The organism is Formosa haliotis (assembly GCF_001685485.1).
Lineage (GTDB): Bacteria > Bacteroidota > Bacteroidia > Flavobacteriales > Flavobacteriaceae > Formosa > Formosa haliotis.
Genome location: NZ_BDEL01000001.1, coordinates 2,023,256 through 2,080,926 on the forward strand (window position 1 = coordinate 2,023,256; position 57,671 = coordinate 2,080,926).

Annotated in this window: 45 protein-coding genes, 1 tRNA gene and 6 pseudogenes (2 of these 52 running past the window's edge); 13 read left to right on the forward strand and 39 right to left on the reverse strand. The window is 34.3% G+C overall.

Annotated elements, in window-relative coordinates:
* The 16 genes and pseudogenes from A9D35_RS08240 to A9D35_RS08315 form a co-directional block, all read right to left on the reverse strand.
* Positions 1 to 218 carry the 5' portion of a glycosyltransferase gene (locus A9D35_RS08240; RefSeq protein ID WP_066221477.1) on the reverse strand. The gene continues 754 nt to the left of window position 1, outside the view, so the window shows 218 of its 972 coding nt (coding positions 1-218); it begins with the start codon at positions 216 to 218; its stop codon lies off the left edge, out of view.
* Between the two features lie 181 nt (positions 219 to 399).
* Positions 400 to 1,068: a glycosyltransferase family 2 protein gene (locus A9D35_RS08245; protein WP_066221480.1), complete on the reverse strand. Its 669-nt coding sequence runs from the start codon at positions 1,066 to 1,068 to the stop codon at positions 400 to 402.
* The gene (locus A9D35_RS08250; protein WP_066221483.1) at positions 1,069 to 1,761 is read right to left on the reverse strand and encodes an acyltransferase; all 693 of its coding nucleotides are present in this window, start codon (positions 1,759 to 1,761) and stop codon (positions 1,069 to 1,071) included.
* A 73-nt stretch (positions 1,762 to 1,834) separates the two neighbouring features.
* Positions 1,835 to 3,385 carry a DapH/DapD/GlmU-related protein gene (locus A9D35_RS19550; protein WP_066221486.1) on the reverse strand — a complete coding sequence of 517 codons (1,551 nt, stop codon included), beginning with the start codon at positions 3,383 to 3,385 and terminating at the stop codon, positions 1,835 to 1,837.
* Between the two features lie 10 nt (positions 3,386 to 3,395).
* Positions 3,396 to 4,130 carry a sulfotransferase family protein gene (locus A9D35_RS08260; protein ID WP_141675496.1) on the reverse strand — a complete coding sequence of 245 codons (735 nt, stop codon included), beginning with the start codon at positions 4,128 to 4,130 and terminating at the stop codon, positions 3,396 to 3,398.
* Between the two features lie 8 nt (positions 4,131 to 4,138).
* Positions 4,139 to 5,419, reverse strand: a complete 1,281-nt coding sequence (locus A9D35_RS08265; protein WP_066221492.1) for an ABC transporter ATP-binding protein — start codon at positions 5,417 to 5,419, stop codon at positions 4,139 to 4,141.
* 26 nt (positions 5,420 to 5,445) lie between these two features.
* Positions 5,446 to 6,305, reverse strand: a pseudogene (locus A9D35_RS08270) (ABC transporter permease).
* A gap of 3 nt (positions 6,306 to 6,308) precedes the next feature.
* On the reverse strand, positions 6,309 to 7,331 hold the full coding sequence (locus A9D35_RS08275; protein WP_066221497.1) for an NAD-dependent epimerase/dehydratase family protein: 1,023 nt from the start codon (positions 7,329 to 7,331) through the stop codon (positions 6,309 to 6,311).
* A gap of 2 nt (positions 7,332 to 7,333) precedes the next feature.
* Positions 7,334 to 8,724: pseudogene (locus A9D35_RS08280) on the reverse strand (UDP-glucose 6-dehydrogenase).
* A gap of 6 nt (positions 8,725 to 8,730) precedes the next feature.
* The gene (locus tag A9D35_RS08285) at positions 8,731 to 9,687 is read right to left on the reverse strand and encodes a GDP-L-fucose synthase family protein (protein ID WP_305775307.1); all 957 of its coding nucleotides are present in this window, start codon (positions 9,685 to 9,687) and stop codon (positions 8,731 to 8,733) included.
* Between the two features lie 23 nt (positions 9,688 to 9,710).
* The gene (gene gmd / locus A9D35_RS08290; RefSeq protein ID WP_066221503.1) at positions 9,711 to 10,829 is read right to left on the reverse strand and encodes a GDP-mannose 4,6-dehydratase; all 1,119 of its coding nucleotides are present in this window, start codon (positions 10,827 to 10,829) and stop codon (positions 9,711 to 9,713) included.
* Between the two features lie 28 nt (positions 10,830 to 10,857).
* Complete coding sequence (locus A9D35_RS08295; protein WP_083191659.1) at positions 10,858 to 11,856, reverse strand: SDR family oxidoreductase; 999 nt, start codon at positions 11,854 to 11,856, stop codon at positions 10,858 to 10,860.
* A 24-nt stretch (positions 11,857 to 11,880) separates the two neighbouring features.
* Complete coding sequence (locus A9D35_RS08300; RefSeq protein ID WP_066221506.1) at positions 11,881 to 13,182, reverse strand: nucleotide sugar dehydrogenase; 1,302 nt, start codon at positions 13,180 to 13,182, stop codon at positions 11,881 to 11,883.
* A 161-nt stretch (positions 13,183 to 13,343) separates the two neighbouring features.
* On the reverse strand, positions 13,344 to 13,817 hold the full coding sequence (locus A9D35_RS08305) for a UpxY family transcription antiterminator (RefSeq protein WP_066221511.1): 474 nt from the start codon (positions 13,815 to 13,817) through the stop codon (positions 13,344 to 13,346).
* Positions 13,818 to 14,342, reverse strand: coding sequence for a transcriptional regulator (locus A9D35_RS08310; RefSeq protein ID WP_066221515.1), 525 nt, complete (start codon positions 14,340 to 14,342; stop codon positions 13,818 to 13,820).
* Positions 14,343 to 14,565: 223 nt separating this feature from the next.
* The gene (locus tag A9D35_RS08315) at positions 14,566 to 15,420 is read right to left on the reverse strand and encodes a zinc-dependent peptidase (RefSeq protein WP_066221519.1); all 855 of its coding nucleotides are present in this window, start codon (positions 15,418 to 15,420) and stop codon (positions 14,566 to 14,568) included.
* A 313-nt stretch (positions 15,421 to 15,733) separates the two neighbouring features.
* On the opposite strand from A9D35_RS08315, the gene A9D35_RS08320 reads away from it, so the two are divergent.
* From A9D35_RS08320 to A9D35_RS08335, 4 genes are read left to right on the forward strand one after another with little or no spacing between them, the layout of a single operon-like run.
* The gene (locus A9D35_RS08320; protein WP_066221521.1) at positions 15,734 to 18,055 is read left to right on the forward strand and encodes a DUF8693 domain-containing protein; all 2,322 of its coding nucleotides are present in this window, start codon (positions 15,734 to 15,736) and stop codon (positions 18,053 to 18,055) included.
* Between the two features lie 37 nt (positions 18,056 to 18,092).
* The gene (locus A9D35_RS08325; RefSeq protein WP_066221524.1) at positions 18,093 to 18,383 is read left to right on the forward strand and encodes a hypothetical protein; all 291 of its coding nucleotides are present in this window, start codon (positions 18,093 to 18,095) and stop codon (positions 18,381 to 18,383) included.
* 6 nt (positions 18,384 to 18,389) lie between these two features.
* Positions 18,390 to 19,523, forward strand: coding sequence for a hypothetical protein (locus A9D35_RS08330; RefSeq protein ID WP_066221527.1), 1,134 nt, complete (start codon positions 18,390 to 18,392; stop codon positions 19,521 to 19,523).
* A 9-nt stretch (positions 19,524 to 19,532) separates the two neighbouring features.
* On the forward strand, positions 19,533 to 20,603 hold the full coding sequence (locus A9D35_RS08335) for a nucleotidyltransferase family protein (protein WP_066221530.1): 1,071 nt from the start codon (positions 19,533 to 19,535) through the stop codon (positions 20,601 to 20,603).
* Between the two features lie 16 nt (positions 20,604 to 20,619).
* Here the strand turns inward: A9D35_RS08335 and A9D35_RS08340 are convergent, their stop codons facing one another.
* The 16 genes and pseudogenes from A9D35_RS08340 to mraZ all read right to left on the reverse strand — a co-directional run bounded on the left by A9D35_RS08340 (position 20,620) and on the right by mraZ (position 37,621).
* Positions 20,620 to 21,330: a thioredoxin domain-containing protein gene (locus tag A9D35_RS08340; protein WP_083191660.1), complete on the reverse strand. Its 711-nt coding sequence runs from the start codon at positions 21,328 to 21,330 to the stop codon at positions 20,620 to 20,622.
* A 98-nt stretch (positions 21,331 to 21,428) separates the two neighbouring features.
* Positions 21,429 to 21,502: transfer RNA gene (locus A9D35_RS08345), tRNA-Arg, on the reverse strand.
* A gap of 66 nt (positions 21,503 to 21,568) precedes the next feature.
* On the reverse strand, positions 21,569 to 22,018 hold the full coding sequence (locus A9D35_RS08350) for a GatB/YqeY domain-containing protein (protein WP_066221533.1): 450 nt from the start codon (positions 22,016 to 22,018) through the stop codon (positions 21,569 to 21,571).
* Positions 22,019 to 22,116: 98 nt separating this feature from the next.
* A pseudogene (ftsZ, locus tag A9D35_RS08355) lies at positions 22,117 to 24,104 on the reverse strand (cell division protein FtsZ).
* A 91-nt stretch (positions 24,105 to 24,195) separates the two neighbouring features.
* Positions 24,196 to 25,548 carry a cell division protein FtsA gene (ftsA, locus tag A9D35_RS08360; RefSeq protein ID WP_066221536.1) on the reverse strand — a complete coding sequence of 451 codons (1,353 nt, stop codon included), beginning with the start codon at positions 25,546 to 25,548 and terminating at the stop codon, positions 24,196 to 24,198.
* Positions 25,549 to 25,551: 3 nt separating this feature from the next.
* A complete protein-coding gene (locus A9D35_RS08365; RefSeq protein WP_235817871.1) occupies positions 25,552 to 26,277 on the reverse strand; it encodes a cell division protein FtsQ/DivIB in 726 nt (241 codons plus the stop codon).
* Entirely contained in the window at positions 26,267 to 27,619 is a 1,353-nt protein-coding gene (gene murC / locus A9D35_RS08370) for a UDP-N-acetylmuramate--L-alanine ligase (protein ID WP_066221539.1), read from the reverse strand. Before murC ends, A9D35_RS08365 begins: the two co-directional genes overlap by 11 nt.
* A complete protein-coding gene (gene murG, locus A9D35_RS08375; protein WP_066221541.1) occupies positions 27,619 to 28,716 on the reverse strand; it encodes an undecaprenyldiphospho-muramoylpentapeptide beta-N-acetylglucosaminyltransferase in 1,098 nt (365 codons plus the stop codon). The genes murC and murG overlap by 1 nt, the downstream gene beginning before the upstream one ends.
* Entirely contained in the window at positions 28,716 to 29,912 is a 1,197-nt protein-coding gene (locus tag A9D35_RS08380; RefSeq protein WP_066221544.1) for an FtsW/RodA/SpoVE family cell cycle protein, read from the reverse strand. The genes murG and A9D35_RS08380 overlap by 1 nt, the downstream gene beginning before the upstream one ends.
* Positions 29,912 to 31,243: a UDP-N-acetylmuramoyl-L-alanine--D-glutamate ligase gene (gene murD, locus A9D35_RS08385; RefSeq protein WP_066221546.1), complete on the reverse strand. Its 1,332-nt coding sequence runs from the start codon at positions 31,241 to 31,243 to the stop codon at positions 29,912 to 29,914. Before murD ends, A9D35_RS08380 begins: the two co-directional genes overlap by 1 nt.
* A 1-nt stretch (position 31,244) precedes the next feature.
* Positions 31,245 to 32,477 (reverse strand): phospho-N-acetylmuramoyl-pentapeptide-transferase, encoded by a 1,233-nt coding sequence (mraY, locus tag A9D35_RS08390; RefSeq protein WP_066221548.1) that lies wholly within the window; start codon positions 32,475 to 32,477, stop codon positions 31,245 to 31,247.
* Between the two features lies 1 nt (position 32,478).
* Positions 32,479 to 33,942 carry a UDP-N-acetylmuramoyl-L-alanyl-D-glutamate--2,6-diaminopimelate ligase gene (locus tag A9D35_RS08395; RefSeq protein ID WP_066221551.1) on the reverse strand — a complete coding sequence of 488 codons (1,464 nt, stop codon included), beginning with the start codon at positions 33,940 to 33,942 and terminating at the stop codon, positions 32,479 to 32,481.
* Positions 33,939 to 35,891, reverse strand: coding sequence for a PASTA domain-containing penicillin-binding protein (locus A9D35_RS08400; RefSeq protein ID WP_066221553.1), 1,953 nt, complete (start codon positions 35,889 to 35,891; stop codon positions 33,939 to 33,941). The genes A9D35_RS08395 and A9D35_RS08400 overlap by 4 nt, the downstream gene beginning before the upstream one ends.
* Before the next feature lie 63 nt (positions 35,892 to 35,954).
* Positions 35,955 to 36,272, reverse strand: a complete 318-nt coding sequence (locus A9D35_RS08405; RefSeq protein ID WP_066221554.1) for an FtsL-like putative cell division protein — start codon at positions 36,270 to 36,272, stop codon at positions 35,955 to 35,957.
* Positions 36,269 to 37,164, reverse strand: a pseudogene (gene rsmH, locus A9D35_RS08410) (16S rRNA (cytosine(1402)-N(4))-methyltransferase RsmH). Before rsmH ends, A9D35_RS08405 begins: the two are co-directional and overlap by 4 nt.
* The gene (gene mraZ / locus A9D35_RS08415) at positions 37,151 to 37,621 is read right to left on the reverse strand and encodes a division/cell wall cluster transcriptional repressor MraZ (RefSeq protein WP_066221556.1); all 471 of its coding nucleotides are present in this window, start codon (positions 37,619 to 37,621) and stop codon (positions 37,151 to 37,153) included. Before mraZ ends, rsmH begins: the two are co-directional and overlap by 14 nt.
* 293 nt (positions 37,622 to 37,914) lie before the next feature.
* Between mraZ and A9D35_RS08420 the strand changes: the two genes are divergently transcribed.
* Positions 37,915 to 38,679 (forward strand): alpha/beta fold hydrolase, encoded by a 765-nt coding sequence (locus A9D35_RS08420; protein WP_066221558.1) that lies wholly within the window; start codon positions 37,915 to 37,917, stop codon positions 38,677 to 38,679.
* A 10-nt stretch (positions 38,680 to 38,689) separates the two neighbouring features.
* The gene (gene yihA, locus A9D35_RS08425; protein WP_066221561.1) at positions 38,690 to 39,295 is read left to right on the forward strand and encodes a ribosome biogenesis GTP-binding protein YihA/YsxC; all 606 of its coding nucleotides are present in this window, start codon (positions 38,690 to 38,692) and stop codon (positions 39,293 to 39,295) included.
* Here the strand turns inward: yihA and A9D35_RS08430 are convergent.
* Both A9D35_RS08430 and A9D35_RS08435 read right to left on the reverse strand, forming a co-directional pair.
* Positions 39,292 to 40,386: an ABC transporter permease gene (locus A9D35_RS08430; protein ID WP_066221563.1), complete on the reverse strand. Its 1,095-nt coding sequence runs from the start codon at positions 40,384 to 40,386 to the stop codon at positions 39,292 to 39,294. The two genes, yihA and A9D35_RS08430, sit on opposite strands and share 4 nt — an antisense overlap.
* Positions 40,387 to 40,393: 7 nt before the next feature.
* The gene (locus A9D35_RS08435; protein ID WP_066221566.1) at positions 40,394 to 42,529 is read right to left on the reverse strand and encodes a carboxy terminal-processing peptidase; all 2,136 of its coding nucleotides are present in this window, start codon (positions 42,527 to 42,529) and stop codon (positions 40,394 to 40,396) included.
* A 155-nt stretch (positions 42,530 to 42,684) separates the two neighbouring features.
* On the opposite strand from A9D35_RS08435, the gene surE reads away from it, so the two are divergent.
* From surE to A9D35_RS08460, 5 genes are read left to right on the forward strand one after another with little or no spacing between them, the layout of a single operon-like run.
* On the forward strand, positions 42,685 to 43,461 hold the full coding sequence (gene surE / locus A9D35_RS08440) for a 5'/3'-nucleotidase SurE (protein ID WP_066221569.1): 777 nt from the start codon (positions 42,685 to 42,687) through the stop codon (positions 43,459 to 43,461).
* Positions 43,454 to 43,738, forward strand: coding sequence for a hypothetical protein (locus tag A9D35_RS08445; RefSeq protein WP_066221572.1), 285 nt, complete (start codon positions 43,454 to 43,456; stop codon positions 43,736 to 43,738). Before surE ends, A9D35_RS08445 begins: the two co-directional genes overlap by 8 nt.
* The gene (gene lpxB, locus A9D35_RS08450; protein WP_066221575.1) at positions 43,738 to 44,856 is read left to right on the forward strand and encodes a lipid-A-disaccharide synthase; all 1,119 of its coding nucleotides are present in this window, start codon (positions 43,738 to 43,740) and stop codon (positions 44,854 to 44,856) included. Before A9D35_RS08445 ends, lpxB begins: the two co-directional genes overlap by 1 nt.
* A 1-nt stretch (position 44,857) precedes the next feature.
* Entirely contained in the window at positions 44,858 to 45,424 is a 567-nt protein-coding gene (locus tag A9D35_RS08455) for a C40 family peptidase (RefSeq protein ID WP_066221578.1), read from the forward strand.
* A 19-nt stretch (positions 45,425 to 45,443) separates the two neighbouring features.
* Positions 45,444 to 47,471, forward strand: coding sequence for a ComEC/Rec2 family competence protein (locus tag A9D35_RS08460; protein WP_066221581.1), 2,028 nt, complete (start codon positions 45,444 to 45,446; stop codon positions 47,469 to 47,471).
* Between the two features lie 7 nt (positions 47,472 to 47,478).
* Here A9D35_RS08460 and A9D35_RS08465 read toward each other — a convergent pair whose 3' ends face one another.
* The 4 genes and pseudogenes from A9D35_RS08465 to A9D35_RS08480 all read right to left on the reverse strand — a co-directional run bounded on the left by A9D35_RS08465 (position 47,479) and on the right by A9D35_RS08480 (position 53,508).
* Positions 47,479 to 48,030: a thioredoxin family protein gene (locus A9D35_RS08465; protein ID WP_235817872.1), complete on the reverse strand. Its 552-nt coding sequence runs from the start codon at positions 48,028 to 48,030 to the stop codon at positions 47,479 to 47,481.
* A 99-nt stretch (positions 48,031 to 48,129) separates the two neighbouring features.
* Entirely contained in the window at positions 48,130 to 49,716 is a 1,587-nt protein-coding gene (locus A9D35_RS08470) for a peptide MFS transporter (RefSeq protein ID WP_066221583.1), read from the reverse strand.
* A gap of 35 nt (positions 49,717 to 49,751) precedes the next feature.
* Positions 49,752 to 51,268: pseudogene (locus A9D35_RS08475) on the reverse strand (peptide MFS transporter).
* Positions 51,269 to 51,321: 53 nt separating this feature from the next.
* The gene (locus A9D35_RS08480) at positions 51,322 to 53,508 is read right to left on the reverse strand and encodes a S9 family peptidase (RefSeq protein WP_066221585.1); all 2,187 of its coding nucleotides are present in this window, start codon (positions 53,506 to 53,508) and stop codon (positions 51,322 to 51,324) included.
* A gap of 170 nt (positions 53,509 to 53,678) precedes the next feature.
* Between A9D35_RS08480 and A9D35_RS08485 the strand changes: the two are divergent.
* Together A9D35_RS08485 and A9D35_RS08490 are read left to right on the forward strand one after the other, a co-directional pair.
* Positions 53,679 to 54,994 (forward strand): annotated as a pseudogene (locus A9D35_RS08485) (hydroxymethylglutaryl-CoA reductase, degradative).
* Positions 54,994 to 55,899: a GYDIA family GHMP kinase gene (locus A9D35_RS08490; RefSeq protein WP_066221588.1), complete on the forward strand. Its 906-nt coding sequence runs from the start codon at positions 54,994 to 54,996 to the stop codon at positions 55,897 to 55,899. The pseudogene A9D35_RS08485 and the gene A9D35_RS08490 overlap by 1 nt, the downstream one beginning before the upstream one ends.
* A gap of 234 nt (positions 55,900 to 56,133) precedes the next feature.
* On the opposite strand, the gene A9D35_RS08495 is transcribed toward A9D35_RS08490, so the two are convergent.
* On the reverse strand, positions 56,134 to 57,671 hold the 3' portion of the coding sequence (locus A9D35_RS08495) for a peptidylprolyl isomerase (RefSeq protein ID WP_066221590.1). The gene runs 586 nt beyond the window's last position; 1,538 of the gene's 2,124 nt are visible here — the last part of the coding sequence; its start codon lies beyond the right edge, outside the window; the stop codon is at positions 56,134 to 56,136.

Genomic DNA, 57,671 nt, shown 5'->3' on the forward strand with positions numbered 1-57,671 from the left:
ACAACTAAAACATCTTGTTTCTCTAATTTAACAGATTTAAAGTCTTTACGTGTAATTGAGGGTACATCAAAATCTAACCATTCATATGTGGTTTTTTCATCTCTAATAATAGCGGAAGCATTAAAACCGTTTTCGTTTAAAATGGAAATGTGATGCATAACAATACCAATCCCCCAACTTGGCTTGTCATGATATGGTATATAATAATAAATTCTCATGTTTTATTTGTTTTTAAGAAGGTACTAATTTTATTTTTTATATCAATTCCTTTTAAAGCAAATAGCATAAGTCTACTATTCATTATCCCTTCATATTTGGATTTCCAAAAGTTCATTTCTCTTTTTAAATTACCTAAAGCATTCCAAACTTCAATTGGGTATATTTCAGCCTTTATTTCATTTAATTCTTTTTCTTTTTTTCTAAAAAGGCTTTATGTCCACTTATTCCTTCTCTATTAAAAACAGTTACAAATTTATCTATATGTTGATACGATAAATTACGTAACAAAACTCCTTTAGCATAAAAGTCCCAATCACTTAATATTTTAAGATCCTGTCTATAGCCTCTAAATTCTTTTAAAATATCTGTTTTTGTAAAAATAGCTTGATGAGCCAAAAAACCTGTGCTAAAAAACTCCAAATTTAATTCATTTGGGTATAAATATTCTTTTCTTTTTCCTTCATTATCCTCTGCTATCATGTTTCCATAAACAAAATCATTTTTAGACATATTTAGTGAAAAAACTTCAAGAATTTCTTTATTAAAGAAACAATCTCCACTATTCATGAAAATACAATACTCACCATTGGCCATAGTAATACCCTTATTCATAGCATTGTAAATCCCATCATCAGTTTCACTCACCCAATAATTAATTCTATCATTATTTAACTCGATTAACTCTTTACTACCATCTGTAGATCCTCCATCAATAACAATATACTCGAAATTCTCATAAGATTGATCAAATACGGATTCAAAAGTTTTCTTTAAACCTTCGCAGTCATTATAGTTAATTGTTATTACCGTAATAGGCCAGTTTTTCGTTTTATTATTTTTTTTCAACATTTATAACCGTTCTCTATCCCAATTAATATTTATTTTTAAAACCTTTGCTGGAGCACCACCAATCAAAACATTTTTATTAAAGTGCTTAGTTACTATAGATCTTGTTGCTACAACTGAATCTTCAGACAAGATGCTTCCTTTTAATATAGATACATGTGAAGCAACCCAAACATGATTACCTATAAACACATCCTGAGCATAGTTTAAGCGTTGTTTAGTCAAATTATCAAGAATAGAATGAGAATCCCCTGTTCTTATATCAATATCACTAGCAAACATACAATTTTCTCCAATGCTAATTTTTGATTTGTTTTCTGTTGCCGCAATATGCACATTTTCAAAAGTTGTATTACTACCTATATTTATACTACAATTATTATCTTCAATCCAAAACTCTCCGCTTTTATTTAAACGTACATTTTTAGATACATGAATAGTATTGTTATCTCCTTTTATATAAACTAATAATTGATGGAAAGAACATTCCTCCTCAAAAACAATCTGATTATTATTACCTTTAATTCTTAATATTGAATTTTTAAATTTCGTTCTATTAACATTAATCTGATTACCCTCCCCATTAATATTTTCTTGTAAATATGGGTAAGATTTTTTTGATAAAAAAGGTAACATTTTATAAATTAATCGGTTAATCATTGTATATTTTATTTCCCATTCTAAATATTTCGACATACCAGATTCATAATTATTATTAATAATCTCCTATTAATTGGATTAAACAATTGTTAGGTAAAAAATTAATAATCTAGTTTATTTTAAGTTCTGAAATTAAATTATCAATATTCCAGAAATTTTTCTCAATTATACCTAATTGATCATCTGGCAAATCCCACCATTTCAATCTTTGCAACTCACGAATAGTTTGATCTGAAAAACGATATTTTATCACTTTTATTGGACTTCCCACAGCAATTGCATAGGGAGGTATATCCTTACTCACCACAGAACCAGCCCCTATAATCGCACCGTCTCCTATTTTTACTCCATCTAATATTGTTACATTCATTCCTATTAATACATCATTCCCTATAAAAATAGTTTCACGCTCATTGATTTTATCCCTATCACATAAAGTCATTCCGTTTTGTTTCATTGTTGAATAAAACATTGGGGCTGTAGAAACCCCCTTTGTGGGATGAATGCCATAACCACAAACTAAATTGGGACCGATAGAACAAAACTTTCCAATAATGGCATTACTAATAAGACTATTTTGAGCCAAATATGTATAATCCCCGACAAGTACTTCGGATAAAGCATAAGGAGGATAAATCTTAGTCTTAATTCCTAAATACGTATTATGTTTACCAGAAAAAGGCTGTTGCTGTTTATTCAATTGATGTCTTACTTCTGGAAAAAATTTAAAGAAAAGTTTGTCAATTAATTTTTTGAATTTTAATTTACGTTTTAAAATTTCAAAATTTGATGGTTGTAATTCATTCTTGATACCATAAAACTGTTTGATAATTTCTTCAGCATCTTTATTTTCTAAAAAAGTAATATCTTTAACTTTTATATTATCTGAAAGTCTAAATTGTTTAAATTTGTCTGTTGATCCATTATGAACTCCTGTATTATCAAAACCAATATTCTCAACTAGTGAAATACTAGGATATAACGTATACCCTTTCTTCATTAAAACACTAATATGCCATTTAATAAACCAAGTATTCATTCTTCCCAATTTATTTAATTTTAATTGAGATCCTAAAAAATCACCTCCAAATTTATTTATCAATTGCCAATTATCACCTTGGGTAGCAAATTTTAATAATTTATCTGTATCCTTTTGAAAGTATTTCCATGCTCTATCCCAAGTAGCCCAGCCCCAACATAAAGGAACATTAAAAAAGAAAGTTTCTGGTAAATTCATTTTATGAGGGTACATAAACCCTGAAATATGCATTACCTCATCCTCATTTTCATAAAAATTTAACGCATCATTCATATATTGTAAAAATCCTGGAGAAGTTACAATATCATCTTCCAAAACGATTACTTTGCCATATTTCGTTACAATATCAGATACTCCAAAAATAATTGACTCTGCTAAACCTTTATTTGTATCAGATTCAATAACATTGACCGTTCCACACCACTGTTTTTGTTTTAAAACAGCTCTAGTTTCTTTTATTTTATTTAAGTCTGTAGTTGATGCATCTGATTTAGGTCCATCCGCAAAAATGTAAAGTATAGATTGATCAGCTAAAGCATTTTTAGAAAGTGCTTCTAAAGTTTTTAGAGTATGATCTGCACGATTGTATACGAAAAGAATAATTGGAGCTATTTTTTTCATTTAAACAAGATTACCATTCTTGATTTTTTTCATAACCAAACTGAATCAATAAATCATTAGCTTTATCTTTAAAGACTGCCTTTTCTTCATCTGAAATTTCATTTATCCACCTTACTGTAGATGCCTGAAGAGGTCTATTGATTTGAGTATTTCGATATTGAGTATGATCATCATATTCTTTATTCGTTCTATTATTTTTAAAAAACTCTCGTTCTTCCTTATGATAATTCATTATTTCAGGATAAGGTTTAAGATTTAAAAAATTTAACACCTCTTCTATAATTGGATATCCTTTGAGTGTAAGTTCTTCCAATTTTACCATAAAAATATTTTCACTAAAATTTGAATTCAACCAAAGGTTGTTATCATTTACCCATCGATTAACACCTCCTAAGTAATCACCATTCCGCTTCTTTAAAGAGGATGCTACGTCCCTTCCATCTCTTACCATTACTATAAACTTTGCTTTAGGAAAAACCTTAATAATATCTGTTATTTTAGATACATGTTTTGGTGTTTTTTCTAATAATCGCTTATTACCAGCATCATTAAAATATTTTTTAATCAAATTATAGTTGAAAGGTTTATCTAAAAATAAAAATGTTTCATTAGGTATCCCATAAACCTCTGGATGAAAGGATAAAATTGATAACATAATCGAAGTCCCACTGTGCCCACAACCTATAATAAAAATAGGTTCTTTACTACCATACCTTAACTTTGTAATAATTTTTTTTAATTCCATATATATTACTATTTGTTTAAAACTTCCCAATTATAATTAATAAGTACACCAGGATGAGATTTTGGTGGTAATTTACCTGTTTTATAAAAATCACCTCCTACAACCGTAATAATACCTGCTTCTTGAATCCAATCTGAAACCATTTTATCCACTTCTATAAAAATGTTATAAGTATAAACACCTTCTGGTAAAGGAAAATTAGGAATATTTAAATTTAAATGCCCTTTTAAACCTAATATTCCTCCAACATTAAATATATCGCTAGGACAAGAAAATAGCAATACACCCTTTGAATCCCTTAAACCTAAAGAAATTTTGACCCTATTAAAAGAAAATTTATCAATTGCACTATAAGAAATTTTAATTCTAAGATCCTGACCAGTTAAAACTGAGTCAATTTTCTTATTATCATTATTAAATAAACTAATTCCTTCAAATAAAACTTTTTTATCACCCTTCCTATCGTTTCTATCTTTCCACGAAACACTACTCTTATCCAAATTCATAGAAATATACTGTTCGATTACCTTCGATGTCGTATTGACAGATTTTATACTACCGTTCTCCATTAATACACAACTATCGCATAATTGTTCAATACTAGCCATATTATGGCTTACGAATAAGACTGTACGTCCACCTCCTTGACTTACTTCCTTCATTTTACCAATGGCCTTTTTTTGGAATTCGGCATCCCCTACTGCAAGCACTTCGTCTACTATTAAAATTTCGGGCTCCAAATGTGCCGCCACAGCAAAGGCTAAACGCACATACATCCCCGAAGAATACCGTTTAACAGGGGTATCTATATACCGTTCACAACCAGCAAAAGCAACTATTTCATCAAATTTTGATCGAATTTCTGGTTTAGTCATTCCCATAATGGCCCCATTTAAAAACACATTTTCACGACCAGTTAACTCAGGATGAAATCCAGTACCAACCTCTAATAATGAAGCAATACGACCTCGGGCCTTTATACTTCCTGTTGTGGGAGCAGTTACACGGCTTAATAGTTTTAATAATGTAGATTTCCCTGCACCATTTTTACCTATAATACCTAAAACCTCTCCTTGCTTCACTTCAAAATTAATATCTTGTAAAGCCCATACATATTCTGAATTACCTTTACTTGTTCTATCATTTGCCTCTCCGATTTTCAGGTAAGGATCTTCTTTCCCTCTCACCGTATGCCACCAACGATTTACATCATGAGCAAACGTTCCAGTTCCAACAGTACCTAGACGATATTGTTTACTTAAATTTTCTACTTTTATAGCAGGTTTCATTTTATAACTTTTAAATTAATAAGGACCTAAACGGTATCCATAAAACTTTTCTCTACCTTGTTAAAGGTAAAAATTCCAATACACAACAAAACAATAGTAACACAAAAACTGTAACTTAAAGCTCCCCAACTAAAATCACCCACTCCCAAGAAAGCATACCGAAATGTTTCAATAATGGCACTCATAGGGTTAGACATAATAATCGTTTTCATCCTTCCATTTATTGAACTTGCAGGGTAAATTATAGGTGTAGCATACATACCTAATTGTATCGCAAAACTAATCAAAAACGTAAAATCTCGATACTTCGTTGTTAAAGCCGTTATAATTAAGCCCAGCCCCAAGGCTAAACCTGCAGTCATTAATATAAGAACAGGAATTATCAATATATACAAATTAGGAACAATACTAGTTTCTTTAAACACTAAGTAATAAAAAAAACTCCTAAAAATAACAAAAACTGGACTCCAAAAGTTAACAATTTAGAAACAGTGATACTAATAGGAGTAACCAAGCGAGGGAAATAAACTTTCCCAAATACTCCTTTATTTGCTGTAAATGTATTGGATGTTGCACTAAGAGTAGTTGCAAAATAATTCCATAAGACTATCCCTGACAGGTAAAAAACTGCTTGAGGTAAACCATCTGTACTCATTTTTGCAATACCTCCAAAGACCACCATAAACATTATGGTAGTTAAAACAGGTTGTACAAAAAACCATAGAGGACCAAAAACAGTTTGTTTATATACAGCAACAAAATCTCGTCGTACAAATAGTGTTAATAAATCTCTATATTGCCAAAGTTCTTTAAAATTAATATCAAATAATTTAGATTTGGGATAAATCTCAATATCCCAATCTTCTTTTTCTATTGTATCTTGCATTACTTAATTATAATAATTATTATACCAGTTTACGAAATCGGTTATACCGTCTTTTACACTAGTTTCAGGTTTGTAATTATATTGTTTTTGAAGTGCTCCAACATCCGCGAAAGTTTGCTTTACATCTCCTGCTTGCATTGGAAGGAGTACTTTTGTAGCCTTTTTATTAAGCGCTTCTTCAATTGCTTCAATATAGTCTAACAATTGTACCGGTTGACTATTTCCGATATTATAAAGATTATATAATGATTTTGAATCGGAAGGTTTTAACAATGTTGAAGTAACTCCTGATACAATATCATCTATATAAGTGAAGTCTCTAGACAAGTCCCCATTATTAAAAACCTTAATAGGTTTATCATTGATGATAGCATCTGTAAATAAAAACATCGCCATATCTGGACGTCCCCATGGCCCATATACGGTAAAAAACCTAAGACCAATAGTTTCAAATCCATATAAATGGCTGTAAGTATGAGCCATTAACTCGTTTGCCTTTTTTGTAGCTGCATACAAACTTATAGGATGATCTACATTGGCTGTTTCTATAAAAGGCACATAATCACTATTTCCGTAAACACTAGAACTACTCGCATATACTAGTCGTGAAATATTATAATGCCTACAACATTCCAAAATATTTAAAAACCCTATTAGGTTACTATCCGCATAAGCATTAGGGTTTTCTAAGGAATAACGTACCCCGGCTTGAGCTGCCAAATTACATACCATATCAATCTTATGCTTTTGAAATAGTTTCGGCAAAGCATCACGATCTTCTAAATTTATTTTAGTGAATTGCATACGCTCGCCAAATGTATTACTGCTTGTCCATTTCGATTCCTGTTGAGCACCAATTTTATCTATGCCTAACTGAGCTAATCTGTCTAATTTTAAATTAACATCATAATAGTCATTAATGTTATCAAGCCCCACAACACAATGGCCCAACTCTAAAAGTCGGTTCGCTACGTGGAAGCCAATAAAGCCAGCAACTCCAGTCACTAAAATAGTTTTAGATTCCATAATTACTGCCCAATTACATACACCTTAAATCCAATAGTCTCTAAAGCGTCTTTATCTAGCACACCTCGACCATCGAATACAAAGGCTGGTTTTTGCATATTATCATAAACTTTTTGCCAATCATAGGTTTTAAACTCATCCCACTCTGTTAAAACAGCTACGGCATGAGAACCTTCTAAAGCCTGATACGGATCTTTAACTACGGTTAAGCCTTTTTCGTTTACTTGAGAACTACGTGTTTGCAAATAATCTAAGTCACTATACATTTGTTGCTCTGTAACCTTAGGGTCGTATACTACCACTTCAGCCTGTTCATCTATTAAAATATCGGCTACATAAATTGCTGCAGACTCACGGGTATCATTCGTGTCCTTTTTAAATGCCCAACCTAAAAACGCAATCTTTTTACCAGAAACGGTATTGTAAAGCGTTTTTATCATATTTTTAGCAAAACGATGCTTTTGATGATCGTTCATAATAATTACCTGTTCCCAATAATCGGCTACAGCATCAAGTCCGTATGATTTTGCAATATATACTAAATTTAATATATCTTTTGAAAACAAGACCCTCCAAAACCAACAGAAGCTTTTAGGAATTTTGGTCCAATACGGCTATCTTTTCCTATGGCATTTGCAACTTCGTTTACATCTGCCCCAGTTACCTCACATAATTCTGATAATGAATTTATAGAAGACACACGTTGTGCTAAAAAGGCATTTGCAGTCAATTTAGACAACTCAGACGACCATAAATTAGTCGTTATAATATTTTCTTGTGCTACCCAACTTCCGTAAACATTTACTAATGCATCAATAGCTTCTAAACCTTCTGGAGTTTGTTCTCCCCCAATTAACACACGGTCAGGCGCCATTAAATCTTCTACCGCTGTACCTTCTGCTAAAAATTCTGGGTTGGATAAAATCTGAAATTTAGCTCCATTTCCTGTATTATCTAATATACTCTTAATAGCCTGTGCTGTACGTACAGGCAGCGTAGATTTTTCTACGATAATTTTATTATCTTTTGCTACGCGAGCAATCTGACGTGCACATAATTCAATATATTTTAAATCTGCAGCCATCCCTTTACCTACACCGTAAGTTTTTGTCGGTGTATTTACAGAAATAAATACCATCTCAGCCTCATCGATTGCTTTGTCTACTTCTGTTGAGAAAAATAAATTTATTCCTCGTGCTTCTCCAACAACCTTATCTAAACCAGGCTCGTAAATAGGTAAATTATCTAAATTATCATCATTCCAAGCAGCGATACGCTTTTCATTTAAATCGACAACAGTTACTTTAATTCCCGGGTTCTTTTGTGCTATTACAGCCATCGTTGGTCCTCCAACGTACCCAGCACCTATACAACAAATGTTTTTAATTTTCATTCTGATTTATTTAGACAATTTAACTTGTTTTAATGTGTCTTGATTTTCCAAAAACCAAGCATATGTATATTTTATACCTTCCAACAGTGATGTTGAGGACTGCCAACCTGCATTCTTTAATTTCGAAACATCCATTAATTTTCTAGGTGTTCCATCTGGTTTTTCTGAATCCCAAATAATGTCCCCTTCATGACCAATAACTTGTTGGATAGTCTCGGCTAATTCTTTAATGGTAACATCTGTACCTGTTCCCACATTATATAAATGTTCTGGCAATATATTATTTACCGCAAACACAACGGCTTCTGCCATATCATCTACATACAAAAACTCCCGCATTGGCCTACCACTACCCCATAAAGTTACTGGCGTATGACCGTTTGTTTTTGCTTCATGAAACTTACGAAGCATAGCGGGTAATACGTGGGATGTTTTTAAATCGAAATTATCAAAGGAGCCATATAAGTTTGTAGGCATTAAACTCACAAAATCTTTATGATATTGCTTTCTAATAGCTTCGCATGCTTTCACTCCTGTAATTTTAGCAATAGCATACCATTCATTAGTGGGCTCTAGACTATCTGTTAACAAACAGTCTTCTTTTAGAGGCTGTGGCGCTAACTTTGGATAAATACAAGAACTTCCTAAAAAGATAAATTTCTCGACATTTAATTTATGAGCAGCATCTATTAAGTTATTCTGAATTTGTAGATTCTCCATTAAAAATTGATACGGAAAATCGTTATTCGCTAATATTCCTCCTACACGTGCAGCCGCATCAATTATTACATTAGGTTGCTCTGAAGCTATGAAATTTGAAACCGCTTTTTGATCGCGTAAATCTAATTCAGAGCTTGTTTTTCCAATAATATTGGTAAAACCATCTGCTTCTAAAGCTCGCCGTACAGCAGAACCCACCATACCGCGGTGTCCTGCAATGTATATTTTAGATTGTTTATGTATACTTTTCATTTGATGGTTTTAGCCTATTCGAAATAATTTAAAGTATCATATCCGTTTTCTTTCAAAAACTGATCCTTCTGCATTAATTTGATATCACTTTGCATCATATCTTTAACTAAATCTTGTAAGTCGTATTTCGGAATCCACCCCAATTTATTGTTTGCCTTTGAGGCATCACCAATAAGTAATTCAACTTCGGTTGGTCTAAAATATTTAGGGTCGACCGCTAATACTTCTTTTCCTTTTTCTAATTGGAAGTCTGGATTGTCACAAGATACTACATAGGCCTTTTCTTCTACACCTTCACCTTTAAATTCTAAAGTTATTCCTAATTCAGCAAAGGCCATTCTAACAAATTCTCTAACACGTGTGGTTTTCCCTGTCGCAATTACCCAATCTTCTGCTTCATCTGCTTGAAGTATCATCCACATCATACGAACGTAATCTTTGGCATGACCCCAATCACGTTCTGCATCTAAGTTACCTAAATAGAATTTATCTTGAAGTCCTAAAGCAATTCTAGAAACAGCACGTGTGATTTTACGAGTTACAAACGTTTCCCCACGTATTGGTGATTCATGATTAAATAAAATACCATTACACGCATACATACCATAAGCTTCACGGTAATTAACAGTAATCCAATAGGCATACATCTTTGCAACGGCATAAGGGCTACGTGGATAAAAAGGTGTCGTTTCAGATTGTGGTACCTCTTGAACTTTTCCATATAGTTCTGAAGTAGAAGCTTGATATATTCTTGTTTTCTTTTCTAAACCTAATAAACGTACAGCATCTAAAATACGTAAAGTACCTAATCCATCTGCATTTCCGGTATATTCGGGAACTTCAAAGGAGACATGAACATGGCTCATTGCTGCCAAATTGTAAATCTCGTCTGGTTGAATTTCTTGAATTAATCGAATTAAGTTGGTACTATCTGTCATATCGCCATAATGCAAAAAGAAATTACGGTTTTCCATATGCGGATCTTGATATAAATGATCGATACGATCGGTATTAAAAAGAGAAGAACGACGTTTTAAACCATGTACTTCATATCCTTTTTTCAATAAAAACTCACTTAAGTAAGCACCATCTTGGCCAGTTACACCTGTAATTAAAGCTACTTTATTACTCATTATATTTTTACTTTACTTTTAATTCTTTCTATAAATTATTCCAATACCAAGAGACTGCCTCTTTAATACCTTCCTCAATAGCATGAGTAGGTTGATATTCTAATTTTTCTTTTGCTTTCTCGATACTCGCTAAGGAATGTGGTATATCCCCAATGCGATTTGGTCCGTGTTTGATTTCTACATGAGCTATTTCAGCATCTAAATCGGCTAAATATGTTTTTAAATATTGAGTTAATTCTAATAATGTCGTTCTATCTCCTACAGCAGTATTATACACCTCATTTAAAGCAGATTCATTTGTAGTAGTAATAGCCCGTAAATTCATTTGAAGCACGTTATCTATATAGGTGAAATCTCTTGAATATGATCCATCACCGTTAATAATAGGACTTTCATGTTTCATAAACTGTTTTACAAATAAAGGAATAACTGCGGCATACGCTCCATTTGGATCTTGTCGTCGTCCAAATACATTAAAATAACGTAAGCCTATTGTATTCAAACCATAGGTTTTATTAAAAATATCAGCATACAATTCGTTTACATATTTTGTAATGGCATAAGGAGACAATGGTTTACCTATTACGTGTTCTACTTTTGGCAGGCCTTCTGAGTCGCCATAAGTTGAACTACTCGCTGCATATACAAATCGCTTTACTTTGGCATCGCGTGCCGCAACTAACATATTTAAGAAGCCACTAACATTTACATCGTTAGATGTAATAGGATCCTCTATAGATCTTGGCACAGACCCTAAAGCTGCTTGATGCAAAACAAAATCTACACCAGAACAAGCTTTATGGCAAGTTTCTAAATCACGTATATCACCTTCAATTAAAGTGAATTGTTTATGTTCTAAATAAGCTTCAATATTATGCCTATGTCCCGTTGAGAAATTATCGAGACAAACAACACTGGCTTTATTTTCTAATAATACTTCTATTAAGTTTGAACCAATAAAACCCGCACCTCCTGTCACCAAAATGGTTGAGTTTTGTAAGCTCGGCATCTGCAATTCCTTTATCATCTATCTTAATTTAAAAATATTATTCTATAATCGTTTAGTTACTATATCTTTAGGAAGTATTCCTTTTACATCGTAAACAATTCCGTTTTCAGCCTTGAATTTTTCAATATCTAAATCTAGAAATTCTTTATGAGCAACTGCTAGTATAATACTATCATACGTATTACCTTCTATATTTGAAATTAAGTCTACACCAAATTCATGTTTAACTTCCTCTTGATTTGCCCATGGATCGTAAATATCAACATCCATATGAAAATCCTTCAAACCATGATAAATATCGATAGCTCTAGTATTTCGAATATCCGGACAATTTTCTTTAAATGTAATTCCAAGTAATAAAGATTTAGCCCCTTTTACACGTTGTCCTTGTCCAATCATTTCTTTAACGATTTCTTTTGACACGTAATCACCCATACTATCGTTTAAGCGACGCCCTGCGAGAATTATTTCTGGGTGATACCCTACTTCTTGTGCTTTCTGAGCCAAATAATAAGGATCTACACCAATACAATGTCCACCTACAAGTCCAGGTTTAAATGGAAGAAAATTCCATTTAGTACCAGCCGCCTCTAGCACATCGTGGGTATTAATATCTAATAAGTTGAAAATTTTAGATAATTCATTTACAAACGCAATATTAATATCACGCTGACTGTTTTCTATTACCTTAGCAGATTCTGCAACTTTAATCGAAGTTGCTTTAAATGTTCCTGCCGTAATAACTGATTTATATAATTGATCGACAACTTCTGCAATCTCTGGTGTTGAACCCGATGTTACTTTTAGAATTTTAGCTACGGTATGTTCTTTGTCTCCCGGATTGATACGCTCTGGAGAATACCCCGCAAAAAAATCAACATTAAATTTTAATCCACTAACCGCTTCCAATACAGGTACACACTCATCCTCTGTAACTCCCGGATATACTGTTGATTCATAAATAACAATATCTCCTTTTTTCAATACTTTACCAACCGTTTCTGAAGCTTTCACCAAGGGTGTTAATACCGGACGGTTATTTTTATCTGTGGGTGTTGGCACAGTAACAATAAATATGTTTGCCGTAGAAAGATTTGCCACATCAGAAGTTGGTAATAATCCAATTTCATTAGATTCCATTTCTTTGGCTTCATGAAGCACTTTTTGCAAATTTTCAGAACTCACTTCCAAAGTATGATCTTCCCCTTTATTTAATTCCGCTACACGTTTTGTATTTATATCAAAACCAATTGTATTATATTTTTTCGCAAATTCGACCGCTAAGGGTAAGCCTACATAGCCTAAACCGATAACAGCAATGGTGTTTTTAGTTGCTTTTTCCACAAAATCAGGTATTAAAATTTATTACTTATTAATTGATAGTTCATTATTAAATTTAAAAAAACTAGTTGAAATAGTTCGATTTTCCCTAAGCTATATGAATGGCTTCGCCGTGGTGCATCCCATTTATTGCCGCACCAACATATTATTTCAAATACATTTTATCACTGCATTTGTAGTTTGACTACAAATCCTAAATTCTTTAAAATTACCCAACATTGATTCCCAGACACTTGTTTTATTTCTCCAAGTTGATCTTCAAATCCAAAATCGGTCATTTCAATTTTTGCTCCTGGTTGTAACGACGCTATTTCATTTAAAGATAACTTTTCATCCTTTTCAACCTCCTTCAATACTAAAACCTCTCTTTCTTTCACCTCTACAGGTTGCCCATCCCAAAACATATATCTCACTACACCTGCCACATCAAAAACTCTGTTACGCTCCGAATTCACTAGTTTAACTAATACCATAGAGGGTAATAAAGGCGTTTTCACTTTTTTCCTTCGATCACTCCAAATACGGATTTCAGTTTTAACAGGACAATAAGCTTCTATTCCTAATCGCGTTAGTTTTTCTTCAACCTTTTTTTCATTTCTTGCCTTTGTATAAACAACATACCATTTCGCCTCCACCATCTACTTAGACTTTTCTATTGCATCATCGTAAATAACAAAACCTTTCTTTTCGCAAAAATCATCTGTAAATGTAAAATTTACTTTGCGCTGTATTTCAGTTTCTAATTTAGAAGCCATTTGTTTTATATAAACAGTATTTAAATCCTCTCCTTCCACTACAACATCAATTACACCGGTATCTATCCCCTCTGCATAATCCCCAACCACAATCACACGAGACACATTCCCCATTCGATTCAGTACGGTTTGAACAATATTATCTAGCCCCACATACTTTCTCACCATATTTTGCAATGGTTTAAATAATGGGTGTTCGGTATTTGCTTTGTAAGTTACTTTATTTTGCTCTTTCCCTTTCCCGAGATAACCTGCAGAAGATAATTGATTTAATTCTTTACGGACAGCATTTGTAGATTCATTAAACTCCATAGCCAAACCACGTAAATAACCGCTATTATTAGCGTTTATAAACAACTTTACGAGGATACGTATTCTGGTTTTTGAGGTAATTAAAGACTCTAACATTCTGATTAATAAAACGAGTAACAAAATTACTCTTTTTAATTTACTAAGCACAAGAAAAAACTTAAGATTTTTTCACGAAAACGATTTAGTGTATTAAAATTAATAATATGACAATAAATGCCATAAATAGATTATAATAACACAACTATTTATAGAGTTATACCATAATTTATTTAATTACTAACTAGATTGCACTGTATAAAAAGTTAAACGAATTAATTTTTTAGTATCCTTCAAAATTAAAGTTTAACATTTGTTTTGTTTTAGCATATATCTGAGGGAATTGCCCTCTAAATTCGGTAGGGTTTTCTATAAAATGTTCCATAATTACTGCTAAGAACTCAAATTGATTTAAAAAGGCATACTCTCTAAAAAACCGAGAACTTAAAAGTTTCTGACGCAAACTTTCGTCTCTACCCAACAAACTTGTTAACTCGTTAAAACTATCATTGAATATAGTAGAACTCACATCACCTTCCTTCATACTATTCATATGTATAGCATGTGTAAACTCATGTATACCTAGGTTTATATTATCATTTGTAACCTCTAAGCCATGTTTAAAATCAGCCCAAGATATCACCAAAGCTTTCATCCGCGGATTCATTTCCCCCTTATGATAAGAAGCGTTTGAAGTAGAGTAAAATTTATCGGGATAAATAAATATTTTATCGATTAGCCCTATAAAAAAATCCCGAAACCCGAACGTTAAAATAACAGCATTTGCAGATATTAAAAGTTTCATATCGTGGGTTACCATTAAATTTTCCCGACCAATAAAATCTTTATCTTTTACAAAAGACAACACTCTATGATCGAAATACAATTGCTGTTTTAAGGACAAGTTTTTATAAAAAGTAAAATTATCTTTTAGCAACTGCCTGTCTTCCATATTCATTTTTTTTAAGGACATATAAAAATGTACAAAAATGGGCTTCTTAAATAAGATAACATACACCATTTCCATCATCTTAAAAGTATAATATACCATAATTACAAGTAAAAAAAACAGAAACACCCCTAAAATTATTTTGCTAGGCATGTTAAATTCCTGAATTAAGAAAGTTAATTTGATCATAAAATGAGAATTAGAAAAGCGAACAATATAAAATTTATCGCATATAAATTTAAATATAAAACACTGACTAACACCACATTCTAAACACATTTAGACAACTTCATATAATTTCACGACGAGCCACCATTTTTCTCTTTTAGCCTAGCTTTTCATCCCTACTTACCAACCATTCATCCAAAAAATATTAAGGTTTAATTATATAATAACACTAGCTTTCTAAATTTAATTATATTTGCACCATCTAAACTATTGTATAAATTAAATATCAATGACTTACTTTAGTAGATTGCTATGAATCTAAAATAATTTTACTATGAAGAAAATTTACTTATTATTACTATTTTGTATAACGTTTACTTTTATAAGTTATGGGCAAGTAACACAAACTTTATATAAACAAAGTTTCGACGGCTCCAATAATAATTGGTTACCAAACGAACCAAACCCTAGTTTCAAAACAAATTCTGCTATACAGTGGGGGGTGATGGATCAGTTAACAGTTCAAGCCGATGGTAACACCTATACTTTAGGAAGTATTGATGGCAACAATTTTTTAGCTTTAAATGCTAAAACTTTTAACACCCCTCCAAACCAAAATAAAGTATTTACTTTTTGGTTACAAGATGTTGATATCTCTGGCCATTCTGGTGTTGAAATGACTTTTACTTGGGAGTTTTCTGCCCAGAGTGAAACAGCAAAACCAACTGTAAATTATGAAGCATACGGAGATGAAGATTTTGACAATCCCTTCGCATATACTACAGAATCATTAATTAAAGACCAAAGTTCAACTACAGGAGGATCCCACATTATAGTACCAGATAACAAGAACTATAACAGTGTTTCGCTGTTTATAACTATAGACTATACTAATGTTACAACCTCAACTGATATCAATAAATTTATGATTGGGTTTGACAACTTTTACATCACTTCTACCACCAATAATTATCCTGGTTATGTTTATACAGGCACTTCTTGGACAAAACCATCTAGCTACCCTAATGCTCCTTCTGAACCTGATAACACCACAGGTGCACACGATGCTTTAATTCTTTCAGGTAATTATGAGGTTAACTCAAATGTGATATTAAAAAATGTGTACACGGAAGTAGGGGCTGGAACTACAATTAAACCTACAGGTTCGTTAACAGTAAATAATATTGAAACAATCAATAACTTAGTTATAGAATCAACAAGTATGAATTACGGATCCTTGGTTGTTAATGGCACAATAGAAGGTAATGCGAGTTATAAAAGACATGTAAATATAGACGGACAGAACGATCTTATTTCTGCCCCGGTTACAGGACAAACTTTTGGTTCTTTTGCTGCAGCAAACCCCAATTTAGCTTCGGCAGATATAACGAACACTACTATTAAAAAATTTGGTCCTTTTTCTAAATCTGGTAACGGAGAATCGTACGACAATTGGGGAACAAGTTCAAGTGCTGAAGGTAACAGGGCTCTTGCTGCTGCAGTAGGATACAGAACCGCATCTACAGATAACGGAACATTTACTTTTACAGGTGTAGTAAATACTCAAAACATTAATGCCCCAGTATATCACAATTTGGCTCAAGACTATTCCCAATGGAACTTAATTGGAAACCCATACCCTTCTTATTTAAGTGTTCAAGATTTTTTAGCCGCCAATGAAAAAGGAGAATATAATGTTGGAACGGAAAACAACCCGATTTATGAAACTAGAAATAAGTTTTTTCCTGGAAAATATGCCGTATATGGTTATGATGGAGATGCTTCAGATGGTTGGGATATTCACAATTTAACTTCGGATTATCTTATAGCTCCGGGACAAGGTTTTTATGTTGGTGTAGGAGAGAACTATTCTGGCGAAATGTATTTCACACGTACCATGAGACGCTCCACCGGTGGAGATGATTTTATACCACAAAGAGCTAATAATTATAATAAAACACATTTCAAATTATCTCTTTCGACCATTGACAAATTACGTCATACCAGCGAAGTTTACTTCCTCGACGACATTGTAACATTAAGTCTAGACGAAGGTTACGATGCTACTATTTTCGGAAACAACTCGTCCGGTTACACCCTATTTACACAGCTAGTGGAAAGTAACCCTACTTATAAATTGGGGATTCAAAGCTTACCTAATTCATCCTTGAATGAGGAAGGTGTTAAGGTAGCTCTAGGTGTTATAGCTCCACAAGGGCAACAATTAATTATAGATATTAAAGAAACTACATTAACAGATGATGTATTAGTATATCTAGAGGATACTAAAAACAATACGTGGACCTTATTAAACGAAAAAGCCTATACATTTACTACAGATTCTAGATTAACAGGAACCGGGAGATTCTATATACATGTTTCGAAAGACGATAGGTTATCTTTAGACAAAGAAAATCAATTAGAAAACTTGAAATTTATAACTGGAAATCAATCCATTAAGATAAAGGGCCTTTTAGAAAAAGACTCAAAAATTACAATATTTGACATTCAAGGACGTTCTTTAACAAATAGAATATTAAACAATACAGTTAATGAATTTACCGTTAACACTGCAAATTATAGTAGTGGGATATACATTGTTAAAATTGAAAATGTAAAAGGAAACAATTTATCAAAACGTGTTATTTTAAAATAACAATTTATTTACACAAACTTAGTTTATATTTGTACTTATGAAAAAAGAAATTGAAAATAAAGATATAACTCGTAAAGAGGCTATTAAAAAAATGGGTAAATACGCTGCATTAACGGCAGTAGGTACATTTGCTGTTTTAAGCCCATTACGAGCACAGGACAAAAGTAATCCTCTAAATCCAGGAAATAGTGCTGCATCAGAACAAACTTTAGAAATCACTCCTACAGAAGAAGCAACTCCAAGCAGTTCTAGGTCTAACGGGAATGGATATGGTAGAGGAAATGGAAATGGACACGGCTACGGACACGAAAAAAATAAACATAACTAAGGTTTATTGAACAATAATTTAGTTCCTAAATATACTCAATCCGTTAGTGAGTCTATCATACTTTGGTTCGAGACATCGAATCAATATACGGTAGTCGCTAACGGATTATTTCATTTAATTCAGATTTATTTTAATTCTGAAAGCAAAAACCAATGCATAAAACGAATAAGTCAAAAATTATCTAACTCAACCGAAGAGGCAGAACCTATTTTTGATGATTTAGATCAATTTATTAAAGATCAAAACAAGACCTTAGAGCATGAAGTAATCGAAGATTTAGTCGGGTTTACAAATACTCAACGACATATGTCACGCTATTATTCCATTTTAGATCAAACTGTAAAGGTTTATTTTCAATCTGAATTACTCCTTAATTACATTCATCCTCAATTAGTACATTTAGAAATCTCAGATTCTAATGTACATTTACACGAATTCGATATTTATGAAGATGACCGTGCAATAAAATTATACCGAGACGAAAGGTTTGTTAAATCATTTCCTAAAGCGGGTTTCCATTTTTTACAAGGAAAATTTGCCATGGAATTAATTTGTGCCCTTTACAACAAAAAAGAACATGATTGGATAGGTATGTTTCATGCTTCTACAGTTTCAAATACCAAAGAAGCAGTCATGATTATTGGCACCTCTGGAAGTGGTAAAAGCACATTAACAAGCTTACTCGCCAATAGTGGCCTAGATCTTGTTGCAGATGACACTACGCCCATATTACGAGACGATTTAAACACCTACTACTACCCTGCAGGCATCTCGGTTAAACAGGGTGCATTTAATGCTTTAGAACAAATCGTTCCAAATTTTGACAAACTCAAGGAGAATCATCTTTACAAATATAAAGGTACTATAAAATACGTGCCTACAAAACGTCCGATAAAAACCAATCTGCCTTGCAAAACGATTGTACTCGTGAAATACAAGAAAAATTCTGAAACAATTCTAGAACCTTGTCCGGCAACAGAAGCCCTAGAAATTCTAATCCCCGATTCTTGGATTTCTCCTCATCCAGAAAATGCGAAAGCATTTTTAGAATGGATTTCTACAGTAACATTCTATAAATTAACTTACAGCAACAACCAAGAGGCTATTGATATATTTTCGACTATATTTAACAAGGCATAGTCTAAATTTATGAAAGCGTTTCAAAATACCTTACATCATATTGCGTCTATATTAAGTTTTGAAAACAATAGAGAACAATTAAAACTCCAGATTGAAAACAAAACTATAGACTGGGATAACATCGTTAAAGTAGCAAGCAGTTACCTTATACTACCGGCAATATATTCTAGACTTAAAAGTAAAGACCTTTTAAACTTACTCCCAGAGGAGCTTAAAAATTATTTACAATACATTTCCGATTTAAATACCGACCGAAACAACACACTTTTAGAAGAAGTTAAACTCATTAGCAAGTGGTTTAGTTTAGAACAAATAGAACACGTTTTTTTAAAAGGAACTGCTATGATAGCCTCTAATTATTACAAAGACAACACAGAACGTATGATTGGCGACATCGATGTTTTAGTTCCTAAAAACCAAAGCCAGAAAGCCTTCGATTTACTCTTAAGCAAAGGTTATACCTATGCATCGACACCTACTATAAATCCAAAGTATTTTGAAGACAAACACTTATACCGGTTAGCATCTAAAGCACATATTGGAGCAGTAGAAATTCATTTCAAACTTCTAGATAAAGATCAGAAAGATTTTGAACCTCGTGATGTTTTAGCAGATAAACAATTTGTTGGCACCGATAATATACCAATAGCAAGTGTAAAACATTTAGTGTTGCACAATATTCTCAACTTTCAAATAAACGATAAAGGGTCTTATTATAATTTTATTGGACTGAAAAATTATTTTGACACCTTGGTCTTACTCCCTAGATTGAACACTTCAGATTTAGCTTCTATTACAAAAAATGTCTATGTTAGAGATAATATTAACTTGGGCACATTATATTTTAAGGAATTTCCTTCCCTTAAAAAAACGATTAGAGAACGCTTAAAACTAAATACCTATAGGTTTATAAGCTCCAATCGTCGGGCTAAAAGCCTACATTATAAATCTCTTGCCTATTTCGATTTGTCTAAACTCTTGTTACATCGTACTTGGTTCTTTATTAAAAACAAAAATTACAGAAAAGATGTTTTGAACGATAAAGAGCGCATTACTGAATTTATAAAATCTAAATTATAACCACGTTATAATTAAATCAATGTTGTTCTAATTGACTTACTACATCTGCTTTTTCTATAAAACCAAAATTACTCCACACTAGATTCTTATTCTTATAAAGTTGTAGAACGGGTAATGCATCAACTCCCAAAATTTTACATAATGCCTTATTTTTATCGACATCGATACGCACAACCTCTACCGTAGTTTTCATATCTAACGAAATTTCCTTTAAATAAGGTTCCATCTTTTTACATGGCGCACACCAATCGGCATAGAAATCGACTAAAACTAATTTATCAGGTTCCAATAGCTTGTCAAACTCCTGCTTTGTCATGCCTTCGCTAGAATTACTAGGCGTCATTTCAGGTAAGTTTTTACTGCGCCATTTCATTAATCCGCCATCTAGTTCATAAACCTTAGTAAATCCATCTAAACGCATCTGAGAGGCTGCTTTTGCACTTCGTGCACCACTTAAACAATACACCAAAATCGCTTCTGTTTTATCTAACCTTGCTGTTTCGTTTTGAAAACTATCGGCCTTCCAATCTACATTTTTAGCATTGGCTATATGTCCGCTATCATATTCTGAAGGCGTTCGCACATCGATAAGCGGAATTTCTGGGTGCTCAGTTATCATTTTAGCAAAATCGGAAACCGACAATGTTGTATTTTCAGTTTGTGCTAGAGTCATTTGCCATGTAAAAACTACTACGAAGGTTAAAAGATATTGGATCTGTTTTATCATGATATATATTTTATAATAGCGTTTTTATTGAACCAAATATGTGGTTATATTACAAATAAAGCGCAATTAACAAAATTAAGTTAATTACGCTTTTATTGTGACCGCGAAGGGATTCGAACCCCCAACCCTCAGAGCCGAAATCTGATATTCTATCCAGTTGAACTACGCAGCCATTTATTTATTGTTAGTTGTTAGTTGTTAGAACATACTATTTTCCAACTCTAATATCTAAAAACAACTAAGCCAACTTTGCTTTAACAATATTCGAAATGGTTTTACCATCTGCTTTTCCTGCTAATTGAGCGCTAACGATTCCCATTACTTTCCCCATATCTTTCATGCCTTGGGCTCCCGTTTCTGAAATGGTTTGTAATACTACTTTTTCTATATCTTCATCACTAAGTTGTTCTGGTAAAAACTGACTTATCACCTCGGCCTGAGCTAATTCTGGCTCAGCCAAATCGGCACGATTTTGTTCTGTATAAATAGCAGCACTATCCTTACGTTGCTTAACTAATTTAGATAATATTTTTATTTCTTGCTCTTCAGAAATCTCTTCCTTAGAACCTGTTTCTGTTTGTGCTAATAATAATTCAGACTTTACCGCTCTTAACGCAGCTAAAGCCGTTTGGTCTTTTGCTTTCATGGCAGTTTTCATAGCTGTCATGATATTTTGTTGTAAACCCATAATTGTAATTTGTTGCGAAGATAAAAATAAAAACCCAGAAATCTCTAAGAGTTTCTGGGTTAAAAAAGCTAAAAAATTAACTAAAATTTGCTATTAATCTAGTCCACATTGTCGTGTAAAAACGAATTATTACTTCTTAGCTGTATGTCATTATTGTCGTCTACTCCTAGACTTGTTCCCGACATATTATTTTCTGATGAATGTTGTGTTTCGTCTAAATTCACACCTTGACGCTTGTATGCCGGTATTTTTTCTATTTCATCAATTTTTGACGTATTGAATTTATAGTTAAAATCCTTCATCTTTCTACGACGCTCTTCTGCACGCTCTTTTAGCATTTCAGAAATTGGTGTATTCATAGGATCGATTGGTTCTGATGGTGCTTTTGGAGCAACTTTTTCAGGTTCTACAGGGGGGTCTTTTTTTATAAAACTTACCTCCTGATTGAAATTATCTAAAGTCTCATCTTGAACAATCTTCTTCTCTTGCTTTACTACCACCTTTTTTTCTTGCTCTTCATAGTCATCAAGCACATATCTTACTTCTCCTTTTTCAGAAGATTCTGTTACGTTTATTAATTCTACATACTCGTTTACAGGTGTGTTTTTTATATCGTCTGCATCATCCAAAGTATGTTTAATTACAGTTTTAGCTTCCTCAGGAGCATCTGTAGCATGATCTTTTTGTAAAGGCATATCGAAAGTAAGCGTGATTTGCTTTTCTTCCTCCTCAATAATTTCTGATGGCTCTTCTACTTTTTTAACTTCGGTAAAGACAAAATCATTTACATCAACATCAAATTCTGAAAGATTTTCAAAATTGACATTTATATTTTAATCGCCTCCGATGTTGGCACCAAATCCATATCGTTAGTAGGCTTTGGAGTTTCCTTTTTAATAGGTGCATCAAAATCTTCTAAATCATTTATATCTAGAGTATGTTTAATTACCTCTGGTGCTTTTTCAGCTTTTAACTCAATATTTGGTGTAATAATCGCTGGCTCACGATCTACCTTGTTAGTTTCTTGTTTTTCTGAGTTTTGCTCGTCTTCTAATGCATGAACAACCTTTTTAGCTTCTGTATTAGAAATCTCATCTTGTTGTTCTAAATTAAAACCAGTTGCAATTATGGTAACCGCAATAGACTCTTCTAACGATTCATCTTCGCCAACCCCCATAATAATGTTAGCGCCATGACCAGCTTCACTTTGAATATGATCGTTGATTTCTCCTATCTCATCAATAGTAATTTCTTGTTCACCAGAAACAATTAGCAACAACACGTTTTTGGCTCCCGAAATTTTATTATCGTTTAATAATGGTGAATCTAAGGCTTTCATAATCGCGTCTTTTGCACGATTTTGCCCAGATGCTACCGAAGACCCCATGATAGCAGATCCACTATTACTTAATACCGTTTTGGCATCACGTAAATCGATGTTTTGTGTATAGTGGTGTGTAATAACCTCGGCTATACCACGAGCAGCTGTGGATAACACTTCGTCGGCCTTAGAGAATCCGGCCTTAAAACCAAGATTTCCATAAACTTCGCGAAGTTTGTTGTTATTAATTACAATTAAAGAATCGACAACGTTACGTAATTTTTCGATTCCTTTTTGCGCTTGTTCGTTACGCATTTTACCTTCAAACTGAAATGGCATAGTAACAATACCTACGGTTAAAACGTCTAAGTCTTTAGCCATTTTAGCTATGATTGGTGCGGCCCCAGTACCTGTACCACCACCCATACCGGCAGTTATAAAAATCATTTTTGTGTTAGTGTCTAACATACGCTTAAGATCGTCGTAACTCTCTACTGCAGATTGTTCTCCAATTTCTGGGTTAGCTCCGGCTCCTAAACCTTCTGTTAAATCTAATCCTAACTGTATTTTATTAGGAACACCACTGTTTTGAAGTGCTTGCGCATCTGTATTACAGATTACAAAATCTACTCCTTTAATACCTTGCTGAAACATGTGATTGATGGCGTTGCTACCACCACCACCAACTCCAATAACCTTAATGACATTTGATTGGTTTTTTGGTAAATCAAATGAGATACTTGCGAATTCTTTGTTGCTGCTCATAAATTCTTTTTTACTGGGTTTTAATCTTAACTTTTATTTATGCTCTTTATTTTGAACACTAAATATTTTAATAATTTATTTAACTTTTTTCCTATTCGGCGTTGTCCAAAAAATCTTTGATCTTGTCCGTAAACTTGTCCAAAAAATTTCGGCGCTCCTTCCTTTCTTCTCGAGGAATTTCTTTTAACTCCTCTTTTTCTTCAATAATTTCTTCTGAAATTGGAGTGGCACTTTGAATTTCTTCTTCTTCAATTTCTTCTATTCTAGCATCCCGCTTTTTGCGTTCTTGATGTTTTAATCCGTCTAAAACTAAACCGACACTTGTAGCGTATAACGGACTCGTAATATCTTCATTACTATCGCCTGCTAAATGCTCGTTAGGATACCCTATACGGGTGTCCATCCCGGTAATATATTCTACCAACTGCTTTAAATGCTTTAATTGCGCACCTCCTCCTGTTAGTACAATACCTGCTATTAATTTCTTTTTCTGTTCTTCGTGACCGTAATTTTTAATTTCTAAAAACACCTGTTCAACGATTTCAACTACACGCGCATGAATAATTTTCGATAAATTCTTCAGTGTAATTTCTTTAGGCTCTCTACCTCTTAATCCAGGAATAGAAACAATTTCGTTGTCTTTATTTTCTCCAGGCCAAGCAGAACCAAATTTTATTTTTAAAAGTTCGGCTTGTTTTTCAATAATCGAACAACCTTCTTTTATGTCTTCGGTAATAACGTTTCCTCCAAAAGGGATAACCGCTGTATGACGAATTATACCATCTTTAAAAACAGCCAAATCTGTTGTTCCCCCTCCTATATCGATTAGGGCAACACCTGCCTCTTTTTCCTCTTGACTTAGCACTGCGTTAGCCGACGCTAAAGGCTCTAAGGTTAATCGTTCTAACTCTAAATCGGCACTTTTTATACAACGCCCAATGTTTCTAATAGAAGAAACCTGACCTACAACCACATGAAAATTAGCTTCCAATCGTCCGCCATGCATACCAATCGGTTCCTTAATTTCTGCCTGCCCATCAATTTTATACTCTTGCGGTAACACATGAATAATCTCTTCTCCAGGAAGCATCACCAATTTATGAACCTGATTGATTAGTTTATCGATATCGGTTTCATCAATTACCGTCTCAGAATTTGGTCTGGTTATATAATCGCTATGTTGTAAACTTCGTATATGCTGACCTGCAATTCCTACCGTTACTCCTTCTATTTTTGTTCCAGCAGAGGCTTCTGCTTCTTGCACGGCTTGCTGAATAGATTGAATAGTTTGTGTAATATTACTTACCACACCACGATGAACTCCTAGACTTTTAGATCGGCCAATACCTAAAATTTCTAGTTTTCCGTAATCGTTTTTACGACCAATCATGGCCACAATTTTTGTGGTTCCAATATCTAATCCAACTGCTATATTATGTTCCATAGTTTAGTTTTTGGTGCACACCACTTGGTTATCGAATTGCAAATTAATTTTATTATAATCATTAAGAGTTTTCTCTTTTAAAGCCTTCTTATAAAACACTTTTAGATTATTTATTTTTTTATCTAACTGACTTAAATCGCCTAAATACACTTCAAAATCATGTTGTCTTAATTTTAAAGACATTTTTTGAGCTTCATTTTGATGAATCTCAACGACATGTTGTTTTAAGAAGGTATCATTATAAACTTTCTGGGCGATTTTAAAAACATTACCTAAATTATTTTTATCAATTTTTCCCACAACAAAAGGTACACGCGCAGTATAGTTAGTCGACAAAGGCATGTAACCACCTTCATCATCTACATAATACGACGTTGCATCTTGAACGCGTGCAATAGGTTTTTTCTGTTCTATATCTACTGTTAGTAAGCCGTTTACGTCTACATAAACTTCTGCAGATTTAATTAATGGATTCGAATTCAGGGCAAATTCTAATGTATTCAAATCTAGAGTTTCTTTACTCAAATTGGAAACCTCTTCATGATTTTGTATTAACAAGTTACTAACATTTTCATGGGTAATATACAAGTTGTGATCGCCCATAAAATGAATTACTGGCTCCGACACTTTTCTATGTCCATTTCGTACCGATGCGAAGGCAAATAAAAACATTACCACAGCCGTTAGCAGCACCAACTTAACATATCCCCAATGTACTTTAATCGCCATTTAATGCCGTTTTTATATGTTTAACTTCCTCTCCTATATCGCCAGCACCCATAGTTACAATAACCTGAGCTTTGCTTGCTTTTATTTTTGAAATAAGATTTGATTTAGAAACCAACTCTTTATTTTCATTTTTTATTTTGCCTAATAACCATTCCGATGAAACACCTTCTATTGGCAATTCTCTTGCTGGGTAAATATCTAATAACAGAACCTCATCAAAAGACGATAGGCTGCTAGCAAAATCATCTACAAAATCTCGTGTTCTACTGAATAAATGTGGCTGAAACACAGCCATTACTTTCCGGTCTGGATACATTTCACGAATGGCTTGATACACCGCCTTAATCTCTTCCGGGTGGTGTGCGTAATCGTCTATATAAATTATATTTTCCGATTTAATATGATATGTAAATCGTCTTTTAACCCCTTTATATAATGCTAACGCCTTGGCGAGCTGTGGTTGAGGGCAACCATACTCTACAGCCATCGCCAGGGCTATTAATGCATTCGACAAATTATGTCTACCAGGTAGGTTAAATTGAATATTTTTAATCAGGTTTTTAGGTGTTTTTACATCAAACACATAAGCACCATTCTCTATTTTTATATTTTGCGCGGTATAGTCGGAATCATCTTCAATACCGTATGTAATTCCTTTTAAAGGCAAACCATTTTTAACAAACAACATGCCATTCTCTTTTATTTTTTTCGAAAATTCAACAAAAGATTCTTGCAAAGCTTCTGCTTCTCCATAAATATCTAAATGATCGGCATCCATAGAAGTTATACATGCTAGATCTGGAGATAAGGTTAAAAATGAACGATCAAATTCATCAGCCTCAACTACAGAAACCGTAGTTCCTTTAGAGATGTAATTCGAGTTGTAATTTTCACTAATACCACCTAAAAACGCCGTTAAAGGCACATCGCACTGATACAACAAATGCGCTAAGATACTCGTGGTGGTTGTTTTACCATGTGTACCTGCCACCGCCAAACAAAAGGTGTTTTTAGTAATTAGCCCTAAAACTTCCGAACGCTTTAAAACCGAGAAACTTTTATTATTCTTAAAATACACCAACTCCATATTATCTTTTGGCACGGCAGGGGTATAAACCACCAAAGTTCTATCGTAATTTAAAAATGGCTCGTCTACATTCGCTATAGAATCTTCAAAATGCACTTTAATTCCTAACGCTTCCAAATCGCGAGTAACATCGCTTGGTGTTTTATCGTAGCCAGCAACATTCATATTATTAGCTTTAAAATAGCGCGCCAAAGCACTCATGCCTATGCCGCCAATGCCAATAAAATAAACGTTATGTATGCTGTCTAAATTCATTAGATATTTAATAGTTTTTCTACTTCGTTTACAATGTCTTTTGTAGCATTTACAAGAGCCAACTGCTTAATATTTTCACTTAACCCAATTTGCTTATCTTTCGATTCTATTAATTGAGAAAACTTGTTTTCAAAATCGACATCTAAATCGCTTTCTTGAATTAACATCGCCGCTTGTTCTTTAACTATAGCCATCGCATTTTTAGTTTGATGATCTTCGGCAACATTTGGCGACGGTATAAATATTACAGGTTTCCCTACGATGCATAATTCTGAAACAGAACCTGCTCCTGCTCTAGAGATAATAATATCTGCTGCAGCATAGGCAAAATCCATATTATTTAAATAGGCGTGTACTTGTACATTTTTAGTGTTATTATAAATTTTATAGGTATCGTAATACAACTTACCGCATTGCCAAATAACTTGAACATTGCGCATTTGTAAAAAATCGAGTTCTTTCTCTATAAGCTCATTAATTCGTTTAGAGCCTAAACTACCACCTAAAACTAACAAGGTCTTTTTTTCTGAAACCAATCCGAAAAAGGCTTTCGCTTCTTCTGTTTTAGAATTAATCTCCAACAAACTTTGACGCACAGGATTTCCTGTTTTTATAATTTTTTCTTTCGGAAAAAAGCGCTCCAAACCATCGTAAGCCACACAAATTTTCTGAACCTTTTTCGACAATAACTTATTGGTTATTCCTGGAAAAGAATTCTGTTCTTGAATTAAACTCGGAATCTTTTTCCCAGAAGCCACTTGTAATAAGGGACCACTAGCAAATCCTCCGGTACCAATAACAACATCTGGTTTAAACTGCCTGATTATTTTTCCTGCCGCCAACAAACTACTGATAAGCTTAAACGGAAACATTAAATTTTTTAAAGTCAACTCACGCTGAATCCCCGAAATCCAAAGTCCCTCTATATCGTAACCTGCTTGTGGCACTTTTTCCATTTCCATTCTATCTTTTGCTCCCACAAATAGAAATTTAGCATCGGGATGACGCTGCTTCAATTCGTTCGCAATCGCAATCGCCGGGTAAATATGCCCCCCAGTTCCTCCTCCAGATAATATGATACGATATGTTTTACTCATTATATTGCTTCCGATAAAATTTCTAACGGATTTTCTTCGTCTATTTCTTCTTCTTTTGCCGAAACTTCGCTTCTAGCACTTACACTTAAAATAATTCCTATTGCCAAACAGGTCATCCAAATCGATGTTCCTCCACTACTTATTAACGGCAGAGTTTGCCCCGTTACTGGGAATAATTCCACAGCAACCGCCATATTTATTAAGGCCTGAATTACGATAGGTAAACCTACCCCGAGTACGACTAGCGTACCAAAAACAGTTTTGGCGTGATGCGAGATTATAATGATTCTGAACAATAACATCATATACATAGCCATTAAAATCACGCCCCCTATTAAGCCATATTCTTCAATAATTATGGCAAAAATAAAATCGGATGAAGATTGTGGTAAAAAATTCTTCTGAACACTTTTCCCAGGACCAACACCCTTTACACCTCCCGATGCAATCGCAATTTTTGCTTTTTCAATCTGATAATCTTCCTCGGTATCTTCGCCATTAGAAAAATTCTCGATACGACTCATCCAAGTGTCTATTCGGTTTGGCATAGCTTCTGGAAATGCCTTCGCAACCAATACAAACATGGCTAAAGACAAGACCCCCATACCAACAATTAAAGCCAAATATTTAAGTGGATAACCGCCTAAAAACACCAAAGTCAGCACGATAAGAAAAATTAAAGCTGCTGTCGAAAAATTAGCCGGCAAAATTAACATAATCACTAAGAAAACAGGTAACCACAATGGTAAAATTGAATCTTTAAATGTAATTTTTGTATCTGCCATTTTAGACATGTATCGCGCCACATACACCATAAGCACCACCGATGCAAATGTTGATGTTTGAAACGACATACCTACAATAGGAATCTGTATCCACCTACTAGCATTAGCCCCATCTATAGTTGTGCCCTGCATCATGGTAAGCGCCAACAACACTAAAACCACAGGTATAAACACCATAGACAGTCCTCTTAAATAGCGATACGGCATTAAATGCGCTGCATACATTATAAAAAAACCAACCCCTAAATGCATGAGGTGCTTAATAAAAAAACTAAAAGTATTACCGCTACCGTGCAAATACGCCAAATTACTTGCCGCACTATACACCGGTAGAAACGAGAACAACGCCAATAATGCAGCAATTGCCCAAACCGATCGATCTCCTTTTAATTTTTTAAAAAATTCTTGCATTATAAATTTCTAACTGCGTCTTTAAATTGCCTTCCTCTATCTTCGTAATTCTCAAATAAGTCAAAACTTGCGCAAGCTGGAGACAATAACACATTGTCGCCCGCTTCTGCCAGCTTATAAGCTATTTTTACAGCTTCGCTCATAAATTGTGTTTCCACAATAACATCAACCATATTGCTAAATTTCTCTAACAATTTCTCATTATTAACTCCTAAGCAAATAATGGCTTTTACTTTTTCGTTCACAAACGGAAATAATGTTTCGTAACTATTCCCTTTATCTTCTCCACCAACAATCCATACTGTAGGAGCAGACATGCTCTCTAACGCAAAATATGTTGCATTTACATTGGTTGCCTTAGAATCGTTTATATATTGAACTTTATTAATTTTTAAAACCTGCTCAAGACGGTGTTCTACCCCCTGAAAATTTTCTAAACTTTCACGAATGGTTTGCTTTCTTATTTTTAATAAGTGCGCCACCGTTGAAGCTGCCATTGCATTTTTTACATTATGTTTACCTTCTAACGTTAGGTCTCTTGTTGGCATAATTATCTGGTTATTATCTATTGTTATTTTAATATTTTCTTTGTCTAAATACGCGCCATTTTCTATTGGTTTTACTAATGAAAATGGTAATAATTGTGATTGAATTGGATGCTGATTTAACCAATCGACTAACACCTCATCGTCGGCATCATAAATCAAATAATCATCTTTTGTTTGATTCATTACTATTCTAAATTTTGAAGCGATGTATTCCTCAAAATTGTAATTATACCGATCTAAATGATCTGGAGTAATATTGGTGATTACAGCAATATGTGGTTTAAAATCTACCACTCCATCTAATTGAAAACTGCTAATTTCTAACACATAGTTTTCGAAATCATCTTCTAAAACTTGCTTCGCAAAACTATCACCTATATTTCCCGCCAAACCCACATTTAATTCTTGTTTTAAAATGTGGTACGCTAGACTCGCTGTAGTAGTTTTACCATTACTCCCCGTTATTCCAACGATATTCGCATTGGTAAACTGGGCCGCAAATTCAATTTCTGAAATTACCGGAACGCCCTTTTCTTTTAACGCTTTTACCAAAGGCACTTTATCTGGAATTCCAGGGCTTTTCATAACCAAATCTGCATTCAGAATTTTTGACTCTGTGTGCTGTGATTCTTCCCAATCAATCTCATTATTTATAAGAACGTTTTTGTATTTGTCTTTTATAATTCCTTTATCCGAAACAAACACCTCAAATCCTTTTGCTTTTCCTAAAAGCGCTGTACCAACACCACTTTCTCCTCCTCCTAAAATCACCAACCGCTTCATGCTATCTAATTTTTAGAGTTACAACAGAAATGATGGCTAGCAATATTCCTATAATCCAAAAACGGGTAACAATTTTACTTTCGTGATATCCTGATTTTTGGTAGTGATGATGCAAAGGCGACATTTTAAAAATGCGTCGGCCTTCGCCATATTTTTTTCGTGTATACTTAAAGTAGCTTACTTGCATAACTACAGATAGATTCTCGGCCAAAAAGATTCCGCATAACACAGGAATTAACCACTCCTTTCTAACTGCAATAGCAATTACGGCAATTATACCTCCTATTGTTAAACTTCCTGTATCTCCCATAAACACTTGCGCCGGATAGGTATTATACCATAAAAATCCTATTAGTGCTCCTGTAAAAGCCGCGATATAAATAGTAATTTCTTCGACTCTTGGGATGTACATAATATTGAGATAATCGGAAAATATGATGTTACCCGATACCCAAGCAAAAATCCCCAAAGTGAAAACTATAATGACGGACGTCCCTGCCGCGAGGCCATCTATGCCATCGGTTAAATTGGCTCCATTAGACACTGCAGTAATTATAAAAATCACAATAGGAATAAATAGTAACCAGGCGTATTTAGCCAAGTTTGGATTAATCCAAGTAATTAAATCGGCATAATCAAACTCATTCGATTTCACGAAAGGAATAGTAGTTTTGGTCGACTTTTCCTCCTCGTTAAACTGTTTCGGCGTACCGCCTTGTGCAATTACGATTTCTTGTTGCGCTAACGGAATTTTCTCTTTAACCGTCACTTCCGGATGAAAGTATAAGGTTGTCCCTACGATTAGCCCTAAACCAACCTGACCTAATACTTTAAACTTCCCTTTTAAACCTTCTTTATCGTTTTTAAACTTCTTTATATAATCGTCTATAAACCCAATGGTTCCCATCCAGAGCGTAGTCACTATCAGTAACAGGATATACACATTATCTAGTTTCGATAATAAAACTACAGGTATAAGCGTTGCTAGAATAATTATAATTCCACCCATAGTTGGTGTTCCCGCTTTCTCAACTTGACCTTCTAATCCTAAATCACGAATAGATTCGCCTACTTGCTGACGTTGTAAATAGCGAATAATTCGCTTTCCGTAAATGGTAGAAATAAGTAAAGACATAATTACAGCTACTGCCGCACGAAAGGTTATAAACCCAAATAATGAGGCTCCTGGAAACTGATAATGTTGCTCTAAATATTCGAAAAAATAATATAACATTTTACTTCTCTAGCTGTTTTAAATAGTCTTTTACAATTTCTAAATCGTTAAAATCGAATCGTTCTCCTTTAATTTCCTGATAGGTCTCATGACCTTTACCGGCAATTAATATAATATCGTTTGGTTGCGCCAATTGGCACGCCGTTTTTATAGCTTGACGTCTATCTACAATAGACATCGTTTTTTTAAAATGAATTGGCTCTACTCCCTTTTCTATAGCTTCAATAATGTCTTCTGGAACTTCATCTCTAGGATTATCGCTCGTAAAAATCACTTTTGTACTTAAAGCAGAGGCAATATGTCCCATTTTTGGACGCTTTGTTTTATCTCGATTTCCACCACACCCTACTACAGTTATTAAATCTTCATTACTCGTGCGAATGCTGTTTATGGTTTCTAACACATTTTGCAAAGCATCTGGAGTATGCGCATAATCTACAATTGCAGTTATTTTAGTTTCGGAAATCACATATTGAAATCGCCCGCTAACACTTTCTAATCCACTAATAAGTCTTAAAACCTCCTCCTTTTCTAAACCTAATAAATCTGCAACACTGTAAATAGCCAACAAATTATAAGCATTGAACCGCCCTATAATTCTAGACCAAACTTCGTTATCATTAATCTTAAGCAGTAAACCTGTAAATTGATTTTCTAGGATTTGAGCTTTATAATCGGCGTAATTTTTAAGGGCATAGGTATATTTCTGCGCTTTTGTATTTTGAAGCATGACCTCTCCATTTTTATCATCTACATTTACTACAGCGAACGCCGTTTTTGGCAACTCATCGAAAAACGATTTTTTAACATCGCGATATTCTGCAAATGAATTATGATAATCTAAATGGTCGTGAGATAAATTAGTAAACACACCTCCCACAAAATGAAGTCCTTCTGTACGTTTTTGATGAATTCCGTGCGAACTTACTTCCATAAAGCAGTACTCAACACCTTCAACATTCATCATACTTAAGTACGAATTGATACTTAAAGAATCTGGTGTTGTATGCGTGGCTTTATATTCTTTGTCGTCAATTAAAATTTTAACGGTTGAAAGCAATCCTACTTTATATCCAGCATTTTTAAATAACTGATATAAAAGTGTGGCAATGGTTGTTTTTCCATTGGTCCCTGTAATTCCTATGAGCTTTAAATTCTCTGACGGATTATTATAAAAGTTCGACGCCATTATAGCTAGCGCTACTTTAGTATCGGTTACCTGAATGTAAGTGACTCCATTGATTTTCTCTACTGGAAAATGCTCGCAAACCACAACCAAAGCTCCGTTATTAATAGCCGTTTCAATAAACTCATGACCATCTGCCAAAGTTCCAGAAATAGCCACAAACACATCGTTCAATTCTATTTTTCGAGAATCGAAAGCAATATTATTAACATGCACATTCGTTGTTCCAACAACGGCATCAATAGCAACCTTATACAATATGTCTTTTAATAAACTCACGAAATTTTCAATACAACTTTTTGATTCTTTTTTATTTTTTCTCCTTGCGGAATAGATTGTGCTTTTACTTGTCCTAAACCATCCATTTCTACTTCTAAACCTAAGTTTTCAAGTAAAGCCACAGCATCCATTACCGGTAAACCAACAACTTTTGGCATTATGGTTTTATAGTCTTGTGCCGTTTTAAAATACCCTTCGTATTCCTTTTCCACAGGTGAGTCGGCTACCTGAAGCGTATTTACCTCGTCTATAATAGGGGTGTCTGTAAATATTTTTTGGGCAATACGCTTAAATACAGGGCCAGAAACATCGGCTCCGTAATACCCTTTCTTTGTACTTGGTTTATGCACCACAACAATGCAAGAATACTTTGGATTTTCGGCCGGAAAATATCCTGCAAAGGAAGACACATACCGTGGTGAAGACTTCCAGTCTTTCATCCAATATTCGGTTTGTGCGGTACCTGTTTTTCCTGCCATAGAGAAATACGGATTATACAGAGATTTCCCTGTTCCGCGTACTACTACATTTTTTAATATTTTACGAATTTCACCCAGTGTTTTATCTGAACATATTTTTTCGTTTATAACTTCCCTATCAAAAGTTTCTATTTCCTTATTCAACTCTTTAACCTCCCTAATAAAACGAGGTTTAACCATAACCCCATCGTTTGCTATAGCATTATAAAAGGTTAAGGTCTGCAAAGGCGTTAATTCCATATTATACCCGTACGCCATAGAAGGCAGTGCATTTCTACTCCATTTGGCATGACCCGGCTCCGGAATCATAGGTTTACCTTCCCCTATAATTGAAATTCCAAAAGGCTTATCTAATTTCCATTCTTTTATATGATTGATAAACTTTTCTGGCTGTTTAGAATACCCTTCATCTAATATGGTAGCTAGCCCAATATTTGAAGACACCTCTAGAGATCTTGCCGCAGAAATTTTACCAAATCCACCGTGATGTGAATCCGAAATAGTTCGTCCGTAAAAACGCTTTCTTCCTTTCCCTGTATCAATCACCGTAGATGTATCTATTAATTTATCCTCTAAAGCAGCCATTAAGGCCATCGTTTTAAATGTAGATCCTGGCTCATGAGATTCTCCAACAGCATAATTCAATTTCTCGTAATAGGTTCCGTTTTTGGTACGACCTAAATTTGAAATAGCGCGAATTTCTCCGGTCTCCACTTCCATAACTACCACACAACCATGCTCGGCTTCATAATATTCTAACTGCTTCAGCAATGCATGATGCGCAATATCCTGAATATTAACATTAATAGTTGTATATACATCGTACCCATCCTTAGGTTCCACTTGGTTGTAATCGGCGATAGGCTTCCACTGTCCCTTCCCAATATTTTGCTTTAAGCGCTTACCATTGGTACCTCGTAAATATTTAACCCCAAACGCACCATCTATTCCTGGTCGCGTAACATTTCCGTTTTCATCTATGCGCTCGTAACCAATAGTACGCTCGGCCATTCCCCCCATAGGGTGCTCGCGTTTTGTTTTTTGCTCTACAATTAATCCGCCTTTAAAAGCACCAAGATTTAGCATAGGAAAATTACGTAATCGGATATAATCTGAATAGCCAATATCTCTAGCTATTAAATGATATCTATTGCGTTCTACGCGTGCTCGTCGTAATTGTTTTTGGTAGTAACTAGAAGGTTTCCCTCCAAATTCTTGAAGCGAATCGCACAACGGTTTTAAATATTTTTCGAATGTTTTTGAAGTTGGTGTCATCGCATCGAATCGGATATCGTATTTAGGAACCGAAGTAGCCAAGAGACTCCCCTCTACATCGTACACATTCCCACGATTTGCTGGAATAGTCACCGATTTTATGGTACGCTTTTCTGCCAGGCTACGATACTTATCTCCATCTACAAATTGAATTGTACACAGTTTAAAGATCACAGCTGCAGCGAACAGAAACATACATCCTGCTACAATATACAATCGGTTTGATATGTTCTTCTGGTTTGTTGCCAACTCTGAACGCTATTTATTAATTTTAACTTTAATTTTTCTCGGTGGTATTTCTGAAGGCATCAACCCTTTCTCTACCATTTTATTTAATATTGAAGACTCCATCTTAACTCGCATTAATTTGGACCGTCCGTCCACAAAGGCAGACCGCAGTTCTTTAACCTCGTCATTCATCCTCGCAATTTGATGTACTTTTTTATCTGCACTATGCGAGCTTGCAATCATGATAAAAGCCAAAAACGACACAAACACAATAACTCTCCAGTTTTTAAACGAATCGTCGCTAACCAGAAAAGCACCCTTTAATATGTTGTAAACATTTTTTCTCATATTTTTTCTGCAACCCTAAGTTTTGCACTGCGCGCTCTGTTATTCAATTTTATTTCTTCGGCAGTTGGCACTATAAGACCTCCTACTTTTTTTAAGGCCACTTCGAAATTTCCAAATACATCGCGCTCCGGCTCTCCTTCAAACATTCCGTTTCTTATAAACCGCTTCACCAATCTATCTTCTAGCGAATGGTACGAGATAAAACTTAAACGCCCTCCAGTTTTCAATACATCTGGTGTTTGCTCTAAAATTCTCTTAAGGCCGTAATTTCCTGATTTACTTCAATCCTAATAGCCTGATAAATTTGAGCTAATATTTTATTCTCTTTTCTTGGCGGTAAAAAACGCTGCAATGTTTTCTTTAACTGATCGCTTGTTTTAATCGGTTCAATGTCGCGTTGCTCTACTATTGCTCTAGCCATAGCAGCCGATGGTCTTAATTCTCCATATTGCCACAGTACATCTTTTATCTGCTCTTCATCATAATCGTTCACCACATGATAGGCTGACAACTGACTGGTCTGATTCATTCGCATATCTAAATCCGACTCGAATCGTGTAGAAAAACCACGCTCTGCAACATCAAATTGATGCGATGACACACCGAAATCTGCCAAAACACCATCTACTTCTTTTACACCATAAAAACGCAAAAAACGTTTTACATATCTAAAATTTTCATGAATTAACTGAAACCGATCGTCGTCTATCGTATTTTGTAAAGCGTCCGGGTCTTGATCGAATGCGAATAATTTTCCATTCGGCCCTAACCTTTTTAAAATCTCTTTACTATGTCCGCCACCTCCAAAGGTCACATCTACATACACGCCATCTGCCTTAACATTAAGACCATCGACAGTTTCTTTTAATAGTACAGGGTTATGATATTCCATAATCTTCATCATCTTGTCCCATAACCTCTTCAGCTAAATCTGCAAAATCATCAGCCGAACCACTTATGCTCTGTTCATAATTATCCTTATCCCAGATTTCAATAATATTAACAGCCGAAGCCACCACTATTTCTTTTGAAATCGATCCGAAAACCGCTAAATCTTTCGGAATCAACAAACGTCCAGTACCATCTACCTCTACCATTTTCACACCAGCAGTAAATTTCCTAATAAAATCGACGTTTCTTTTTTTGAATCTATTTAGCTTGTTTATCTTCTGCATTAACACATTCCACTCCTCCATAGGATACAATTCTAAACACGGATTAAAAACGGAACGTTTTACCACAAACCCATCTTGCAATACGGCACTCAACTGCTTTTTCAGCGAAACAGGAAGCATTAATCTGCCCTTCGCGTCTACTTTGCATTCGTATGTACCTATTAATGAGTTCAAAACAATTTTTGGGATTTACAATCTTTAATTTTCAAATATATCGAAAAATATACCACTTTTTACCACATAATACCACTTTGTTAATAAATTTTCGACTATCGGATAGATAATACCGCCATTTCTGCCCTCCAAATCTGCTTAAGTATTGGATTAAAATGCATTAGCATTAAAAAACACGCTAAAAATTGCTGCGAATATTTATTATGTAAAACTATTTCAGGTGTTATGCATTAAATTCGTAATTAATATGAATGATTTACCTATATTTGTTTTTTGAGGATAATGACTAATTAATGACGAATCGCTTAAAAAAAGAGAAGAATTTTATCTACATGGAAGTAGGAGAAGGACAACCTATAATCGTTCTTCACGGCTTAATGGGTGGATTGAGTAATTTTGGAGCTGTAGCTGAATATTTCAGCACTAAAGGCTATAAAGTTATCATTCCAGAACTTCCACTCTACAGTTTAAATTTGCTTAAAACGAATGTAAAAAGTTTTGCAAAATACTTAAACGATTTTATCGAATACAAAGAATTTAAGGATGTTATTTTGCTAGGAAACTCTTTAGGCGGTCACATTGGGCTACTATACACTAAACTGTATCCTAAAAAAGTAAAAGCTTTAATAATTACCGGAAGTTCTGGTTTATACGAGAGCGCTATGGGTAGTGGTTACACAAAAAGAAGTGACTACGAAGTCATGAAAAAGAAAGCTCAGGAAGTCTTTTACGACCCTGAAGTTGCCACTAAAGAAATTGTAGATGAAGTTTACGAAACTGTTAACGACAGAAATAAACTAATAAAAACTTTAGCGATTGCCAAAAGCGCAATTAGACACAATATGGGTAAAGATTTACCTAAAATGCGTCAACCAACATGTATAATTTGGGGTAAAAATGATATCGTCACCCCTCCAGAAGTTGCTACCGAATTTCATAGCCTTTTACCTAACTCTGATTTATTTTGGATTGATAAGTGTGGGCATGCAGCTATGATGGAGCACCCAAAAGAATTCAATGAAATCCTAGATTCCTGGTTAAATACCAGAAATTTATAATAGTAAAATTATGCAAATTAAATCGGCTGAGTTTGTAATGAGTAATTCGGACGTTACCAAATGCCCGAAAGACAGAATCCCAGAATACGCCTTTATTGGTCGTAGTAATGTAGGGAAATCGTCGCTGATAAACATGCTTACCAACCGTAAAAGTCTTGCAAAAACGTCTGGAAGACCAGGAAAAACACAGCTTATAAATCACTTTATAATTAATAAAACTTGGTATTTAGTAGATTTACCTGGTTACGGGTATGCCCGTGTTTCTAAAAGTGCAAAAAAAACTTTTCAAAAATTTATTACCGAATACTTCAAGAAAAGAGAACAATTAATATCTGCTTTTGTTTTAGTTGATATTCGCCACAAACCACAACCTATAGACTTAGAATTCATGATTTGGTTAGGCGAAAACAGCATTCCTTTTTCTATAATTTTCACAAAAGCCGATAAACTTAAGCCTAACGCTATAGAGAATCATGTAAATACTTACCGAGACATTTTACTTGAAACTTGGGAAGAGATGCCTAACTATTTTGTAACATCCTCCTCTAAGGAAACAGGTAAAGACGAATTACTTCAATATATAGACGACACCAATAATAATTTAAAGTTAGATTAACTTTTTACGTCTAAAGCATCTCTTAAGGCATTTCCTATTAACATAAATGCCATTACTAAACTCATTATACAAAGTCCTGGAATTACTGCTAAATACGGCTTTCCTAATATAATATAGTTGTAATGATCTTTTATCATAGCACCCCAACTTGCCATAGGTGGCTGTGCGCCTATACCCAAGAAACTAAGTCCACTTTCTATTAATATGGCCGACGCAAAATTAGCCGCACAAATTACAATAACAGGTGCCATTATATTTGGTAAAATATGCTTAGTAATAATTCGATAATCGTTAAAACCTAAGGCTCTTGCTGCGGTTACATACTGCATTTCCTTAGCACTTATAATTTGTCCGCGAACCACACGTGCCACTTCTACCCACATGGTTAAACCTACAGCAATAAACACTTGCCAGAAGCCTTTTCCTAAGGCCAATGTTATCGCTATAACTAATAATAAGGTAGGAATAGACCAGGTTACATTTATAACCCACATAATAAGCGCATCGACCTTACCACCGTAATATCCTGCCAAACTGCCTAAAACCAAACCTATAATTAAAGAAATAAATACAGCTACAAAACCTATGAAAAATGAAATTCTAGCCCCAACCAAAATACGACTTAATACATCGCGACCGTATTTATCTGTGCCCAAATAGAACGATTTTGAAGCGACTAAGCTTGAGATTTCTGTTTCTGAAAAAGAGGATAAATCCAATACTTTTTCTTCCCCAATTAACCCATCTGAAGCGTATTCTGTATAGCTTAAACTTGAATTTTGAATAATATATTTTGAGATTGGAATTTCGGTCTCCGTATTTATTGTTCCGAAGAAAATTTTATCTAAAGCGCTTTGTTTATTTACAATTTTTGATGGCACCGTAAGCATATCTACCGTAAATCCTGGCTTTTTAGAGTGAATAGATAAATGCATCTGGTTAGCATGCTGTGAATGATCTGGCGCTAAAACATAAGCAAAAACAGAAATTAACCCTACTAAAACAATAAAACCTAAACTAAAAACGCCCCAAAAATTGTGTTTAAATTTTTGGAGCGCTAAATATTTTAACGACTGTGACTTATCACTCATGAATAGTTTAATTTTTCACATTTGCCACGTCCTTTTTAATGGTATATGACAGTTTTAAGTCTTGAAGCACATTAACAGCTTCTTCTACATAAACATCTTGTGTTAAACTTTCGTGCCAGCGATCGCGTTTTTCTCTTAACGTTGAATCCTTTACAAATAGGGCTTCTTCGTATGGTAATGATGAATACGTTAAATTCGATTTGTAATTCGATATTTTATCAAATCGCTTAGCTTCAGCCTCATTAAGCTCTAACTTTTCTTTGTATTTATCGTAGTTTAAACTAAAGGTATTTACATCCATTTTTAGTTTAATCCATTTTGCATTCTCTTCAATTAATTTTAATTGCTCATTATTGCTCATACGATCTTTACTCTTTTGTATAGTAGAATCGTAATCGAAATAATTTCCCCATACCGTATAATCTGCGGCAGCAATTTTATCCCATGGTAGCGGATTTACTTGATCCTTTTCTCCAATATCTATAAAACTATAACGGTCTGGAACAATAACATCACTCTTTACTCCTTCTAATTGAGTAGACCCTCCGTTAATACGGTAGAATTTTTGAGTGGTTAATTTCAACGCTCCTAAATCGCCATTGCTATTATTACGTACTAAGTTATTTAAATCTAATACATTTTGAACGGTACCTTTACCATACGTTTGTTTACTACCTATAATAATAGCACGTTTATAATCCTGCATAGCAGCTGCTAAAATCTCGGAAGCAGAAGCCGATAATTCGTTTACTAAAATAACTAATGGCCCATCCCATTCTATAGATTCATCTTTATCTCTAAGAATTTCTTTAGGCTCGCCTGTAGAGCGCACTTGTACAATTGGACCATCTTTAATAAATAATCCAGCCATATCTACAACAGTTTGTAAAGATCCTCCTCCATTATTTCTAAGATCTAAAACCAAACCTTCCATACCCGCTTCTTTTAAACGATCAATCTCGATTTTAATATCGGAAGCTGCATTTCTGTTGTTATAATTTTCAAAATCTACGTAAAATTTAGGAAGATTGATTACCCCATACTTGATATCCTCTTTAGTAACTAATGATGATTTCGCATAAGTCTCTTCAAGCTCTACCACATCTCTAACAATAGAAATTTCTTTTGTTGTACCATCAACCTTTTTTACGGTAAGAATCACTTTTGTGCCTTTAGGACCTTTTATAAATTTAATGGCATCGTCTAAACGCATACCAACTATATTTACGGCATCCTTTTCCCCTTCTTGACGAACTTTAAGAATAATATCTCCTACCTCTAACTCTTTTCCTCTCCAAGCTGGACCACCAGAAATTAATTCCATAATCTTGGTATTGTCCATTTTTTTCTGAAGTCTAGCCCCAATTCCTTCTAACTTACCAGACATTTGTTGGTCGAAACGGTCTTTATCTTCTGGAGCAAAGTAAAAGGTATGTGGATCGAATTCTTCAACAACCGAATTTACATACATAGCAAACCAATCATTACGCTCTAAATCGTCTATATAATCTGTGTAATAATTATCTAGATTTTTTAAGGTAGAAGCTCTCGATTCTTTTTCCATGTCATCGTTAGACTTTAACGTATACGCTGGATCCTTTTGTTTTTTAAGATGCTCCTCGGTTTGTAAATCGTCGTAATTCGCTATAGAAGTAAATTTAAGTTGCTTTCTCCAACGATCTTTCATCTCCTTTTTAGACTTCGCGTACGGTTTCTCGTTGTAGTCTGCATTGAATTCTTCATCTACCGTATAATCGAAAGGTGCATTTAAAACCTCTTTATACAAGGTTTTAGACTCTTCTATTCTCTGAATTAAACGCTCGTGAGTTACATTAAAAAAAGTAATATCGTACTCTTTTAATTGATCGTCAATATTATCTTTATACTTTTCAAATTCTTTGATGTCCGATTCGTAGAAATAACGTTTTAAAGGATCTATGGCCTTTAAATAATTATTAAAAACGTCTTCAGAAAAATTATCATCTAAAGTTTTAGGGTCGAAATGACCGCGTTCAAGCACATAAGTAATAACTTGTATTAATAATTTATCCTTATCTGGATTGTTGAATGTTTTGGTAGTAAAACTGCAAGAAGCGAATGCTAATAACAACAGTAAAACTAAATATCTATAATTCCTTTTCATAAGCCTGTAAAAGTGCATCGTATATTTTTCACTAAAGTAGAGAAAAAACTATGCCAATAAAAATACAAGAGCCGTAATTTTTTGTTAAACTGAACAAATTAGAAGTTTCATGCATATTTTATGTATTTTAGCAATGCGTTTTCAAATCTAAAAATATGTCTAAAAAACCACTTATCCTGGTTGTAAACGACGACGGCATTACTGCACCGGGGATAAGAACTCTTATAAAAATAATGAATACCATTGGAGATGTTGTAGTTGTCGCTCCAGATAGTCCACAAAGTGGAATGGGCCATGCCATAACAGTAGATTCTACTTTATATGTAGAAAAAATTCATATCGACAACGGTCCTCAATCGGAGTACAGTTGTTCGGGAACCCCTGCCGACTGTGTTAAACTTGGGGTTCGCGAAATTTTAAAGCGTAAACCAGACCTTTGTGTTTCTGGTATTAATCACGGCTCCAACTCATCTATCAATGTTATTTACTCGGGAACCATGAGTGCCGCTATTGAAGCTGGTATTGAAGGGATTCCTGCCATTGGATTTTCTTTACTTGACTTCAATTGGAATGCTAATTTTGAGCATGCCGAATCTTTCATAAAAACGATTACAGAACGTGCCTTAAAAAATGGTTTACCCGAAGGTGTTGTCCTGAATGTTAATATTCCGAATAAAAATAAAAAAGATATTAAAGGGATTCGGGTTTGCCGACAAGCTAAAGCCAATTGGGTGGAGAAATTCGATAAGCGCCAAAGTCCGATGGGAAAAGATTATTACTGGCTGGCTGGTAAGTTTGTAAATTTAGATCAAGGTGAAGATACAGACGAATGGGCGTTAGAAAATAATTATGTTTCTGTTGTGCCTGTACAATTCGATTTAACAGCGTACCAAAGCATTAAACAAATTAATACTTGGAATTTAAATGATTAAAAAAGAAGTTTTCATAGGATTTATAGTGGGAATTATTGCCAATGCCATAGGCTTATTTTTAGCCGCTACTTTACTTGGCCAAGGCGATGATGCTATTACCGTAATTAAAGCGGCATCTGCTGAAGGATTTTTAGGAAAATTAATGAGTTTGGGTGCCATTCTTAATTTGGCCGCATTTTTTGTGTATATAAAAAAGAAACAGGATTATAGAGCAAGAGGAGTTTTATTGGCTACCTTATGTATAGCAGTGTTTACCTTCATTTTTAAATTTTTATAATGAAATATTACATTATTGCAGGAGAAGCTTCGGGAGATTTACACGGCTCGAATTTAATGAAAGCGTTACAGAAAGAAGACATTAACGCTGACTTTAGATTTTGGGGAGGCGATCTTATGCAACATGTAGGTGGTACTTTAGTAAGCCATTATAAGGAACGTTCCTTTATGGGGTTTTCTGAGGTTATCATGAATTTATCTAAAATTTTTAAAGCCATATCTTTCTGTAAACAAGATATACTGCAATACCAACCAGACGTTATTATTTTTATAGACAATTCTGGTTTTAATTTGCGTATTGCCAAATGGGCCAAAGCAAATAACTTCACTACCAACTATTATATTTCGCCACAAGTTTGGGCCTCTAGAGCGGGACGCGTTAAAGATATTAAACGCGACATCGATGCCATGTATGTTATTTTGCCGTTTGTAAAACCGTTTTATGAAACCTATGATTACGATGTTACCTTTGTAGGACACCCATTAATTGATGCTATTTCTGACCGAACTCAGGTTGATGAATATGAATTTAGAGCAGAGCACGGATTAAGCACTTTACCAATTATTGCCATACTTCCCGGAAGCAGAAAGCAAGAAATAAGCAAGATGCTTACCGTTATGCTTAGTATTATTGACGATTATCCAAAATATCAATTTGTTATTGCAGGAGCACCTAGTCAGGATTTTAGTTTTTACCAAACCTTTATTAAGAACACAAATGTTAGTTTTGTTAATAATAAAACCTACGATTTACTAAGTGTCTCTTACGCTGCATTAGTAACCTCTGGTACAGCAACACTAGAAACCGCTTTGTTTAAAGTACCACAAGTGGTTTGCTATAAAGCCAGTTGGTTGTCTTACCAAATAGGGAGACGAATTGTAACTTTAAAATATATTTCATTAGTGAATTTAATCATGGATAAACCTATAGTTACCGAACTTATTCAAGATGATTTTAATTCTGAAAATTTAAAAAAAGAACTCAACCTCATTTTAAACCCTTACGAACGCACCAAATTCTTTATTAATTATTACGATTTAGAAAAGAAACTTGGCGGTAAAGGTGCAAGCCAAAAAGCAGCAAGCCTCATTTACAAAGCCCTAAAATCAAACACCTAATATGCATAAATCCGTAGTTATACTTTGCTTACTTCTTATTGTAAGCAGCTGTAAATCTTCTAAAAAATCTACTAGCTCTAGACCTGCCTCGTCACCCCAAGTTTCAGTTTCGCCTACGCAAAACAGTGATACCGGAAATGATGATGTTGTGGTTTTAGCTCCCGAGAACTACGACGATTTAAAGCGCATAGGTATAGAGATCGTAGATTATGCCAAACAGTTTGAAGGTGTACGTTATAAATTTGGAGGCACTACAAAAAAAGGCATGGATTGTTCGGGTTTAGTATTCGAGTCTTTTAAAGCCTACAATATTAATTTACCTCGAGTTTCTCGCGACATGGCTAAAGAAGGCGTAAAAATAGATATTGATGATGTTAAGGTGGGCGATTTATTATTCTTTCATACCAACCCAAACCGAAAAACCATTAATCATGTTGGTTTAGTGGTTTCTTCTCGAACTGGGAATGTAGAATTTATTCACTCTACAACAAGCAAAGGTGTTATAACCTCTTCTTTAGCAGAACGTTACTGGTATTATTCTTTTAAAGAGGCGCGCAGAATTCTCTAATATTTAGTATCTTACTGGTATGAAGTTGTTTAGCTTTATACTTGTAAAACTAACGCTCCTTATAATACTAGGTATTTGTTTTGGCCATGCCTATAACATTCCCTTATTTTGGAGTTTACTTGCTTGCGCCTTACTACTTGTATTGTTAGGCAGCATTTGGTTTTCTCATAAGACTAACTTTAAACCTCCTGCTTCTTTTGGAATTACAGCTTTTATTTTAACCTTCTTCATCGGGGTTTTCACCGTAAATGTACATAACGAAAAACTTCAAAAAAGCCATTATTCTCGGCTAAATACTGAATCAAACAAAATAACAATTAAAATTCGAGAGGTATTAAAACCTAATGCTTATTACGACAAATACATTGTTGAAATTTTAAAAATTAATAATGAAAAGGTTACAGGCACATCTTTACTAAATATTAAAAAAGATACACTAACCCGCCAATTTAAGATTGATGACGTTTTCTTAACAACTGAAAAATTTCAAGAGATTACACCACCTTTAAATCCCAATCAATTTGATTATAAAGCCTATTTAGAACGGCGGTATATTTATCATCAAATAGTTGCTAGCCCAAATCAGTTACTAAAATTAGCACATAACCATACAAGCCTTCTAGGAGTTGCTTATAAGGTGAATACTTTTGTACGAGACCGCTTACAACAATATAGTTTTGGTAACGATCAGTTAGCGGTATTACACGCTTTATTACTGGGGCAACGGCAAGACCTTTCGGAAACCTTGTATAAAAATTACACGAAAGCAGGCGCAGTACACATCTTGGCTGTATCGGGTTTACACGTTGGTATTTTACTTCTTATTCTAAATTTCCTCTTCAAACCCATAGAACGTGTAACACATGGAAAAGTTATTAAAACAATTTGCATTGTTGCCTTAATGTGGTGTTTTGCTTTTTTAACAGGGTTATCTCCTTCGGTTTCCAGAGCTACGCTTATGTTTACATTAGTAGCCATAAGTTTAAATTCTAACAGACCCACTAATATTTATAATACTCTGGCTATTTCGGCCTTTTTATTATTACTATGGAATCCACTACTCCTTTACGATGTCGGATTTCAATTAAGCTATTTGGCGGTATTAAGTATTGTTACCTTTCAACCTCTTTTTTATAAGCTATGGATCCCGAAACATAAACTAACCAATATCCTCTGGAATACCACAACGGTAACTTTTGCAGCACAAATTGGGGTTTTACCCGTTAGCCTATTTTATTTTCATCAATTTCCCGGACTTTTTTTCCTTTCTAATTTAATTATTGTGCCGTTACTAGGTTATATACTGGGGTTTGGAATTTTAGTAAATGTTCTGGCTACTTTACAACTACTTCCACCGCTATTGGTTCTAATTTTAAACAAAACAATTGGGTTTATGAATGGCTTTGTTACATGGGTTGCGAGTCAGGATCAATTCATTTTTGATTCTATTTCTATTAAACTCAATTCCGTTTTGGCCATATATTTACTAATACTCTGCCTGATTTATGTTTATACAACTCCGAAGTTTAAATCGGTAGCCTTTGTGTTATTGGCTTGCATAACACTACAGCTCACCTTTATTTACAACCGCTGGCAAGTACAATCTCAAGAATGGATATTATTTCATAAAAACAGAGAAAGTATTTTAGCCGAACGAAAGGCCTATTCACTTTTTATACACAGCACATCGGACTCCTCTTTAGCAACAAAACAATATCCGTTAAAAAGCTATATAATTTCCAATGAAATAAAAAGAACAGCTACAACGCCGTTAAAATCTGTATACAATGTTCTCGACAAAAGATTGCTTGTAGTAGATAGTTCGGCGGTGTATACTATTAAAGGGTTTAACCCCCATTATATTGTGCTTAGCAATTCGCCTAAAGTCAATTTAAATCGCTTGATCGATTCCTTAGTTCCGAAACAAATAATTGCAGATGGTAGCAACTACAAATCGTATATAAGTCGTTGGGAAACGACCTGTAAAAACAAAAAAATCCCTTTCTACCAAACAGGTAAAAAGGGCGCTTTTCTTTTTAATAGATGACTAAGCGTTATGGCACAAATTCTGGCACAAAACTTTCATAATAGCTTGTAAACTCTTCTTGCGTTTTAATCTCTTTATGTTTATCCTCTTTAAACAACTTTAAATACAACTCTAATTGTTGTGGTTTTTGATATCCTCTAATTGGGGCTAAAAGTGCACCGTTTTCATCGAAAAACACTATCGTCGGATAGGCATTCACCCCAAGCTTTCTTGTAAACTCATGTACACTATTACGTTTGTTTGTCTTTGCTGGATCGAAATGAGGATTGCCTAAAGTTACATCGTTAAATAAGATAGATTCATCCCCTTCTGCATTAAATTTAACAGCGTAATAATTAGCATTAACATAGTCTATTACGTCCTTATTTCCGAAAGTGTTTTTGTCTAACATTTTACAAGGACCACACCAGTTGGTATACACATCCATCATCATTTTCTTAGGTTCTTTTTTCTGAAGTTCAACAGCCTCATTATAAGACATCCATTTTATTTCCTGAGCATTTATAACTCCTATGGAGCATAAAAGCACCAATAAGAACATCCCTTTTTTTATTAACATACCTTAAGTTTAAAATATTGAATTTGTTAGTAATGGTCTAAAATAACAAAAGCACCTTACAACGAAGATGCTTTTATTGTTTTTTAACGTATTGTATAATTAACGCACACCGTGCATCAGTTTGTTCATGACTTTAGTTAGAGACATTACAAGTAAGCCTGCTACTATTGGTACTACAGTAAAAATTAAAAAGAAAGTACTCATATCGTACGCTGCAGTAATTTTATCAATTAATCCTCCCATAGTCCCTGCTAATTTATTTCCGAGACCAACAGCGATATACCATAATCCAAACATAAGTCCGATTTTAGCAGCTGGCACTAATTTACTAACATAAGATAGGCCTACTGGAGATAAAGACAACTCTCCTAGGGTATGCAATAAATAAGCAAGAATTAGCCAAATAATGCTAACAGAAGCTGTTTGAGCTCCCTGCGGAATACTAGCCGAACCATATGCTAAAACCCCAAAACCAAGACCTAATAAAACTAAGCCCATTCCGAATTTAACGGTTGCTGGTGGATTGTATTTACTTTCCCATATTTTGGATACTAAAGGCGCAAAAGCAATAATATAAAATGAATTTAATATACCGAACCATGATGCTGGAATTTCGGTATTCTCTTGAGAAAATTGTTCATTTAACATGTAAATTACAATTCCCCAAATAATCGCAAAACTTAAGCCTAATGCAAGATTTGATACCCGATATTTACTAAAGGTAATTTTAAACAATTGTAATAGCACGTAGGTAATTATTAATAATGGTATTACCGTAAGTAATGTATTTGCAATTCTAAATGCTAAAGCAGAGTTCCCTTCTAAAACACGATTTGTATAATCTGAAGCAAAAATAGTCATTGATCCACCAGCCTGCTCGAAAGCGGCCCAAAAGAAAATAGTGAAAAAGGCTAAAATCCCAACCACAATATAACGATCTCTTTGAACCTTAGAAGACACTATTTCTTCTTTCTCAACAGCTGTGTTTTCTCCATTTTCTTTATGCTCCTCATCGAAGGTAATAGTTTCTGATGGCGATAGCCCTATTCTTCCAAAAATCCCTTGGGCTAACCAAAACTGAATCATTCCTAAGAACATAAAAACACCAGCTAAACCAAATCCCCAATGCCATCCTACAGATTCACCTATGTATCCACATAATAAAATTCCTAAAAATGCACCTGCATTTACACCCATATAAAAAATAGTAAACGCACCATCTTTTTTATCTTGAGCATTTTTATAAACACCATTAATAATAGATGTAATATTCGGTTTGAATAATCCATTTCCAGCAACCAATAATCCAATTCCTAAGTATAAACTCCAAGGTGTATCGAATGCCATTGCCGCATGTCCTAAGGTCATAATTAATGCCCCTATTGCAACAGCACGACGGTAGCCAAATATTTTATCTGCTAAAATCCCTCCTAAAATCGGTGAAAAATAAACAAGCATCGTATAGGTTCCGTAAAGTCCTAAGGCATCCTCTCTACTCCATGCCCAGCCACCATCAATAATTGCAGATGTTAAGAATAACACTAAAATGGCACGCATTCCATAATAGGAAAAACGCTCCCACATTTCTGTAAAAAATAAGACGAACAATCCCGATGGATGTCCCATTAACAATTTTCGGTTCATGTCGGAACCTTCAAATCTAAAGTTCGTTGTACTAGTACTCATTGCTAAATAATTAAGTTAATTTAGGGCTATTTAATTTAATGCGCTACTTCATGTTCATTATCTTCCGCACCGTGAGTTAATCGTTTTAAAGGTTTTAAAATTAGAATAAACAATGTACCTATAATCACAGTAAAAACTAAAATTCCTAAAAAGATAGTGTATTCACCAAAGGCGCTAGCAGATTCTCCTACTATTCCAGCCACTTTACTACCTAATCCTGTAGCTGCAAAATAAACCCCCATCATAAGTGATGCATATTTTACCGGAGCTAATTTTGTAATAAAGGATAAAGCTACAGGCGATAAACAAAGTTCTCCCATAGTATGGAAAAAATAAGCTAACACTAACCAAAGCATACTAGAAGTTCCCGATTTTTCGAATTCCATTACAGCAAACACCATAAATAAAATCCGAATCCCATGATAATTATACCCATCGCCATTTTAAATAATGATGAAGCTTCCTTACCTTTTAATTTACGTTTCGCCCATAAATTGGCTACAACCGTAGCAAAAATCACGATAAAACCGGCATTTAAACTTTGGAACATGATAGTAGGAATTTCCCAGCCTAAAAGCACACGGTCTGTTTTCGTGTCTGTGTATATATTCATTAACCCTCCAGCTTGTTCAAAAGCTCCCCAGAAGATAATCACCATTATAAAAGATAGTAATAACACTACAAAGCGATCTTTATAAATTTGAGAGGATAGATCTTTATAAATCATCATTAAAAGCACCGTTATTGCTGTAAGAAATATAAAAAGAGCTCCATATCCCCATCCTAATTGTATCCATCCATAAATAGAAACAAGTAATAGCAGACATGAGATCATTAACTGCTTTGGAGATTTTAAAATTTTAGAATATAATTCACCATAAGATACTTCATCTTCTTTATTCGTAGCCACAACGTGATTTCCAACTTCTGTTAAATAGCGTTGTCCAAATAAATAAACCATAAGCCCCAAAAGCATTGCAACACCTGCAAGACCAAAACCGGCATGCCATCCCCATTCTGCAACCACACTTCCAACTACTAAGGTTGCCAATAAGGAGCCTACGTTAATTCCGATATAGAAAATACTAAAACCTTTATCTCGTCTTATATCTCCCTCTTGATAAAGCCCTCCAACCATAGTTGAAATATTAGGTTTTAAGAAACCTACTCCTAAAATTACTAATCCTAAACCGGTATAAAACGCCCAAGTATCTGTAAGCACCAAAACACCATGACCTAAACATAAAATAATAGCTCCGTATAATACCGCCTTTTTCTGGCCGATTAATTTATCGGCAATCATACCTCCTGGAATAGACATAACATAAACCAACATGGTGTACCATCCATATAATGCTAAGGCTTCTTGATTGGTCCATCCTAAACCTGGTCCTCTTTCATCTCCAGTGGTTTGTGTTACCATATATAACACAAGCAAGGCTCGCATTCCATAGTAAGAAAACCGCTCCCACATTTCTGTAAAGAATAAAATATAAAGACCTACTGGATGACCAAATAATTCTTTCTGTTTAACATCAATTGAATTTGCCATAAAATAATTTGTTTTGTTAATTAAGGGGTTGTTAAAGGATTGCTATTATTAAATTATAGTTTATCTCCTAGAGTTCTATCTAAGAAATTAGTCATTTTAGTATATAAATGTAAACGGGTATTGCCGCCATAAATACCGTGATTTTTGTCTGGGTATATCATCCACTCAAACTGTTTGTTTGCTTGAATTAAGGCTTCAATCATACGCATTGAATTTTGAACATGTACATTATCATCGGCCGTACCATGCACTAATAAAAAGTCGCCTTTTAATTTATCTACATGATTAATTGGTGAATTTTCATCGTAGCCCGATGGATTTTCCTGTGGAGTCGTCATGTAGCGCTCTGTATAAATAGAATCGTAAAATCTCCAGCTTGTTACAGGTGCCACGGCTATAGCCATTTTAAAGACATCGTTCCCTTTAAAAATAGCATTACTACTCATAAATCCTCCAAAACTCCAGCCCCAAATTCCAATTCGGTCTTTATCGATATACGCTAAATCGCCTAATTGTTTTGCCGCTGCAATTTGGTCTTCTAATTCGTATTTACCCAATTCTTTTTGAGTCGCTTTTTTAAAAGCTGCGCCTTTAAACCCCGTTCCACGTCCGTCTACACAAGCTACAATATAACCTTTTTGCGCCAACATTTCGTACCAATAATCGTTAGCACTTAACCAACTATTTGCTACTTGTTGCGATCCTGGCCCCGAATATTGATACATAAATAAAGGATATGTTTTAGACGCATCAAAATTTGCAGGTTTAATCATCCACATGTTTAAATCGTTGCCATTTACTTTTATCGTACTAAATTCCTTTTTAGAAATGGCATACTGCGAAAGTTTATTCGACAAGGCTTTGTTGTCCTTAATCACTTTAATTACTTTACCAGATTTAGAATCGTTTAAAGTATATAAAGGAGGAGTTGTTGCACTAGAATAAGTGTTAATAAAATAGGTGAAATCAGCACTAAACGACGCCGAGTTAGTTCCATCTTTTTCAGATAAACGTGTTTTTCCTTTTCCGTTTAAACCAATACTGTAAACATCGCGATTTATAGATCCGTTTTCTACAGACTGATAAAACAACTTTTTCGATTTTTTATCAAATCCATAATAGTTAGTCACTTCCCAATCGCCTTTGGTTATCTGATTAATAAGTTTTCCGTCTTGCTTGTAATGATAGATATGATTATATCCGTCCTTTTCACTTGTCCAAATAAAACTATTATCATCTAAAAATGTTAAGTTATCGGTTACATCTACATAAGCAGGATCTTTGTCTGTAAGCACTAATTTTGAAGTTTGATTTGAGGTATTTATCATCCATAAATCCAACTCATTTTGATGTCTGTTACTGTATTGTGCACTTAAAACATCGGCGTTATTTGTCCACTTAATTCTAGGAATATAAAAATCGGAATAGCTTTTATCTAAACTAATGGCTGTGGTTTTGTTTTTGGCCAAATCGAAAACATGTAAAGATACGACAGAGTTTGGCTCTCCTGCTTTCGGGTACTTAAACACCTCTTGTTTTGGATACAAATCGGTTCCAAACACATCCATAGAAAACTCAGGAACGTTAGATTCATCAAAACGAATAAAAGCAATCTTGTTACTAGCTGTATTCCATTCAAAGGCACGTACAAAAGCAAATTCTTCTTCGTAAACCCAATCGGTAATACCATTAATAATTTTATTATCTAAACCGTCTGTAGTAATCTTTGTTGTAGCACCCGTTTTTAAATCCTTTACAAACAAATTATTGTTTAAACCATAAGCCACTTTGGTACCATCTGGCGAAAATGTAGGTTCCTGAATTTTATCTTCTGCAACACCTGTAATTTTACCTGTAGCGGTATCAAAAACATAATAATTAGCTAGTGTAGAATGCCTAAAAATAGACTCTACATTTGTCGCTAAAAGCACTTTGCTTTCATCTTCACTAAAAGTATAATCTGTAAAATAATCGACATCCGCTAAATTTGAAGAACTCACTAGCGTTTTCACTTTGCTAAGCGTTTTATAATCGTAAATATCGATAGCTGTAGATCGGGTTTGTCTGTTAAAATCTAATACAGAATATTGCTGACCGTTAGCCATAGAATGTAAGGCTTCCATACCTTCGGTTCTAAAACCGCCATTCCAAATTTCTTCTAATGTTATCTGTTTTTGTTGTGCGAATACTAGGCCTGAACATAGAAAACATGTTAGCAGGAAAGGAGTAAAATACTTCACGAAATAAATTAAATTAAAAAGTTAATATAGGGATATTTTAAAAGCCCCCAAGTTTACTAAAAATTAACGAAATTACCGACTCAATTAACAGTTTATATAGATAATCTGACGGTTTAACCTCCCTAAAACACTCAATAAGTACTATATTTGTTCTGTTAAATAATAAATGCATGAGCAAAACGATTTCAGGTTTTTCGAAACTATCAAAATCAAAAAAATAGATTGGATTGTTAGCACCTATTTTGCTAATCAAGAAAACACCAAATCTATATTAAAACAATATTGGAATTCCAACGACAAACTTCAACAGTTACACGACGAATTTATCGAAAATACCATCACCAATTATTATTTACCGCTTGGTGTTGCTCCCAATTTTTTAATAAATGGTAAAATGTACACGATCCCTATGGCTATCGAAGAAAGTTCGGTGGTTGCTGCAGCCAGTAAAGCTGCTAAATTTTGGTTGGATCGTGGCGGATTTAAAACAAGCGTAATTTCTACTACAAAAATCGGACAAGTGCATTTTATGTATTTAGGCGATACCGACCATTTAAAGCACTTTTTCACCACTGTAAAACCCAAACTTTTAGACGCCGTAAAACAGCTATCTAAAAACATGGAAAAGCGTGGCGGCGGGATTATTGATATTGAATTACGCGATAAAACTGCCGAAATTCCTAACTATTTCCAATTGCATGTGTCGTTTGAGACCGCCGATGCTATGGGCGCAAACTTTATAAATTCCTGTTTAGAAGCTTTTGCAAAAACATTTAAAAGTGAAGCTTTAAAATTTGATGGATTTACCGCCAAAGAAAAGCACATAGATATTGTTATGAGCATCCTCTCTAACTATGTTCCTGACTGTTTGGTACGTGCCGAAGTAAGCTGCAAGGTTGAAGATTTAACCGAAAACGAAGCAATTCCTGCCGAAGAATTTGCTAATAAATTTATACAAGCTGTTAAAATTGCTGAAATAGAACCTTTCCGAGCCGTAACACACAATAAGGGTATTATGAACGGTATTGATGCTGTGGTACTCGCTACGGGTAACGATTTTAGAGCTATTGAAGCCGGGGTACATGCCTACGCGGCTAGAAACGGATCATATAGTAGTTTATCGCATGCTAAAATTGAAGATGGCATTTTTACTTTTTGGATGGAAATTCCTTTAGCTTTAGGAACCGTAGGAGGCTTAACCAACTTACACCCTTTGGTAAAGTTATCGTTAGAGATGCTCCATAAACCATCGGCTAAAGAATTTATGCAAGTGGTTGCCGTTGCCGGATTAGCCCAAAATTTTGCGGCATTAAGATCGTTAACAACGACTGGAATACAGCAAGGCCATATGAAAATGCATTTAATGAACATCCTAAATCAGTTTGAAGCGAATACTGAAGAAAAAGCTATTTTGGTAAATCATTTTAAAACACATACCGTATCGCATAGCGCTGTTGTTGATGCTTTAGAAAAACTACGTCGCTAATGGAATCGTTTTATAGCAACGGAAAATTATTAATTTCGGCCGAATACCTTGTGCTTAATGGGGCAGAAGCTTTAGCTTTACCATCTAAATTTGGACAATCGTTAAGTGTTGAATCTATTTCCGAGCCATTATTAACATGGCAAAGTTATAACAATAACAATGAGTGCTGGCTAGAAGCCACTTTTAAGGATATTCATGGCACCTTGCAACCCGAGATAGAAAACGATCTTACCCTAAGGCTAGCCTCTATTTTAAACGCTGCAAAAACTTTAAATCCGGAGTTTTTAAAACCTGAGCTTGGCCTTGCTATTAAAACATATTTAGATTTTCCTACAAATTGGGGTTTAGGCACCTCGTCAACTTTAATAAACAACATCGCGAGTTGGGCAAATATAAATCCGTTTACCCTCTTAGAACGCACTTTTGGAGGTAGTGGTTACGACATTGCTTGCGCGTCTAACAACACTCCTATTACGTATCGATTAAACGGAAAATCGCCAATAGTAAAGTCTGTAAATTTTCATCCTAATTTTTCTGATTGCATATATTTTGTTCATTTAAATAAGAAACAAAACAGCCGCGATGGCATTGCTCATTTTAAAGCCAATACCTCAGATCATTCCGAGGCTATTAAAGCAGTAAACAGTATAACATCAGAACTTATTACATGCGACAACCTAGATCGCTTTAACGGCTTAGTTGAAGCACATGAAGCGATTATAGCAAACATCATTCAGTTGAAACCAGTTAAACAATTACTTTTCCATGATTTTACCGGAAGCATTAAAAGCTTAGGCGCTTGGGGAGGCGATTTTGTTATGGTAACTTCTCATGAAGATCCCACGAGTTATTTCAAAGACAAAGGATATCACACCATACTGCCTTATAAAGACATGATACTTTAGCATATCCTTTAGTCAACCAAAAGCTACGAGGCAAAATTTTGCGATATCGCGAAGCCTCGAGATTCGATTTAAAAGCGTTATACTTTTGCAAGTAAAGAGAAACTAGAAAGACTTCACTCGACAGTCATCTTCATTTCACTTAAAAATTAATGTATTGTTTTAGAACGAGACTTTATAGAACAAAAAAATCCTCATCGTTTGATGAGGATTTTTTTTATAAGGTATAACTGATATTTATTGTACAGTTTCTGCTCTATTATCTTCAATTTCTGAAGCATCTTTTAAAGCTTGATATAATTTAGTATTAACAGCATTTGCTTTTTGTTGACCAACGCGGTTAGCAAACGCTTGGTAATTATCTAATTCTGTTGCTGGAGTTACTTTAGTAACTTCAACCATATACACACCATTATCACCAACTAACAACTTAGAAGTTTCTCCTTCTTTTAATCCGAAAGCAGCACCTACAATACGAGGCTCTCTTCCTGCTCCAGAAATCGTTGGATTCTTCATATTTAAAGCTGAAGCTGTTCTAATAGATTGATTTTCTTCTGAAGCCAAAGCGTCTAAAGTTGTTGCTTTAACACGGTCTTTAATAATTTCAGCTTTTTTCTCTTTACGAATTTTAGGCACTACAATAGCAGATGCATTATCTGTAGTCATTAATCCCGCTTTGTTTTTAGCCGCTAATTGTACAATAGCATATCCGCCTGGAATATTAAAACGCTTTACATCTCCTACATTAGTCTCTTCGTTAAATGTCCAACGTACAATTTGACGTTGATTACTTAATCCAGGAATATTTTCTTGTAAGATCTCGATACCTTTTACCGGACGAACAGTGTAATTGTTTTCTTTAGAAACCGCTTGAAAATCTTTGTCGGCAACTGCGATTTCAAATTTAGAAGCATCTCTAAACACTTTATCTACTGTAGCGTCAGATGGCTCTATTTGTCTAGCAATAGTTGCAATTTTAACCGCTTTTTCTTTATCAGTTTGATCTAATATTTCTACAACGTGGTAACCGAAATCTGTTTTTACCACACCAACATCACCTTTACGATTTCCGAAAGCATAATCTCTAAATTCTGGTACCATAGCATTATATGTAAACCAGTCTAGAACACCTTCTTTCTCGTTACTTACTTTATCTACAGATAAGTCTAATACATCTACAAACTTAGAAGGATTTGCTTTTACAATAGCCATAACGCTATCTGCTGTTTTCTTAGCTTCTGCTTTTGTTTGTACAGTTTCTGCTGTAGCCGCACGAGAACCGATAAATGGAATTAAAATGTGTCTTGCTTTTACCGAGTCTGGCATAAAGGTTTCTTCAACTAATTTAGAAAGTTTAAAAAATCCGTTATCCTTATAAGGTCCGTAAACCGCTCCTGGCGTTTTATCGTATAAATTATCGGCTAATACTTTTGGTAAAGCAGATTTAAACACAAAACGATTATCGTATTTAATATCTGAATTAGAGTTTACAAAAGATTCTACATCCTTAGCATTTGCGAAACCTAAAACGGTATCGTTAGCTTTAGTCACATCGTTATAAACAACAGAGTTATTTAGAAGATTCGTTAAACCTGCAGAAATTTCTTTTTCGTCTTCTAAAGAAGCAATTTCTCTAAACTCTACATAATTGATATCTCTTGAAGCTTCTACTTCAAATTCTTTTTTATGATCGTTAATATAGCTTGAAATTTCAGACTTAGACACTGTAATCGTACTATCTACAATTGAAGAAAAAGGTACTTGTACATATTTAA

What these genes read in the sequence shown, in the direction of transcription:
- A9D35_RS08245 (WP_066221480.1), bottom strand. Translation starts at nt 1,068, where the DNA reads ATGTTGAAAAAAAATAATAAAACGAAAAACTGGCCTATTACGGTAATA.
- A9D35_RS08250 (WP_066221483.1), bottom strand. Translation starts at nt 1,761, where the DNA reads ATGTCGAAATATTTAGAATGGGAAATAAAATATACAATGATTAACCGA.
- A9D35_RS19550 (WP_066221486.1), bottom strand. Translation starts at nt 3,385, where the DNA reads ATGAAAAAAATAGCTCCAATTATTCTTTTCGTATACAATCGTGCAGAT.
- A9D35_RS08260 (WP_141675496.1), bottom strand. Translation starts at nt 4,130, where the DNA reads ATGGAATTAAAAAAAATTATTACAAAGTTAAGGTATGGTAGTAAAGAA.
- A9D35_RS08265 (WP_066221492.1), bottom strand. Translation starts at nt 5,419, where the DNA reads ATGAAACCTGCTATAAAAGTAGAAAATTTAAGTAAACAATATCGTCTA.
- A9D35_RS08275 (WP_066221497.1), bottom strand. Translation starts at nt 7,331, where the DNA reads ATGGAATCTAAAACTATTTTAGTGACTGGAGTTGCTGGCTTTATTGGC.
- gmd (WP_066221503.1), bottom strand. Translation starts at nt 10,829, where the DNA reads ATGAGTAATAAAGTAGCTTTAATTACAGGTGTAACTGGCCAAGATGGT.
- A9D35_RS08295 (WP_083191659.1), bottom strand. Translation starts at nt 11,856, where the DNA reads ATGATAAAGGAATTGCAGATGCCGAGCTTACAAAACTCAACCATTTTG.
- A9D35_RS08305 (WP_066221511.1), bottom strand. Translation starts at nt 13,817, where the DNA reads ATGGTGGAGGCGAAATGGTATGTTGTTTATACAAAGGCAAGAAATGAA.
- A9D35_RS08310 (WP_066221515.1), bottom strand. Translation starts at nt 14,342, where the DNA reads ATGTTAGAGTCTTTAATTACCTCAAAAACCAGAATACGTATCCTCGTA.
- A9D35_RS08315 (WP_066221519.1), bottom strand. Translation starts at nt 15,420, where the DNA reads ATGATCAAATTAACTTTCTTAATTCAGGAATTTAACATGCCTAGCAAA.
- A9D35_RS08320 (WP_066221521.1), top strand. Translation starts at nt 15,734, where the DNA reads ATGAAGAAAATTTACTTATTATTACTATTTTGTATAACGTTTACTTTT.
- A9D35_RS08325 (WP_066221524.1), top strand. Translation starts at nt 18,093, where the DNA reads ATGAAAAAAGAAATTGAAAATAAAGATATAACTCGTAAAGAGGCTATT.
- A9D35_RS08335 (WP_066221530.1), top strand. Translation starts at nt 19,533, where the DNA reads ATGAAAGCGTTTCAAAATACCTTACATCATATTGCGTCTATATTAAGT.
- A9D35_RS08340 (WP_083191660.1), bottom strand. Translation starts at nt 21,330, where the DNA reads ATGATAAAACAGATCCAATATCTTTTAACCTTCGTAGTAGTTTTTACA.
- A9D35_RS08350 (WP_066221533.1), bottom strand. Translation starts at nt 22,018, where the DNA reads ATGGGTTTACAACAAAATATCATGACAGCTATGAAAACTGCCATGAAA.
- ftsA (WP_066221536.1), bottom strand. Translation starts at nt 25,548, where the DNA reads ATGGAACATAATATAGCAGTTGGATTAGATATTGGAACCACAAAAATT.
- A9D35_RS08365 (WP_235817871.1), bottom strand. Translation starts at nt 26,277, where the DNA reads ATGGCGATTAAAGTACATTGGGGATATGTTAAGTTGGTGCTGCTAACG.
- murC (WP_066221539.1), bottom strand. Translation starts at nt 27,619, where the DNA reads ATGAATTTAGACAGCATACATAACGTTTATTTTATTGGCATTGGCGGC.
- murG (WP_066221541.1), bottom strand. Translation starts at nt 28,716, where the DNA reads ATGAGTAAAACATATCGTATCATATTATCTGGAGGAGGAACTGGGGGG.
- A9D35_RS08380 (WP_066221544.1), bottom strand. Translation starts at nt 29,912, where the DNA reads ATGCAAGAATTTTTTAAAAAATTAAAAGGAGATCGATCGGTTTGGGCA.
- murD (WP_066221546.1), bottom strand. Translation starts at nt 31,243, where the DNA reads ATGAAGCGGTTGGTGATTTTAGGAGGAGGAGAAAGTGGTGTTGGTACA.
- mraY (WP_066221548.1), bottom strand. Translation starts at nt 32,477, where the DNA reads ATGTTATATTATTTTTTCGAATATTTAGAGCAACATTATCAGTTTCCA.
- A9D35_RS08400 (WP_066221553.1), bottom strand. Translation starts at nt 35,891, where the DNA reads ATGTTTCTGTTCGCTGCAGCTGTGATCTTTAAACTGTGTACAATTCAA.
- A9D35_RS08405 (WP_066221554.1), bottom strand. Translation starts at nt 36,272, where the DNA reads ATGAGAAAAAATGTTTACAACATATTAAAGGGTGCTTTTCTGGTTAGC.
- A9D35_RS08420 (WP_066221558.1), top strand. Translation starts at nt 37,915, where the DNA reads ATGACGAATCGCTTAAAAAAAGAGAAGAATTTTATCTACATGGAAGTA.
- yihA (WP_066221561.1), top strand. Translation starts at nt 38,690, where the DNA reads ATGCAAATTAAATCGGCTGAGTTTGTAATGAGTAATTCGGACGTTACC.
- A9D35_RS08430 (WP_066221563.1), bottom strand. Translation starts at nt 40,386, where the DNA reads ATGAGTGATAAGTCACAGTCGTTAAAATATTTAGCGCTCCAAAAATTT.
- A9D35_RS08435 (WP_066221566.1), bottom strand. Translation starts at nt 42,529, where the DNA reads ATGAAAAGGAATTATAGATATTTAGTTTTACTGTTGTTATTAGCATTC.
- surE (WP_066221569.1), top strand. Translation starts at nt 42,685, where the DNA reads ATGTCTAAAAAACCACTTATCCTGGTTGTAAACGACGACGGCATTACT.
- A9D35_RS08445 (WP_066221572.1), top strand. Translation starts at nt 43,454, where the DNA reads ATGATTAAAAAAGAAGTTTTCATAGGATTTATAGTGGGAATTATTGCC.
- lpxB (WP_066221575.1), top strand. Translation starts at nt 43,738, where the DNA reads ATGAAATATTACATTATTGCAGGAGAAGCTTCGGGAGATTTACACGGC.
- A9D35_RS08455 (WP_066221578.1), top strand. Translation starts at nt 44,858, where the DNA reads ATGCATAAATCCGTAGTTATACTTTGCTTACTTCTTATTGTAAGCAGC.
- A9D35_RS08460 (WP_066221581.1), top strand. Translation starts at nt 45,444, where the DNA reads ATGAAGTTGTTTAGCTTTATACTTGTAAAACTAACGCTCCTTATAATA.
- A9D35_RS08465 (WP_235817872.1), bottom strand. Translation starts at nt 48,030, where the DNA reads ATGTTAATAAAAAAAGGGATGTTCTTATTGGTGCTTTTATGCTCCATA.
- A9D35_RS08470 (WP_066221583.1), bottom strand. Translation starts at nt 49,716, where the DNA reads ATGAGTACTAGTACAACGAACTTTAGATTTGAAGGTTCCGACATGAAC.
- A9D35_RS08490 (WP_066221588.1), top strand. Translation starts at nt 54,994, where the DNA reads ATGGAATCGTTTTATAGCAACGGAAAATTATTAATTTCGGCCGAATAC.